This is a genomic window from Streptomyces sp. NPDC044921 (assembly GCF_056432865.1).
The window spans coordinates 57672-114248 of sequence record NZ_JBWKIF010000027.1; the positions used below are offsets into that span (position 1 = coordinate 57672).

The 56577-nt window shown below is 72.8% G+C and carries 52 protein-coding genes and 1 riboswitch (1 of these 53 cut by a window edge); of the genes, 11 read left to right on the forward strand and 41 right to left on the reverse strand.

Going from position 1 to position 56577, the window contains the following annotated elements; all coding sequences use genetic code 11:
- Positions 1-228 precede the first annotated feature (228 nt).
- Positions 229-603: an RNA polymerase-binding protein RbpA gene (locus AC07DA_RS31865; RefSeq protein WP_003977404.1), complete on the forward strand. Its 375-nt coding sequence runs from the start codon at positions 229-231 to the stop codon at positions 601-603.
- 185 nt (positions 604-788) lie between these two features.
- Here AC07DA_RS31865 and fxsA read toward each other — a convergent pair whose 3' ends face one another.
- The 4 genes from fxsA to AC07DA_RS31885 all read right to left on the reverse strand — a co-directional run bounded on the left by fxsA (position 789) and on the right by AC07DA_RS31885 (position 4915).
- A complete protein-coding gene (gene fxsA, locus AC07DA_RS31870) occupies positions 789-1367 on the reverse strand; it encodes an FxsA family membrane protein (protein ID WP_479131696.1) in 579 nt (192 codons plus the stop codon).
- An 82-nt stretch (positions 1368-1449) separates the two neighbouring features.
- Complete coding sequence (locus AC07DA_RS31875; RefSeq protein ID WP_479131697.1) at positions 1450-2280, reverse strand: polyprenol monophosphomannose synthase; 831 nt, start codon at positions 2278-2280, stop codon at positions 1450-1452.
- Between the two features lie 536 nt (positions 2281-2816).
- Positions 2817-4418 carry an amidohydrolase gene (locus tag AC07DA_RS31880; RefSeq protein ID WP_479131698.1) on the reverse strand — a complete coding sequence of 534 codons (1602 nt, stop codon included), beginning with the start codon at positions 4416-4418 and terminating at the stop codon, positions 2817-2819.
- 56 nt (positions 4419-4474) lie between these two features.
- The gene (locus AC07DA_RS31885) at positions 4475-4915 is read right to left on the reverse strand and encodes an Lrp/AsnC family transcriptional regulator (RefSeq protein ID WP_006136660.1); all 441 of its coding nucleotides are present in this window, start codon (positions 4913-4915) and stop codon (positions 4475-4477) included.
- A 269-nt stretch (positions 4916-5184) separates the two neighbouring features.
- Between AC07DA_RS31885 and AC07DA_RS31890 the strand changes: the two genes are divergently transcribed.
- Positions 5185-5619 carry a hypothetical protein gene (locus tag AC07DA_RS31890; RefSeq protein WP_479131700.1) on the forward strand — a complete coding sequence of 145 codons (435 nt, stop codon included), beginning with the start codon at positions 5185-5187 and terminating at the stop codon, positions 5617-5619.
- A gap of 166 nt (positions 5620-5785) precedes the next feature.
- A complete protein-coding gene (locus AC07DA_RS31895) occupies positions 5786-6034 on the forward strand; it encodes a hypothetical protein (RefSeq protein WP_479131701.1) in 249 nt (82 codons plus the stop codon).
- On the opposite strand, the gene AC07DA_RS31900 is transcribed toward AC07DA_RS31895, so the two are convergent.
- Positions 5997-7169 (reverse strand): acyl-CoA dehydrogenase family protein, encoded by a 1173-nt coding sequence (locus AC07DA_RS31900; protein WP_479131702.1) that lies wholly within the window; start codon positions 7167-7169, stop codon positions 5997-5999. The two genes, AC07DA_RS31895 and AC07DA_RS31900, sit on opposite strands and share 38 nt — an antisense overlap.
- 331 nt (positions 7170-7500) lie before the next feature.
- Between AC07DA_RS31900 and AC07DA_RS31905 the strand changes: the two genes are divergently transcribed.
- Positions 7501-8766 carry a glycoside hydrolase family 18 protein gene (locus tag AC07DA_RS31905; RefSeq protein WP_479131703.1) on the forward strand — a complete coding sequence of 422 codons (1266 nt, stop codon included), beginning with the start codon at positions 7501-7503 and terminating at the stop codon, positions 8764-8766.
- Between the two features lie 49 nt (positions 8767-8815).
- On the opposite strand, the gene AC07DA_RS31910 is transcribed toward AC07DA_RS31905, so the two are convergent.
- The 3 genes from AC07DA_RS31910 to AC07DA_RS31920 all read right to left on the reverse strand — a co-directional run bounded on the left by AC07DA_RS31910 (position 8816) and on the right by AC07DA_RS31920 (position 11165).
- Complete coding sequence (locus tag AC07DA_RS31910; protein WP_479131704.1) at positions 8816-9472, reverse strand: TetR/AcrR family transcriptional regulator; 657 nt, start codon at positions 9470-9472, stop codon at positions 8816-8818.
- Positions 9473-9547: 75 nt separating this feature from the next.
- Positions 9548-9694, reverse strand: coding sequence for an SCO1431 family membrane protein (locus AC07DA_RS31915; protein ID WP_479131705.1), 147 nt, complete (start codon positions 9692-9694; stop codon positions 9548-9550).
- A 91-nt stretch (positions 9695-9785) separates the two neighbouring features.
- Entirely contained in the window at positions 9786-11165 is a 1380-nt protein-coding gene (locus tag AC07DA_RS31920) for a peptidase C39 family protein (protein WP_479131706.1), read from the reverse strand.
- A 213-nt stretch (positions 11166-11378) separates the two neighbouring features.
- On the opposite strand from AC07DA_RS31920, the gene AC07DA_RS31925 reads away from it, so the two are divergent.
- Together AC07DA_RS31925 and AC07DA_RS31930 are read left to right on the forward strand one after the other, a co-directional pair.
- The gene (locus AC07DA_RS31925) at positions 11379-12032 is read left to right on the forward strand and encodes a uridine kinase family protein (RefSeq protein ID WP_479131745.1); all 654 of its coding nucleotides are present in this window, start codon (positions 11379-11381) and stop codon (positions 12030-12032) included.
- 434 nt (positions 12033-12466) lie between these two features.
- Complete coding sequence (locus AC07DA_RS31930) at positions 12467-14329, forward strand: AAA family ATPase (RefSeq protein ID WP_479131746.1); 1863 nt, start codon at positions 12467-12469, stop codon at positions 14327-14329.
- Between the two features lie 10 nt (positions 14330-14339).
- Here the strand turns inward: AC07DA_RS31930 and AC07DA_RS31935 are convergent, their stop codons facing one another.
- The 10 genes from AC07DA_RS31935 to AC07DA_RS31980 all read right to left on the reverse strand — a co-directional run bounded on the left by AC07DA_RS31935 (position 14340) and on the right by AC07DA_RS31980 (position 23504).
- Positions 14340-15416, reverse strand: a complete 1077-nt coding sequence (locus AC07DA_RS31935) for a hemolysin family protein (RefSeq protein WP_479131707.1) — start codon at positions 15414-15416, stop codon at positions 14340-14342.
- A complete protein-coding gene (locus AC07DA_RS31940) occupies positions 15413-16747 on the reverse strand; it encodes a hemolysin family protein (protein ID WP_479131708.1) in 1335 nt (444 codons plus the stop codon). Before AC07DA_RS31940 ends, AC07DA_RS31935 begins: the two co-directional genes overlap by 4 nt.
- 239 nt (positions 16748-16986) lie before the next feature.
- Positions 16987-17442: a PH domain-containing protein gene (locus AC07DA_RS31945; RefSeq protein ID WP_479131709.1), complete on the reverse strand. Its 456-nt coding sequence runs from the start codon at positions 17440-17442 to the stop codon at positions 16987-16989.
- A 13-nt stretch (positions 17443-17455) separates the two neighbouring features.
- Positions 17456-18304, reverse strand: coding sequence for an ATP phosphoribosyltransferase (gene hisG, locus AC07DA_RS31950; protein WP_479131711.1), 849 nt, complete (start codon positions 18302-18304; stop codon positions 17456-17458).
- Between the two features lie 46 nt (positions 18305-18350).
- Entirely contained in the window at positions 18351-18623 is a 273-nt protein-coding gene (locus tag AC07DA_RS31955) for a phosphoribosyl-ATP diphosphatase (protein WP_007491392.1), read from the reverse strand.
- A gap of 34 nt (positions 18624-18657) precedes the next feature.
- On the reverse strand, positions 18658-19143 hold the full coding sequence (ribH, locus tag AC07DA_RS31960; protein WP_031116695.1) for a 6,7-dimethyl-8-ribityllumazine synthase: 486 nt from the start codon (positions 19141-19143) through the stop codon (positions 18658-18660).
- 21 nt (positions 19144-19164) lie between these two features.
- Positions 19165-20457, reverse strand: a complete 1293-nt coding sequence (locus tag AC07DA_RS31965) for a bifunctional 3,4-dihydroxy-2-butanone-4-phosphate synthase/GTP cyclohydrolase II (RefSeq protein WP_479131712.1) — start codon at positions 20455-20457, stop codon at positions 19165-19167.
- Positions 20454-21095 (reverse strand): nicotinamide mononucleotide transporter family protein, encoded by a 642-nt coding sequence (locus AC07DA_RS31970; RefSeq protein ID WP_479131713.1) that lies wholly within the window; start codon positions 21093-21095, stop codon positions 20454-20456. Before AC07DA_RS31970 ends, AC07DA_RS31965 begins: the two co-directional genes overlap by 4 nt.
- Positions 21092-21700, reverse strand: coding sequence for a riboflavin synthase (locus tag AC07DA_RS31975; RefSeq protein ID WP_479131714.1), 609 nt, complete (start codon positions 21698-21700; stop codon positions 21092-21094). Before AC07DA_RS31975 ends, AC07DA_RS31970 begins: the two co-directional genes overlap by 4 nt.
- Positions 21701-21844: 144 nt before the next feature.
- A riboswitch (FMN riboswitch) is annotated at positions 21845-21975 on the reverse strand.
- 293 nt (positions 21976-22268) lie between these two features.
- Complete coding sequence (locus AC07DA_RS31980; RefSeq protein ID WP_479131715.1) at positions 22269-23504, reverse strand: ROK family transcriptional regulator; 1236 nt, start codon at positions 23502-23504, stop codon at positions 22269-22271.
- Positions 23505-23638: 134 nt separating this feature from the next.
- Between AC07DA_RS31980 and AC07DA_RS31985 the strand changes: the two genes are divergently transcribed.
- A complete protein-coding gene (locus AC07DA_RS31985; RefSeq protein ID WP_479131747.1) occupies positions 23639-24844 on the forward strand; it encodes an MFS transporter in 1206 nt (401 codons plus the stop codon).
- On the opposite strand, the gene AC07DA_RS31990 is transcribed toward AC07DA_RS31985, so the two are convergent.
- Positions 24804-25262: an acyl-CoA thioesterase gene (locus tag AC07DA_RS31990; protein ID WP_479131716.1), complete on the reverse strand. Its 459-nt coding sequence runs from the start codon at positions 25260-25262 to the stop codon at positions 24804-24806. The genes AC07DA_RS31985 and AC07DA_RS31990 overlap by 41 nt on opposite strands.
- A gap of 142 nt (positions 25263-25404) precedes the next feature.
- Here AC07DA_RS31990 and AC07DA_RS31995 point away from each other — a divergent pair, with 142 nt between their 5' ends.
- On the forward strand, positions 25405-26784 hold the full coding sequence (locus AC07DA_RS31995; RefSeq protein WP_479131717.1) for a uracil-xanthine permease family protein: 1380 nt from the start codon (positions 25405-25407) through the stop codon (positions 26782-26784).
- On the opposite strand, the gene AC07DA_RS32000 is transcribed toward AC07DA_RS31995, so the two are convergent.
- Complete coding sequence (locus tag AC07DA_RS32000) at positions 26763-27893, reverse strand: glycoside hydrolase family 6 protein (protein WP_479131748.1); 1131 nt, start codon at positions 27891-27893, stop codon at positions 26763-26765. The genes AC07DA_RS31995 and AC07DA_RS32000 overlap by 22 nt on opposite strands.
- Positions 27894-28068: 175 nt before the next feature.
- Between AC07DA_RS32000 and AC07DA_RS32005 the strand changes: the two genes are divergently transcribed.
- The gene (locus AC07DA_RS32005) at positions 28069-28782 is read left to right on the forward strand and encodes a DUF5995 family protein (protein ID WP_479131718.1); all 714 of its coding nucleotides are present in this window, start codon (positions 28069-28071) and stop codon (positions 28780-28782) included.
- Here the strand turns inward: AC07DA_RS32005 and AC07DA_RS32010 are convergent.
- Complete coding sequence (locus AC07DA_RS32010; protein WP_479131719.1) at positions 28779-30476, reverse strand: flavin monoamine oxidase family protein; 1698 nt, start codon at positions 30474-30476, stop codon at positions 28779-28781. The two genes, AC07DA_RS32005 and AC07DA_RS32010, sit on opposite strands and share 4 nt — an antisense overlap.
- Before the next feature lie 57 nt (positions 30477-30533).
- On the reverse strand, positions 30534-31322 hold the full coding sequence (locus AC07DA_RS32015; protein ID WP_479131720.1) for a carbon-nitrogen hydrolase family protein: 789 nt from the start codon (positions 31320-31322) through the stop codon (positions 30534-30536).
- Between the two features lie 317 nt (positions 31323-31639).
- Between AC07DA_RS32015 and AC07DA_RS32020 the strand changes: the two genes are divergently transcribed.
- On the forward strand, positions 31640-32176 hold the full coding sequence (locus tag AC07DA_RS32020) for a Repetin (RefSeq protein WP_479131721.1): 537 nt from the start codon (positions 31640-31642) through the stop codon (positions 32174-32176).
- Here the strand turns inward: AC07DA_RS32020 and AC07DA_RS32025 are convergent.
- From AC07DA_RS32025 to fmt, 9 genes are all read right to left on the reverse strand, one after another.
- Positions 32145-33341 carry an MFS transporter gene (locus AC07DA_RS32025; protein ID WP_479131722.1) on the reverse strand — a complete coding sequence of 399 codons (1197 nt, stop codon included), beginning with the start codon at positions 33339-33341 and terminating at the stop codon, positions 32145-32147. The two genes, AC07DA_RS32020 and AC07DA_RS32025, sit on opposite strands and share 32 nt — an antisense overlap.
- Before the next feature lie 136 nt (positions 33342-33477).
- Positions 33478-33930, reverse strand: a complete 453-nt coding sequence (locus AC07DA_RS32030; RefSeq protein WP_053668336.1) for an Lrp/AsnC family transcriptional regulator — start codon at positions 33928-33930, stop codon at positions 33478-33480.
- A gap of 10 nt (positions 33931-33940) precedes the next feature.
- Positions 33941-35407, reverse strand: a complete 1467-nt coding sequence (locus AC07DA_RS32035) for an amino acid permease (protein WP_479131723.1) — start codon at positions 35405-35407, stop codon at positions 33941-33943.
- Positions 35408-36178: 771 nt separating this feature from the next.
- Positions 36179-37621, reverse strand: a complete 1443-nt coding sequence (locus AC07DA_RS32040) for a GuaB1 family IMP dehydrogenase-related protein (protein WP_479131724.1) — start codon at positions 37619-37621, stop codon at positions 36179-36181.
- A gap of 165 nt (positions 37622-37786) precedes the next feature.
- Entirely contained in the window at positions 37787-38104 is a 318-nt protein-coding gene (locus tag AC07DA_RS32045) for a barstar family protein (RefSeq protein WP_479131749.1), read from the reverse strand.
- 24 nt (positions 38105-38128) lie between these two features.
- On the reverse strand, positions 38129-39172 hold the full coding sequence (locus AC07DA_RS32050) for a sugar-binding transcriptional regulator (RefSeq protein WP_479131725.1): 1044 nt from the start codon (positions 39170-39172) through the stop codon (positions 38129-38131).
- 78 nt (positions 39173-39250) lie between these two features.
- Entirely contained in the window at positions 39251-39937 is a 687-nt protein-coding gene (rpe, locus tag AC07DA_RS32055) for a ribulose-phosphate 3-epimerase (RefSeq protein ID WP_479131726.1), read from the reverse strand.
- Positions 39938-40143: 206 nt separating this feature from the next.
- Entirely contained in the window at positions 40144-41562 is a 1419-nt protein-coding gene (locus AC07DA_RS32060; RefSeq protein ID WP_479131727.1) for an RsmB/NOP family class I SAM-dependent RNA methyltransferase, read from the reverse strand.
- Positions 41563-41839: 277 nt separating this feature from the next.
- Positions 41840-42772 carry a methionyl-tRNA formyltransferase gene (gene fmt / locus AC07DA_RS32065; RefSeq protein WP_479131728.1) on the reverse strand — a complete coding sequence of 311 codons (933 nt, stop codon included), beginning with the start codon at positions 42770-42772 and terminating at the stop codon, positions 41840-41842.
- Between the two features lie 324 nt (positions 42773-43096).
- Here fmt and AC07DA_RS32070 point away from each other — a divergent pair, with 324 nt between their 5' ends.
- Positions 43097-43642: a hypothetical protein gene (locus AC07DA_RS32070; protein WP_479131729.1), complete on the forward strand. Its 546-nt coding sequence runs from the start codon at positions 43097-43099 to the stop codon at positions 43640-43642.
- Positions 43643-43847: 205 nt separating this feature from the next.
- Here AC07DA_RS32070 and AC07DA_RS32075 read toward each other — a convergent pair whose 3' ends face one another.
- The 10 genes from AC07DA_RS32075 to carA all read right to left on the reverse strand — a co-directional run.
- Positions 43848-46013, reverse strand: coding sequence for a primosomal protein N' (locus AC07DA_RS32075; protein ID WP_479131730.1), 2166 nt, complete (start codon positions 46011-46013; stop codon positions 43848-43850).
- A 112-nt stretch (positions 46014-46125) separates the two neighbouring features.
- Positions 46126-47334, reverse strand: a complete 1209-nt coding sequence (gene metK, locus AC07DA_RS32080) for a methionine adenosyltransferase (protein WP_479131731.1) — start codon at positions 47332-47334, stop codon at positions 46126-46128.
- A 237-nt stretch (positions 47335-47571) separates the two neighbouring features.
- Positions 47572-48774, reverse strand: coding sequence for a bifunctional phosphopantothenoylcysteine decarboxylase/phosphopantothenate--cysteine ligase CoaBC (gene coaBC / locus AC07DA_RS32085; protein ID WP_479131732.1), 1203 nt, complete (start codon positions 48772-48774; stop codon positions 47572-47574).
- A gap of 141 nt (positions 48775-48915) precedes the next feature.
- Positions 48916-49188 (reverse strand): DNA-directed RNA polymerase subunit omega, encoded by a 273-nt coding sequence (gene rpoZ, locus AC07DA_RS32090; protein WP_003988945.1) that lies wholly within the window; start codon positions 49186-49188, stop codon positions 48916-48918.
- Between the two features lie 70 nt (positions 49189-49258).
- A complete protein-coding gene (gmk, locus tag AC07DA_RS32095) occupies positions 49259-49852 on the reverse strand; it encodes a guanylate kinase (protein WP_479131733.1) in 594 nt (197 codons plus the stop codon).
- A gap of 59 nt (positions 49853-49911) precedes the next feature.
- Positions 49912-50235 carry an integration host factor gene (locus AC07DA_RS32100; protein ID WP_003977346.1) on the reverse strand — a complete coding sequence of 108 codons (324 nt, stop codon included), beginning with the start codon at positions 50233-50235 and terminating at the stop codon, positions 49912-49914.
- Positions 50236-50512: 277 nt separating this feature from the next.
- Positions 50513-51358: an orotidine-5'-phosphate decarboxylase gene (gene pyrF / locus AC07DA_RS32105; RefSeq protein WP_479131734.1), complete on the reverse strand. Its 846-nt coding sequence runs from the start codon at positions 51356-51358 to the stop codon at positions 50513-50515.
- Complete coding sequence (locus AC07DA_RS32110; RefSeq protein WP_479131735.1) at positions 51355-52461, reverse strand: quinone-dependent dihydroorotate dehydrogenase; 1107 nt, start codon at positions 52459-52461, stop codon at positions 51355-51357. Before AC07DA_RS32110 ends, pyrF begins: the two co-directional genes overlap by 4 nt.
- A gap of 70 nt (positions 52462-52531) precedes the next feature.
- A complete protein-coding gene (gene carB / locus AC07DA_RS32115; RefSeq protein WP_479131736.1) occupies positions 52532-55840 on the reverse strand; it encodes a carbamoyl-phosphate synthase large subunit in 3309 nt (1102 codons plus the stop codon).
- Positions 55833-56577, reverse strand: the 3' portion of a protein-coding gene (gene carA / locus AC07DA_RS32120) for a glutamine-hydrolyzing carbamoyl-phosphate synthase small subunit (RefSeq protein ID WP_479131738.1). Its footprint extends 398 nt past the window's final position; only the last 745 of its 1143 coding nucleotides appear in the window; its start codon lies off the right edge, out of view; the stop codon is at positions 55833-55835. Before carA ends, carB begins: the two co-directional genes overlap by 8 nt.

Below are 56577 nucleotides of genomic sequence, written 5' to 3' on the forward strand. Positions count from 1 at the left end.
TGCCAGGCGTACCGTTACTGCGCGTCAAAGATGCCGAAACGCTGGGTTACATCTGCTAGCAGATGTGACAAACCGGGCGCTGGTGGGTACAACAAGGGCGGCTACGACGGCGACGCATGACCCGGAACGGGACTCGGAACGGGAATCTTTACCGCCGACCGGACGTTGACCGGATGACGACGACAGCGACACCTGTCCTGTGGGCGACAAGCCCGGGAGGCACGATTCATGAGTGAGCGAGCTCTTCGCGGCACGCGCCTCGTGGTGACCAGCTACGAGACGGACCGCGGCATCGACCTGGCCCCGCGCCAGGCCGTGGAGTACGCATGCGAGAAGGGGCACCGCTTCGAGATGCCCTTCTCGGTCGAGGCGGAGATCCCGCCGGAGTGGGAGTGCAAGGTCTGCGGGGCCCAGGCACTCCTGGTGGACGGCGACGGCCCGGAAGAGAAGAAGGCCAAGCCCGCGCGTACGCATTGGGACATGCTGATGGAGCGGCGTACCCGCGAGGAACTCGAAGAGGTCCTCGAGGAGCGCCTGGCGGTTCTTCGCTCCGGTGCGATGAACATCGCGGTTCATCCCCGGGACAGCCGCAAGTCGGCCTAGGTCCCCGCAAGGCCTGGCGGATTGATCAGCGCACATCGGTAACCGCGGGCGCCGTACGGAAGTACGGCGCCCGCGGTTTTTCCGTGCCCGTGTCCTGGCGTGCCGGGCCCCGCGTCCTGTCGGGCGCGGGGTCGTGCCGTGCGCTCGCGCCGTGCTGCCCCTGCTCGCCGGTCAGTGCTCGCCGGTCAGTGCGTCAGCGGCGGGCGCGGCCGCTCGGTGGCGCCGCCGTCCGGCTCGTCCCGGACGACCTCGCCCTGGACGACCTTGCCGTCGGGGCGGTACATGCGGGCCTGCTGGAAGGCGCCGCCCAGGGTTCCCGGACCGGCCTCGCGGAGCCTGCGCTCGAAGGTGCGCTCGGTGGAACGGCTCACGGCCTTCTGGACCGGGGGCAGCAGCAGGAGCAGGCCCACCGCGTCCGAGACCAGGCCGGGGATCATCAGGAGCAGACCGCCCAGCATCATCAGGCCGTTGCCCTCGCTGCCGGGCCGGCCCGCCGCGGGCACCGCACCGCTCTGCTGCTGTTGCAGCGCTTCGGAGAGCCGGCGGAAGGCCCGCCGGCCGGCCCGCTTGATGACCACCGAGCCGAGGACCAGGCCCGCCAGCAGGAGCAGGAAGACCACCAGGCCGTTCGACGCCCCGGCCACCAGCGTGAGCAGCCAGATCTCCAGCACGAGCCACGCGGCGACGCCCAACGGGAGGAGCGTGCGCAGGCGGGAGCGCCGGGGCCGGGCGGAGTGGCTGGGGGTCTGAGCGCCAGTCGTCATGCCTCCAGTGTGCCCGGCCCCGGCTCAGCACGGGATAAGGCCCCGATCAGGCGATCCTGCGCGCTGCCGGGGCCCGGAGCGGCTACGGCTTGGAGGGCTTGGCGTCGCGCCCCGGCGCGGACGGTCTGGCGGCGCGGCCGGTGACCTTGCCGACGCGCTCCCCCACGCCCCACGCCGTGACCCGCCACAGTGCCTCGACGAGGATGTCGCGGCTCATCTTGGAGTCGCCGAGTTCGCGTTCTACGAAGGTGATGGGCACCTCGACCACGTGGTACCCGGCCTTGACGGCGCGGCGGGCGAGGTCCACCTGGAAGCAGTACCCCTGGGAGGCGACCTCGTCGAGGCCGAGGCCCTCCAGGGTCTCGCGGCGGAACGCCCGGTAGCCGCCGGTGATGTCGCGCAGCGGCAGGTCGAGCGCCAGCCGGGAGTAGAGGCTGCCGCCGCGGGAGATCACCTCGCGGGACCTCGGCCAGTTCACCACCCGGCCGCCCGGCACCCAGCGCGAGCCCAGCACCAGGTCGGCGCCCTTGAGGGCGGTGAGCAGGCGGGGCAGTTCCTCGGGCTGGTGGGAGCCGTCGGCGTCCATCTCGACCAGGACGCCGTAGTCGCGCTCCAGGCCCCAGCGGAAGCCCGCGAGGTAGGCGGCGCCGAGGCCCTCCTTGCCCTTGCGGTGCAGTACGTGCACGTGGTCGTCCGAGACCGTCAGCTCGTCGGCGAGCTTGCCGGTGCCGTCCGGGCTGTTGTCGTCGGCCACGAGCACGTGCGCCTCCGGGACGGCCTCGCGCACCCGGCCGACGATGCTCCTGATGTTCTCCGCCTCGTTGTAGGTCGGGATGATCACCAAGGCCGTGCCGAGCGGGCCGAACTTCCTCCCCTGGGCTCCTGCCGCGAGGGTGCCGTCGCCGTCGTTCACTGCTGCCCCTTCATGTCCGTACGCAGGGGTCCACCATAGTGGCCCCCGCCTGCGCTGACGTGACAGGACGTTCGAATGGTGGTGTCGAATCCGCGAGACGCGGGTAAGGATGCGCCCCCGCGGCGCGCGCGTACGGCGGATGGGGGCCCCGGCGCCCTTCGGGCCGACCTGGGATCCGCCGGCTGCGGATCGACCGAAAGCCGTTGTCTACTGAGCGCCCGGGCCCCACCCGGGTCACACCTCCCCGACCGGCCGGACCGTTCCCTCGGCGCTGCGCCGGCCCGGGCCTGGCTCCCAGTGGCGGTGCCCCGGTGCGGCACACCGTCCCTGACCCGGCGGCGCCGCGGCGCGTGTGCGAACGATCCCCGGTCGGGCGTCCGGTGGTGGACTCGGCCGAACCTACCGGCCTCCTGCGGCTGCCTGTCAACAGCCGTCTGACCTGCGCATTGTCCCGCAAAGCGCAGGTCAGTGCGGTGGATGCGCAGGTCGCGCGCGGGGGGCGCGGCGTGCGATCGCCCGCGCGCCACCCCCGTAGATCACTCGCCCGGCCGTACGAAGACCGTGCGTCCGCCCACCACGGTCCGCAGGCAGACGGGCAGGTCGCGGCCCGGGGTCAGGTCGGGCAGGCCCGGGGTGCCGGAGCGGGGGTCGGTCGACCAGCGGGCGACCCGGTCGTCGGGGGCCTGGACGACGAGTTCACCGGTGCGCCAGACGGCGTAGTCGGCCGGGGCGCCCGGGACCAGGACCCCCGCGTCGTCCCGTCCGACGGCCCGCCAGCCGCCGCGCGTGTGCGCCGTGAACGCGGCGCGCACGGAGACGCGGTGCTCCGGCGTGCGGTGGAAGGCGGCGGCCCGGACCGTGCCCCAGGGGTCGAGCGGGGTGACCGGGCTGTCGGAGCCGAAGGCGAGCGGCACACCGGCGCGCAGCAGGGCCGCGAAGGGGTTCAGGCCCCGGGCGCGCTCCGCCCCGAGCCGCTGGGCGTACATGCCCTCCTCGCCGCCCCACAGGGCGTCGAAGGCGGGCTGGACGGAGGCGGTGAGCCCGAGTTCGGCGAAGGCGGCGACCGACTCCGGGGTGAGCATCTCGGCGTGCTCGACGCGGTGCCGGGCGGCCCGGACCCGGGCGAGTCCCACCTTCTCGGCGGCGGCGCGCACACCCTCGACCACGGCGTCCACGGCCGCGTCGCCGATGGCGTGGAAGCCGGCCTGGAGCCCGGCCTCGGTGCAGGCGACGACGTGCGCGGCGATCGCGGTGGCGTCCAGGTACGCCCGGCCGGTGTGCCCGGCGTCGGCGTACGGCTCGTGCAGGCAGGCCGTGTGGGAGCCCAGGGCGCCGTCGGCGAACAGGTCACCGGCGGCGCCGATCGCGCCCAGCTCGCGCGCCTTGGCGACGTCCTGCTCGGCCCAGTAGCCGACGACGCGGGGCCCGGGCTCCTCGGCGGCCAGGCGCAGCAGGCCGGTGAAGTCGTCCTCGGAGGAGATCTCGGGGCCGGCGCACTCGTGGAGCGTGCCGATGCCGAGCGAGGCGGCGTGCGCGCGGGCGGCGCGCTGTGCCTCGGTGCGCTGGAGGGGCGTCACGGCGGAGAGCGCGGCGGCCCGGACGGCGTGATGGGCGTCGGCGGTCAGCGGCCCGTCCTGCCGGGGGGCGTCCGGGACCAGGTCGAGCAGAGCCGTGGTGACGACCGCGGAGTGGACGTCGATGCGGCTGAGGTAGAGGGGCCGGTGCCCGGTGGCCTCGTCGAGCTCGGCCCGCGTGGGCGGGCGGCCGCCGGGCCAGCGCGCGGCGTCCCAGCCGTGCCCGAGCAGCACGCGGTCCCGCGGGCGGGCGGCGGCGAAGTCCCGCACGAGGGCGAGGGCGGCTTCCAGGGAGGGCGCGTTCGACAGGTCGAGCCCGGTGAGGGCGAGACCGGTGGCGGTGGTGTGCACGTGCGCGTCCGTGAACGCGGGTGTGACCAGCGCCCCGTCGAGGTCGACGACCTCGTCGACCCCGTCCGCGAAGGCGTCGGCGGCGCCCTCGGAACCGACCCAGGCGACCTGCCCCCGCTCCACCACCATCGCGGTGGCGAACGGATCGGCGGGGCTGTGCACCTCTCCGCGACGGAGCAGGACGGTCTGGGGCGGCGTGCGGGACTCACTCATGGAGCACAGTTTCACAGGCCCCGCGGCCGTGCCCCGCGAAGGGGTGGAGCCGTCGGTCAGATCCTGGGCGGCCGTGCCTCGTACGGCGTGGACAGCACCACCGTGGTGCGGGTGGACACGCCCGCCAGCGACCGCACCCGGGCCAGCAGTTCCTCCAGCTCGTGCGGGGTCGCCACCCGCACCTTCAGGATGTAGTTCTCGTCGCCGGCCACGCTGTGGCACGCCTCGATCTCCGGCACCCCGGCCAGCCGGTCCGCGATGTCGTCCGGTGCGCTCGGGTCGAACGGCTTCACCGAGATGAACGCGGTCATGGGCAGCCCCACGGCCTCCGGGTCGACGACTGCCGCGTAGCCGCGGATGACCCCCCGCTGCTCCAGCCGCCGCACCCGCTGGTGCACGGCCGAGGTGGACAACCCCGTGGCCTTGCCCAGGTCGGTGTAGCTCATCCGCCCGTCCTTGACGAGCAGCTGCACGATCTGTCGGTCCAGCTCCTCCATGGCGCAAGAACCTACAGGGCGGTTGATCTCCTCGGATACCTGTGGAGTCCAGGTCATGCCCGGTTCGTGATATGGCCGGAAGGCGACGATCGGCCGTCCGGGGGCCGGGGCCGCCGCAGAGGGCACCTGCGCGCGGCATGTGACGAACACCACAGAGCCCGAACATTCTCCGTGATGTTCTCGTGATTACCGCCCAGGGGGGACGGGAAGTGCTTGCTGTGGTCGAGGCCGCAGTGCCTGATACGGCCCAGCCCGAGGGGGAGTACCCAATGCAGAGTCTTAAGCGCCCTGGTCGCACCGCACCCAAGCGGCACCAGATCGTCGTCGAGCCCGAGCCGGAGGGCGTCGAACCCGACGCGTTCGACGACGAGCTCGACGCCTACGACACCTTCGAGATGTTCCGGGTCGTCTGCCCGGACTGCGCGCAGCCCATCGCCCTGCTGGCGGACGAGGAGGTCCTGCCGGAGCACGCGCTGTGCGCCTCGCCGTGGAACCCGTTCGGGCTCACGGTCTGCGCCGGAACCGGCCGCAGCGCCGCGGACGCCCGCCCCGCGGACGAGTCCGTGGATCCGCAGGAGCAGGACACCGCCCTGCTGTTGACGCTCCCGCAGGGGCTCGACTGGCGGACCCAGCCCTTCTCGCACGTCGGCGGCCCGGGCTCGCGCCCCATCAGGGTCCCCGTCATGCGCCGCGACGCGGCCTGAGCACGGGCTCTTCCCGCCCGCTCGCTCCACCCCAGTGACCGCCCCCCGCACCACGGCGCGGACCGCCGAGGTGCGGGACCGGTGTGCCCGGGGCGGGGGGCGCCGGGAACGCACGCCCGATTCCACCGTCCGGTGACCTGTCCGGCCTCTGCCGCGTTGCCCGGGTATGACCCCCATTTCCTCCGTGACCGGGCGTCAGCGCCTCCTGTTCGTCCCGCCGCCCGCAGAATCGGTTCGGCCGGGTCCGGCGCGGTATCAGGACCCGCCCATCTACCGCGACTTGATGCGGACCTGGGCCGAGGGCGGCCGCACCCTGCCGGGCCGGCACGACCCGGAGTGGATGCTGCTCGCGGCGCCCTGGCGGGGCCTCGACCAGTTCAGCGTTCCTCTGGACCCACGAGATGGCGGGCGATGACCATGCGCTGGATCTGGTTGGTGCCCTCGACGATCTGCAGCACCTTGGCCTCGCGCATGTAGCGCTCCGCCGGGAAGTCGGCGGTGTAGCCGTAGCCGCCGAGGATCTGCACGGCGTCGGTGGTGACCCGCATCGCCGTGTCCGTGCAGTGCAGTTTGGCCATGGCCGCCTGCCGGGCGAACGGCCGGCCCGCGTCACGCAGCCGCGCCGCCGCCAGATAGAGCGCCCGGCCCGCCTCGATCTGCGTCGCCATGTCGGCCAGCATGAAGCGCAGCCCCTGGAAGTTTGCGATCGGCTTGCCGAACTGGCGCCGCTGCGACGCGTAGGACAGCGCCTCGTCGAGCGCGGCCTGCGCCAGGCCGATCGCGCACGCGGCGATGCCGAGCCGCCCGGAGTCCAGGGACGACAGGGCGATCGCGAAGCCCAGCCCCTCCTCGCCGATGCGCCGGGCGTCGGAGACCCGGACGCCGTCGAAGTGGACCTGGGCCGTGGGCGAGCCCTTCATGCCCATCTTCTTCTCGGGCGGCGCGGCGCTCACCCCCGGCGCGTCGCCGGGGACCAGGAAGGCGGTGATCCCGCGCGGGCCCTCCTCTCCGGTGCGCGCCATCACCGTGTAGAAGTCGGCGACGCCGCCGTGCGTGATCCAGGCCTTGGAGCCGGTGATCACCCAGTCGTCGCCGTCCCGCACGGCCCGGGTGCGCAGGGCGGCGGCGTCCGAGCCGGAGTGCGGCTCGGAGAGGCAGTAGGCGCCGAGGAGACCGCCGCCGAGGATCGCGGGCAGGTGCTCGACCTGCTGCTCCTTGGTGCCGTAGGCGGCGAGGGCGTAGGAGGCCAGGGTGTGCACGCTGACCCCGAGGCCGACGGTGAGGCGCGCCGCGGCGAGTTCTTCGAGTACCTGGAGGTAGACCTCGTAGGGCTGGTCGCCGCCGCCGTACTCGGAGTCGTAGGGCAGGCCGAGCAGGCCGGAGCGTGACAGGAGGGTGAAGAGCTCGCGCGGGAACCGGCCCGCCTCCTCCTCCCCGGCCGCGGTCGGGACGATCTCCTGCTGTGCGATGTCACGGACGAGCGAGATCAGGTCCCGGGCCTCCTCCGTGGGCAGTTGTCGGTCCACCGGCTGCGGGGCGCGGTCGGGCATGGCGACGCTCTCCTCCCTGTCGGGCGCTGGCGGACGGGCCCGTGGGTGGGGGCGGCGCCGCCGGGTCGTTCTGGTGCCTGGCCGATGCTTGCAGTCCCGGGTCGCGGAAGCTGCTGACCAGCGGCTGTGCGCTGTGAGTATGCCCGATCGGAGGCATCCCGTCACCAGTTAACGACCGCTTACTTCAGGATACGGCCGAGCGGTCCCGGACGGGGAAATTGGTCCGAACCATTGACCAACTGGTCTAGTCCTCCTACTGTTTCGCTCCACCGACTCACCGCGTTCATGCCAATGGGCGCGGCGTTCCCCTCTCCCCACGAGGAGACACCGGATGCACACCCCCCACCCCTCCCGCTTCCGGGCCATCGTGTCCGCCGCCTGTTGCGCCGTCCTCGGTGCCGGGCTGCTGGCCGGCGCGGGCACCACCGCCACCGCGGCGACCTCGGCTCAGGAGGCCGCCACGGACGTCAAGGCCGCCCCCCAGGCCAGGGCCGCCGGTTCCAAGGTCCTCGGGTACTTCACCGAATGGGGCACCTACGACCGCAAGTACCACGTCAAGAACATCGAGACGTCCGGCTCGGGCGCCAAACTGACCCACATCAACTACGCGTTCGGCAACGTCACCGGCGGCAAGTGCGCCATGGGCGACGCCTACGCCGCCACCGACCGGGCCTACACCGCCGCCGACTCCGTCGACGGCAAGGCCGACACCTGGGACCAGCCGCTGCGCGGCAACTTCAACCAGCTGCGCAAGCTGAAGCAGAAGCACCCGAACCTCAAGGTGCTGTGGTCCTTCGGCGGCTGGACCTGGTCGGCCGGGTTCGGCGAGGCCGCGAAGAACCCGGCGGCCTTCGCGCAGTCCTGCTACGACCTGGTCGAGAACTCCAAGTGGGCCGACGTCTTCGACGGCATCGACATCGACTGGGAGTACCCGAACGCCTGCGGCGCCACCTGCGACACCAGCGGCAGGGCGGCCTTCAAGAACCTGATGCAGGCGCTGCGCGCCAAGTTCGGCCCGAAGAACCTCGTCACCGCGGCGATCACCGCCGACGCCACCCCGGGCGGCAAGATCGACGCCGCGGACTACGCGGGCGCCGCCCCGTACGTCGACTGGTACAACCCGATGACGTACGACTTCTTCGGCGCCTGGGACGCCGCCGGTCCGACGGCCCCGCACTCGCCGCTGACCTCGTACGCCGGCATCCCGAAGGCGGACAACCACAGCTCGGCGACCATCGCCAAGCTGAAGAGCCTCGGCATCCCCGGCTCCAAGCTGCTGCTCGGCATCGGCTTCTACGGCCGCGGCTGGACCGGCGTCACCCAGGCGGCCCCGGGCGGCACCGCGACCGGCCCGGCGGCGGGCACGTACGAGCCGGGCATCGAGGACTACAAGGTCCTCAAGACCAAGTGCCCGGCGACGGGGACGGTGGCCGGCACGGCGTACGCCAAGTGCGGCGGCGACTGGTGGAGTTACGACACCCCGGCGACCATCGCGACCAAGATGAACTACAAGAACCAGCAAGGGCTGGGCGGCACGTTCTTCTGGGAGCTGAGCGGCGACACCGCGAACGGTGAGCTGATCAAGGCCATCAAGTAGGCCCGGCACCGAGGGGGCGGAGGGTCCGTGCGGACGCTCCGCCCCTTTCTCACGCGCCCCGGCGGGCGGGTTCCGGCGCCCGGTGGGCGGGGTCCAGTTCCTCGATGGCCCGCAGGGCGCCGCCGAGCGTCTTCACCAGCAGCTCGCGCATGGTCGCGCGGGGCAGCTCCGGCCGGTCGATCCACTCCAGCGTGGCGCCCTCGACACTGCACACCCAGGCGAGCAGGGCCATGCGCGCCAGCGGAGTGACGTCGGCGCGGCCGTACGCGCCCTCGGCGATGGTGGCGACCACGGCCGCGCGCACCCCGTCGCGGAGGGCGTGCACCTCGGTGTCGAAGCCGACGCCGCCGCTGACGATCGTGCGGTAGGCGGCCTGGTTGTGCTCGGCGTAGCGCAGATAGCTGTCGACGGTGCGCTGGACCCGGTCGGCCGGGGGAAGTTCCGGTCCGCTCGCCGCCAGCGTGATCAGCTCGGTGACGGAGTCCTGGATGATGGCCAGGTAGTAGCCGCGCTTGGACTGGAAGTAGTAGTAGATCAGCCCCTTGGCGACGTGCGCCTGCCGGGCGATGTCGTCCATCGACAGGGCGTCGTAGGACGTGTCGGCGAACAACCTCCGCCCGATGGCGATGAGTTCGGCACGGCGCGCCGTCGAGCGCTCGGTGCCGCGGGGCCGGGGGCGCGCGGCGGGCTGGGGGCTGATATTCACTTTCGACCCTGGTCTCACGGGCGGGGGCGGGACCTCCGCAGTATGGCAGGCCCCACACCCGCGACGTGGGTCAGGTCACAGCAGCCCGAGCTGGGTCACGAGCATCGCGACGGCCACGACCAGGGCCCAGCCCATGACGTGCTCGACGATCTTCGGGCCGTCTTCCCCGGGGCCGCCGGTGCGGACGCGTGGGGCGGAGGCGGTGGCGGAGTGCGCGGTCATGGTTCTCGCTCGTTCGGTGGTGCGGACGGACTTCCCCCGACGTTCTGTCCCACCTTGACACCCGGAGCGGCTTGTGCGGCCGAGAGCTTGGTCACACGCGTACGCCCACGGCCGCCAGGGCCGCGCGCTGGGCCGCGGTCGGGTGCGCCGGGAAGCAGAGGTAGCAGACGCCGCCGGTGCCGGAGGCGACCGCTCCGGAACTGTTGTACCGCTTGGTCCGCAGCCAGATGTTCTCGAACTCGCGCCGCCGGTAGACGCGCCGCACGGCCTCGTTGCTCCCGGAGTACGGGTCGTTGGCGACCACGTCGCCGTCGGCGGTGAACCCGATGACGGTCATGAGGTGGCCGGCGGTCCCGTAGCCGGCGCCGGTCAGCTCCCCCTTCGTGAACGACTGGGAGGTTATGGCCGGGACGCCGGCCCCGATGAGCGTCTCCAGGTCGGTGAGCGAGCCGAGCCGGGTGACCACGCCCCCGAGGCCGTCGAAGGTGGCCGCGTAGGCGGTGTTGAAGGGCCAGTTGCCACAGCCGCCGTACTGGTGGTCGTAGGTGAACCGGGCGGCGTGGCAGACCTGCGGGTCGGCGTACGCCGGGTTCACCCAGGCCAGCTGCTCGGGGGTGAGCCGGCCGCCCCAGTACTCGATGACCATCTGGGAGGAGGTGGGGCTGCACCAGGCCTCGCCGCCGTTGTCGTACTCGGGGTACTGGCCCTTGTGGATCTCCTGCGAGTAGCGCGGGACGGACAGTTCCCTCGCCAGGCCGGGCGCGGAGGCCGGGACGGCGAAGCGGGCGGGGACGTCGGAGCCCATCACGTGGAGCCGCCAGACGGTGGGCGTGCCCCGGCCGCCGGGCCTGCGGTACAGGGTCAGGCGCAACCGGCAGGCGGTCATGCGCAGTCCGGACGACGGGTCGTCGACGGCCAGGGTGTCGGTCCAGACGGTGCTCCGGCCGTCGCTCTGGTCGTCGACCGAGGTGCGGCGGATGTCCTGGTCGCCCGCGGCCCAGCGGGCCATCACGTACCAGGGGCCGCTGGTGCCGTCCGTGTAGGTCGCCCGGGCCTCGACCTGGATCCAGGTGCCGGGCGGGGTGTGGGCGTTCCAGGAGACGATCGCCTCCGTCGCGGGGACGGCGAACCGGTGCGCGGGGGAGGTCCAGGTGCCGTACTGCCAGGAGGCGGTGGTGCCGGTGTGCGGGTCCGTGTAGTCGGTGGTTCCGGCGGGCGTGGCGAGGACCACGCCGGGGCGGTCGCCGGCGACGGCGCGGGTGCCCCGGGCGGTGCCGGAGCACCAGTCGCCGTAGGTGAACCAGGCCCGGTTGTCCACGGTCCGGGCCGGGGCCGCCCGGTCGGCGGCTGCGGGGTGGGTGGTCATGGCGGTCTCGGGATCGGCGGCCGCCGGACCCGCGCTCCCGGTGACGGCGGCGGCGACCACGGCGGCCAGGACGGTTCTGCGGGACGGCTGGTCGACTCTGCTCATGACGGGACCCCCGATGGTCGGAGTCGGGCAGGGCGGGGCAGGTCCGGTACACGGTCGATCGCATCCGTGTGTGCGCCACATATGAGCACAGCCCGCCGGGTCCCGCCAGCACTTCGACCCGCGCCACGCCCACCAATATTGGCGTCGACCAGTGGCACCGCCGACGCACCCCGGTGGGAGCGGCGCGAGCACGTCGTTAGAGTGCTGCGCGAGATGAATGTGCCCTTCCGCCCCGCACCGGAGTCCGTCCTCGACCTCGCCTTCCGGATCCGCCGCCTGCCGCCCTCCTGCGGCCCGGTCCGGCTCGTCGGGGTCGACGGGCACGCCGGCTCCGGGAAGACCACGTTCGCCGGGGAGCTGGCCGCGGCCCTGGGCGGCGTGCCGGTGCTGCGCCTGGACGACATCGCCAGCCACGACGCACTCTTCGACTGGACCGGGCGCCTGCGGGAGCAGGTGCTCGATCCCCTGGCCCGGGGCCGCACCGCGCACTACTCCCCCTACGACTGGCGGACCCGTCGCTTCGGACCGACCCGCCCGCTGCCGCCCGCCCCGGTGCTGCTGCTGGAGGGGGTCGGCGCCGGTCGCCGCGCGCTCCGCCCCCGTCTGGCCCTGCTGCTGTGGCTGGACCTGCCGCGCGAGGAGGCCTGGGCGCGGGGACGCTCCCGGGACGGGGAGGAGCAGCGGGAGTTCTGGAACGACTGGGTCCCGGCCGAGCGCCGGCACTTCGCCGGGGACCCCTCACGGCCGTTCGCGGACGTCCTGGTACGCCAGGTGGAGCAGGGCTACGAGGTGCTTCCGGGGCCCGCGGGAAGCCCGGAATCGGACCGTTCCCTCACTGAGGGTGACGGACCACCCGCAGTGTGCTGAACTCGTGAAGAGCCTTGCGGGACAACTCGCCGGAGTGCTCCAACTCGGCTTGACCGACGGGCCGTACAGGTCTTACGTTCTCAATGTGCGGCCGTTCGGAGCCGCCTTCAGGACGCGAAGCCCCCGGTTGTTCCCCCGTGATCGGGGGCTTCGTTCTGTCCTCTCGCGGTTCCCCACGCGCGGCGGGGCGCCGATCGATCACCCTCGGTCACCGTCCGCGACGGCGCCGTATCCCCTCCCACCTCGCCGAACGGCTCGTACGGCCCCCTGGGGACGCGCCGCCCCCGCGGGTACGATGCCCTCGTCGCGACCTGCGGACGGTTGCTGCGCGCACGGTGCAACTCCGGTCCGTGGTACAGCGGTTCGAGCAGGGGCAGCCGGCCGGGGGACGGCTCGTTGGCATACCGACGGGGGCACGCTTCGTGGGGGACGTGATGGACTTCGGCACGCAGGGCCCTCATCAGGCCCCGGCCGACCTCGCCTGGCTGCGCGGCGTGGACGCGTACACCATGGGCGCCTACCCGCAGGCCGAGGAGGAGTTCCGGGCCGCCGTGCGGATGGACCCCGGTATGGCCGACGGCTGGCTCGGGCTGCACGCGCTGCGCGTCGACACGACGACCGCGCTGCTGCGGATGTTCCGCCACCGGGACCGCTTCGGCGAACAGCGCACCCGCTACCGCCGCCCCCTCAACTCCTGGTACTGGCTGGGCTGGTGGGTGCAGCCCGTGCTGGAGAGCCCGCGCGACCTGCTGCTCGCGCACGCCTCCCACTGGCTGGACGGCCGCCACGTCCCCGAGCTGGACCGGGCCCTCGCCGGGCTGCCCCCGGTGGACACCGACCACCAGGTCCGCTTCCTGCACGCCTGCCGCGCCTACCTGGTCAAGGACTGGGAGCAGTTGGTCCGGCACACCGATCCGCTGCTGGACGACCCCCTGCTCGGCATCGAGGCGGGGCTGTTCGGCGGCATGGCCCGGGTGCGGCTGGAGATGTACGGGCAGGCCGAACCGCTGCTGTCCGCTGCCCTGATGCGCTGCCGCAGCGAGCAGCCGCAGCGCAAGGAGCTGCGCTACTGGCTCGCCCGGGCGCACGAGGGCACCGGCCGCAGCGCCGCCGCGCTCCCCCTGTACCGGGCCGTGCACCGCGTCGACCCGGCGTTCATGGACACCTCGGCCCGGCTCGCCGCGATCGCCGAGGGCGACGGGTACGACGACGCCGGCCTCGCGGCGATCACGCTCGCCGGTGGCGGGCAGGACGCCGTGGACGGACCGGACGGCTTCGACCCGCTGTTCGGCACCGAGGGGCGTGACCTGAGACTGCCCGACCTGGAGCCGCCCGTCTCCGCCGCCCTGCCGCCGGTCACCGGGCCCGCCGTGCGTGACAGGACCGCCCCGACACCGTCCCTGCCGACCGGGCCCACCGACCCCGCGTTACTGGAGGAGGCGCTCGCCGAGCTGGAGCGGATGGTCGGGCTGGAGCCGGTGAAACGCCAGGTCAAGGCGTTGTCGGCGCAGTTGAACATGGCCCGGCTGCGGGCCGGTCAGGGCCTGCCCGTCCAGCCGCCGAAACGCCACTTCGTCTTCTCCGGCCCCTCCGGCACCGGCAAGACCACCGTCGCCCGCATCCTCGGCCGGGTCTTCTACGCCCTCGGACTGCTCGGCGGTGACCACCTCGTGGAGGCCCAGCGCGCCGACCTGGTCGGCGAGTACCTCGGGCAGACCGCCGTGAAGGCGAACGAGCTGATCGACTCGGCGCTCGGGGGCGTCCTCTTCGTCGACGAGGCGTACGCGCTGTCCAACTCGGGCTACGGCAAGGGCGACGCGTACGGCGACGAGGCCCTCCAGGTGCTGCTGAAGCGGGCCGAGGACAACCGCGACCACCTCGTGGTGATCCTGGCCGGCTACCCGGAGGGCATGGACCGGCTGCTCGCCGCGAACCCCGGCCTGTCCTCCCGCTTCACCACGCGCGTCGACTTCCCGTCCTACCGTCCCCTCGAACTCACCGAGATCGGCAAGGTGCTGGCCGCGGAGAACGGCGACGTGTGGGACGAGGAGGCCCTCGACGAACTGCGGTCCATCGCCGGGCACGTGGTCGACCAGGGGTGGATCGACGAGCTGGGCAACGGGCGGTTCCTGCGGACGCTGTACGAGAAGAGCTGCGCGTACCGGGACCTCCGGCTGTCGGTGTGTCCCGGCGTGCTGGGACGCGAGGACCTGGTGACGCTGCGGCTGCCGGACCTGATGCAGGCGTACGGGGAGGTGCTGTCCGGGCGGGGCCCGCAGGATCCGCCCGGACCGTGAGGCGGCGACCCTACGTCGCCAGTACCTCCTCGCCCGACCTCGGCTCGGTCAGCCGTACCTCGCGCACCTGCCGGTGTGCGGGGTCGCGCACCTCGCCGACCAGCAGCTCCAGTACGTCCTCCAGGGTCACCAGTCCCAGCACCTTTCCGGACCCGTCGGCCACCTGCGCCAGGTGCGTCGCCGCCCGCCGCATCACCGTCAGCGCGTCGTCCAGCGGCAGCTCCGGCCGCAGGGTCGTCATCGGCCGCCACAACTGCTGCGGCACGGCCCGGTCGGAGTCCTCCAGGTCCAGGACGTCCTTGACGTGCAGGTAGCCCATGAACGCGCCGTGGTCCGCGGCCACCGGGAAGCGGGAGTAACCCGTGCGGGCCGTGAGCTCGACGATCCGCGCCGGCGTCACCGAGGGGCTGACCGTCACGAGGGACTCGCGCCGGAGCAGGACGTCCGTCACCGGGCGCGAACCCAGCTCCAGCGCGTCCTCCAGGCGTTCGGCCTCCTCCGGGTCGAGCAGGCCCGCCTGCCCCGCGTCCTCCACGAGCCGGTTGAGCTGCTCGCTGGTGAAGACGGCCTCGACCTCGTCCTTCGGCTCGACGTGGAAGAGCCGCAGGATGCCCTGGGAGACGGCACCGAGGGCGACGGTGACCGGCTTGCAGAAGCGGGCGAACCAGACCAGGCCCGGGCTGAGCCACAGCGCCGCCTTCTCGGGCGCCGCCATCGCCAGGTTCTTCGGCACCATCTCGCCGATGACGAGGTGGCAGAAGACCACGGCGGCCAGGGCGATCACGTAGGTGAGCGGGTGGATCATGCCCTCGGGCAGGTGGACCCGCTCGAAGACCGGCTCCAGCAGGTGCGCCACGGTCGGTTCGGCGACCGCTCCCAGGGTCAGGGAGCAGACGGTGATGCCGAACTGGGCCGCCGCCATCATCTGCGGCAGCCGCTCCAGGCCGTAGAGGACCTGGCGGGCGCGGGCCGTGCCGAGGGGTTCGATCTGGCTGCGGCGGACGGAGACCAGCGCGAACTCGGCGCCCACGAAGAAGCCGTTGGCCAGCACGAGCAGTGCGGCGAACAGCAGTTGGAGCACGCTCATCGGACGGCCTCCGCCTTGACGGTCACCGGGGCGGTCCGTACGAGCCGGACCCGTTCCGCGCGGTAGTGCCCGACCTGGCGCACCGCGAGGCGCCAGCCGGGCAGCTCCGCCCTGTCCCCGACGGCGGGGATCCGGCCCAGCAGGTCGGCGATCAGGCCGGCGACGGTCTCGTACGGGCCCTCCGGCACGTCGAGGCCGATGCGCCGGAGCACGTCGACGCGGCAGCTGCCGTCGGCGTCCCAGGCGGGCCTGCCGTCCTCCGGCGGCGCGGAGGCCAGCTCGGGCAGGTCGTGTCCGTCGTGCTCGTCGCGGACCTCGCCGACGAGTTCCTCGACGATGTCCTCCAGCGTGACGACACCGGCCGTGCCGCCGTACTCGTCGACGACGACCGCGATGGGCTGCTCGCTGCGCAGCCGGGTCAGCAGGGGCCGCACGGGCAGGGTCTCGGGGACGAGCAGGGGCGGGCGTGCGATGCGGCCGACGGGCGTGCGCAGCCGGTCCGGGGCGGGAACGGCCAGGGCGTCCTTGAGGTGGACCATGCCGACGACCTCGTCGATCCGCTCCCGGTAGACGGGGAAGCGGGACAGGCCGGTGGCGCGGGTCAGGTTGACCACGTCCTCGGCGGTGGCCGAGGACTGCAGGGCGCTGACCTTCACGCGCGGCGTCATCACGTGCTGCGCGGTCAGCTCGCCGAGGGACAGGGTCCGCACGAAGAGGTCGGCCGTGTCCTGTTCGAGGGCGCCGGCCAGGGCGGAGTGGCGGGCCAGGGAGACCAGCTCGCCGGGGGTGCGGGCGGAGGCCAGTTCCTCGGCGGGCTCGAAGCCCAGGGCCCGTACGAGCCGGTTCGCGACGGCGTTGAGGCCCGCGATGACCGGGCGGAACAGCCGGGCGAAGGCATGCTGCGGCGCCGCGACGAACCGCGCGACCTGCAGCGGCCTGGACACCGCCCAGTTCTTGGGCAGCAGCTCGCCGATCACCATCTGCACGGCGGAGGCCACCAGCATGCCGACGACGACGGTGACGCCGGGGACGGCTCCTCCGGGGACGCCGATCGAGGTGAACGGGCCGTGCAGGAGCTCCGCGAGCGCCGGCTCCGCGAGCATGCCGACGACGAGGGAGGTGATGGTGATGCCGAGCTGGGTGCCGGAGAGCTGGAAGGAGAGTTCCTTGAGTGATTCGACGACCCGCTGGGCGCGGCGGTCGCCCTCGGCGGCGGCCTTCTCGGCCTCGGGCCGCTCGACCGTGACGAGTCCGAACTCGGCCGCCACGAAGAATCCGTTGGCGAGAATCAGCAGGAACGCGGCTGCCAGGAGCAGCAGGGGGATGGTCATGTTGCCGCCGCCTCCGCACGGGCGCGGACACGGTCCGCGCTATGTCGGCAGGGGGCGGCGCAGGTACTGCAGGACGATCCGTCCATCGCCGGAGGGGGTCACTCCTCGGTTAGCAGGAAGCCTCTGCGCACCGGGCGGGGCAGCAGCGGCGAAGGCGCCTTCCGTAGCGCCTCCGCCAACAGGTTAATCAAGACACCGCCCGGTGCGGCAGTGGCGACGGCCGTGCGCATGGCCACGCCTCAGCTCCGGCGCCCCTCGGGGTCCGTGACCGAACGGGCCTCGACGAGGGCCCGCAGGGCGCGGGCGTCGGCGACGGCGCGCTGCTTGGCGATGCCCGGCTGGATGCCCAGGGCGGGCAGGCTGGTGCCGTCGCTGAGGTTGAGGAACACCCAGGGGTCGCCCGGGCGGAGGGTCACCTGGAGGATCTCCGCCCACTCCAGCCTGCGCTTGTTCGTGAGGTTGACCACGGTGACACCGCCCTCGTCGGCGACGACCTTGGGCCGGGCCAGCACGAGCAGCACGGCGTCCAGCAGCAGTGCCGTGACGACGAAGCTCAGGCGCTCGGCGGGGCTGAGCTGCTCCAGCAGCATCGCGACGGTCGTGATCACCACGAGAATCGCGACGGCGGCCCCGAGCAGCACCGCGCGGGTGCTGCCCGGCCGGAAAGTGACGGGGAGGGCGGGAAGCTGGGACATGGAGGTGCGCCCCTCAGAGCCGGCAGGCGTGGATGGCCGTGGTCAGGATGGCCCGGGCGCCGATGTCGTACAGGTCGTCCATGATCCGCTGCGCCTCCTTGGCCGGGACCATCGCGCGGACGGCGACCCAGCCCTCGTTGTGCAGCGGGGAGACGGTCGGCGACTCCAGGCCGGGGGTGAGGGCGACGGCCTTCTCCAGCTGCTCGACGCGGCAGTCGTAGTCCATCATCACGTAGGTCCGGGCGACCAGGACGCCCTGGAGGCGGCGCAGGAACTGCTGGACCTTGGGGTCGTCGGGGTCGGCGCCGGTGCGGCGGATCACCACGGCCTCGGACTGCATGATCGGCTCGCCGGCGATCTCCAGGCCGGCGTTGCGCAGCGAGGTGCCGGTCTCCACGACGTCGGCGATGACCTGGGCGACGCCGAGCTGGATGGCGGTCTCGACGGCGCCGTCGAGGTGGACGACGGAGGCGTCGATGCCGTGCTCGGCGAGGTGACCGGCGACGATGCCCTCGTAGGAGGTGGCGACGGTCTTGCCGGCCAGGTCGGCCAGGCCGGTCATGGTGCCGGGCTTGGCGGCGTAGTGGAAGGTGGAGCGGGCGAAGCCGAGGGGGAGGATCTCCTCGGCGTCGGCGCCCGAGTCGATCAGCAGGTCCCGGCCGGTCAGGCCGATGTCCAGCTGGCCGGAGGCGACGTAGATGGCGATGTCGCGGGGGCGGAGGTAGAAGAACTCGACCTCGTTGGCCGGGTCGACGATCCGCAGTTCCTTGGACTCGCGGCGCTGCCGGTAGCCGGCCTCATGCAGCATCTCCGCCGCAGGGCCTGACAGGGAACCCTTGTTGGGGACGGCGATGCGCAGCATGAGGTCGGCTTCCTTTGCGTGGGTGGGTGCGGGAACGGGGTGCGGCTTACAGGTGGGCGTAGACGTCGTCGAGGGAGATGCCGCGGGCGACCATCATCACCTGGACGTGGTACAGCAGCTGCGAGATCTCCTCGGCGGCCGCCTCCTTGCCCTCGTACTCGGCGGCCATCCACACTTCGGCGGCCTCCTCGACGACCTTCTTGCCGATGGCGTGGACGCCCTTGCCGACCAGCTCTGCGGTGCGGGAAGTGGCGGGGTCGCCGTGGGCGGCCTTGTGCTGGAGCTCGGTGAAGAGCTCCTCGAACGTCTTCTTGGACATGGTGACGCTCAGCCTATGCCACATACGGCTTTCGTCAGCGCCAGGGTTCGGATACTGAGCGGAGCGTGGCCGCGGTCGCCACCGCGGCCGTCACCGCCTCGTGCCCCTTGTCCTCGCTGGAGCCCTCGATCCCGGCGCGGTCCAGGGCCTGCTCCTCGGTGTCGCAGGTCAGCACGCCGAAGCCGACGGGGACGCCGGTGTCGACGGACACCTGGGTGAGGCCCTGGGTTACGCCCTGGCACACGTAGTCGAAGTGGGGGGTCCCGCCGCGGATGACGACGCCGAGGGCGACGATCGCGTCGTAGCCGCGGCCCGCGAGGACCTTGGCCACGACCGGGAGCTCCCAGCTGCCGGGGACCCTGAGCAGGGTCGGTTCGTCGATGCCCAGGTCGTGCAGGGCGCGCAGGGCGCCGTCCACCAGGCCGTCCATCACCTTCTCGTGCCACTGCGCCGCGATGACGGCGACCCGGAGATCACCCACATTGCGTACGGACAGCTCCGGTGCACCCTTGCCGCTCACGTTGCTCCCTCTCGTGCTCTGTTACTGGTTGCCGCAGGCCGGCACGGTGGTCGTGTCCAGCCAGGGCAGGTCGTGGCCCATCCGGTCCCGCTTGGTGCGCAGGTAGCGGAGGTTGTGCTCGCCGGCGCTGACCGGCATCGGCACGCGCGCCTTGACGACGATGCCGTGCCGGGTGAGGGCGTCGGTCTTGTCGGGGTTGTTGGTCAGCAGCCGGACGCTGCGCACGCCGAGGTCGGCGAGGATCTGCGCGCCCGCGCCGTAGTCCCTCGCGTCGGCGGGCAGGCCGAGTTCGAGGTTGGCGTCGAGGGTGTCGCGGCCGCGTTCCTGCAGTTCGTAGGCGCGCAGCTTGGACATCAGGCCGATGCCGCGGCCCTCGTGTCCGCGCAGGTAGACCACCACGCCCCGGCCCTCGGACTGGATGCGGGCCAGGGAGGCGTCCAGCTGGGGGCCGCAGTCGCAGCGGGCGGAGCCGAAGACGTCGCCGGTGAGGCATTCGGAGTGGACGCGGACCAGGACGTCCTGGCCGTCGCCGATCTCGCCGTGCACCAGGGCGACGTGCTCGACGCCGTCGACGGTGGAGCGGTAGCCGTGGGCGGTGAACGTGCCGTGGGCGGTGGGCAGTTGTGTCGTGGCCTCGCGGCGGACGGTCGGTTCGCTGCTGCGGCGGTAGGCGATCAGGTCCTCGATGGAGATGATCGTCAGGCCGTGCTTGCGGGCGAAGGGCACCAGCTCGGGCAGGCGCAGCATGCGGCCGTCCTCGCCGGCGATCTCGACGATCGCGCCGGCCGGGCGCAGGCCCGCGAGGCGGGCGAGGTCGACGGCCGCCTCGGTGTGGCCGTCGCGGGTGAGCACGCCGCCGGGCCGGGCGCGCAGCGGGAAGATGTGGCCGGGGCGCACGAAGTCGCCGGGCCCGGACACGCCGTCGGCGAGCAGCCGCAGGGTGGTGGCGCGGTCGGCGGCGGAGATGCCGGTGCTCACGCCGTGGGCGGCGGAGGCGTCGACGGAGACCGTGAAGGCGGTCTTCATCGACTCGGTGTTGTCGTCGACCATCTGCGGGAGCTGGAGCCGGTCGAGTTCGTCGCCCTCCATGGGGGCGCAGATCAGGCCGCGGCACTCGCTCATCATGAAGGCGACGATCTCGGGGGTGGCCTTCTCGGCGGCGATGACGAGGTCGCCCTCGTTCTCCCGGTCCTCGTCGTCGACGACCACGACGGGGCGGCCGGCGGCGATGTCGGCGACGGCCTGTTCGACGGGGTCGAGCGCGAGGTCCTCGAACTCGCCGTCGGCGCTGTACAGGATCGGTGCCGTGCTCATGCCGGCGCTCCTTCCAGGGTGGGCCGCGCGGCCTTGCGCGAGCGCAGCCACCAGTCGCGCAGGCCCCACAGGACGAGCGCGCCGTAGATGACGTAGACGAAGCCGGAGAAGGCGTAGCCGTTGGCGAAGTTGAGGGGCACGCCGACGAGGTCGACGAGCAGCCAGGCGAACCAGAACTCGACCATGCCGCGGGCCTGGGCGTACATGGCGACGACCGTGCCGACGAAGATGTAGGCGTCCGGCCAGGGGTCCCAGGACAGCTTCGGGTAGGCCGTGAACAGCAGGGCCACCGCGACCGTGCCGGCGGCGGCCGCGGCGGCCATCGCGGCGCGTTCGCGCCAGGTGGCGAACCGGACGGCGATGTGGCCGTCCTCGCCCCGGCCCGTGCCGCGCTGCCACTGCCACCAGCCGTAGAGGGCGACGACCATGACGACCGCCTGCTTGCCCGCGCTGCCGGTGAGGTGGCCGAAGAAGGCGCCGAAGAGGATGAGGCCGGCCAGGAACTGCACGGGCCAGGTCCAGATGGAGCGCCGCCAGCCGAGGGCGAGGGCGGCGAGGCCGAAGAGGTTGCCGACCATGTCGGCCCACTTGATGTGCTGGCCGAAGAGGGTGAAGGCCTCGGAGTTCAGCGTGTTCACCGGGTCGCCCCCTGCGCGCGGTCGCCCAGCATGCGCTCGACGTACTTGGCGATGACGTCCACTTCGAGGTTGACCGGGTCGCCGGGCCGCTTGTGGCCGAGCGTGGTCAGGTCGAGGGTGGTGGGGATGAGGCTGACCGTGAAGTGGCCGGGGCCGGCGTCGACGACGGTGAGGCTGACGCCGTCGACGGTGATGGAGCCCTTCTCGACCACGTACCGGGTGAGGTCCGCGGGCAGGGAGATCTTCACGATCTCCCAGTTCTCCGAGGCCTCGCGCTCCAGGATCTCGCCGGTGCCGTCGACGTGGCCCTGGACGATGTGCCCGCCGAGGCGGTCGCCGACGGCCATGGGGCGTTCGAGGTTGACGCGGGACCCGGCCCGCAGGGCGCCGAGGCTGGAGCGGTTCAGGGTCTCCGCCATGACGTCGGCGGTGAACTCGTCGGCCTCGTGGTCGACCACCGTGAGGCAGACGCCGTTCACGGCGATGGAGTCTCCGTGTTTCGCGCCCTGGGTGACGACGGGACCGCGCAGGCGGAAGCGACAGGCGTCGTCGAGGGTCTCGACGGCGGTGACCTCGCCCAGCTCTTCGACGATTCCGGTGAACACTTCCCGGGTCCTCCTGCCTCTTCGGGCACGGACTCCGGGGCTGTCGAAGACGACAGAGGTACGAGCAGGAACACCGGGGGCGACGCCGGATGGAGTCCGCCCTGGGGACGGACCTCTCGGGCGGCGCGCACGGATGCCCGCTCGCCGCGCACTGCCTCCCATCCGGACTTTAACCGTCGGTCCAGGAATTTCACCTGGTCAACCGGTCGCTGGAGGCGACCGGGTCGCGGACTGTAACCGCCGGTTCGGACTTTCACCGACCCCGGAGTGCGCTGCTGTTGATACACGGCCAGTGTGCCACGCCCGACGGGGGTCCAGACGGGCGAACGGTGTGGGGTGCCTCACAGAACGTGGCGCGTTCCTTCCCCAGCGCGACGGCGCGGCCAACGCCCCCACCCGGCCGGGGACTCGGCTTGGTACGAACCTATTGACGCTGTGGTCTAGTCCTTTCTAGGGTCGACGCCAGGGTCGGCACCCCCCACCCCCACGGACCGGCCCGGCGGCGGTGACGACGGCCCTTGCCCGCCGTCGGGCCTCCCAGACGCGACGCCCTCCCCCGCCCCGGGCGCTACCAGCGCCGCGCGGTCTCACCCGGCGTGAACAGTTCGTCCTGCGCGCGGTCCCGGGCCGTCAGCAGCGCACCGCGCAGGACCGCGCCACCGCCCAGGCCGGTGGCCCGCACCTCGGTGGCCAGCGGGGTCATGCGGGCCAGGCGCTCCCGCACCCGTGCGGCGAGTTCCGCGCCCCCGGCCTGCCCGACCTCGCCGCCGAGCACCACGCACCCGGGGTCGAGGATCGCGACGACCGCGGCGACCCCGACGGCCAGTCGGTCGGCGAGGGCGTCCAGGAAGCGGGCCTCGGGCGCGGGGGCGCGGGAGGGCACGGCCCCCTGGGCCGCCGCCTCCCGGACCAGCCCGACCGCGGCCCGCAGCGCCCCGGCCGCCGACGGATCCCGGCCCGCCGCCACCGGCACCGCGCACCGCGCGGCCAGGTCCACCACCGCCGCCGCCGAGGCCAGCGAGTGGAAGCCGCCCTCGCAGTCGGTGGCGGTCGGCAGGGCGGTGGTGCCCGGGACGGGCAGGAAGCCGATCTCGCCGGTGCCGCCGGAGGCACCGCGGCGCAGCGCCCCGTCGAGGACCACCGCCGCTCCCGTGCCGTGCCCCAGCCACAGCAGGACGAAGGTGTCGCGGTCCCGGGCGGCGCCGTCGCGCTGCTCGGCCAGGGCCGCGAGGTTCGTCTCGTTCTCCACGCGCACCCGCGCCTCGGGCAGCCGCTCCTGGAGGGCGGCGACCAGCCGCCGGTGCCACTCGGGCAGCCCGGAGGAGTCGCGCAGTTCGCCGCTGGCCGGGTCGATCAGCCCGGGCGCCCCGATGCCGACGGTGTGCAGCCGGTCCGCCCCGGCTTCCTTGACCGCGCGTTCGACCAGCGCGACGGCCTGCTCCACGGCGGGTCCCGTGCCCGTGTCCCCGCCGATCGGCACCGACGCCTCGGCCAGCACCCGCCCCACCAGGTCGGCGACGGCCACGGCCACGCCCTCGGTGCGGACGTCCAGCGCGGCGAGGTGCGCCCGGTCGGCGACGATGCCGTACACCTTGGCGTTGGGTCCGCGGCGCTGCTCCCCCGCCTCGCCGACGACCGTGATCAGGCCGGCGTCGGTGAGGCGTTCGATGAGGTCGGCGACGGTCGGCCGGGACAGGCCGGTCAGCTGCTTCAACTGCCCTGCCGTCAGCGGGCCCTCCTGCTGGAGCAGACGCAGGGCGAGCCGGTCGTTGATGGCCCGGGCGGTGCGCGGGGATGCGGGCATGCCGGGATCCTTCCAGATCGCCAGGCCCTGCTTCCCGGGCCCGACGGGAGACCCTCTTATTATCAGGCAGGGTTCCTGATAGTTTACGGCGGCACGACCGGGTGCACGTGAGCGAGCAGGAGGGGGACCGCACCATGGGAAACGTGGTCGACGCACAGCGCGAGGTGAAGCGGTCGCGGTACGCCGTGGCCGCCGTCTTCGCGGTGCACGGCGCCGTGACCGGCTCGTTCGCCACCCGGGTGCCGTGGATCCAGGACCACGCGGGCGTGAGCGCCGGCCAGCTGGGCATCGCCCTGGCCTTCCCCGCCCTCGGCGCGTCCGTCGCGATGCCGCTCGCCGGCAGTGTCAGCCACCGTTTCGGCGCCCGCAACGCGCTGCGCGGGCTGATCGCCCTGTGGACCCTGTCGCTGGTGCTGCCGTCCCTCGCGCCGAACCTGCTCACGCTCTGCCTGGCCCTGTTCGTGTACGGCGCGACGGCGGGCATGGCGGACGTGGCGATGAACGCGCTCGGCGTCGAGGTCGAGAACCGGCTCGACCGGTCGATCATGTCCGGACTGCACGGCATGTGGAGCGCGGGTGCCCTGATCGGCTCGGCGGCCGGTACGCTCGCCGCCCACCTGGGCTCGGACGCCCGGCTGCACCACGCCCTGGCCGCGGCGGTGCTCACCGTCGTCGGCGTGCTGTGCTGCCAGTGGGTGCTCGACCTGCAGCCCGCGCAGGACGAGGAGCCGCCGCCGCGGTTCGCGCTGCCGCCCCGCTCGGCGCTGCTCATCGGCGCGATCGGGTTCTGTGCGGTGTTCGCGGAAGGGGCGAGCCTGGACTGGTCGGCGGTCTACCTGCGCGAACAGCTGGAGACCTCGGCCGGTCTCGCGGCCGCCTGCACGACGGGCTTCACCCTCACCATGGCCGTCGCCCGGATCGCGGGCGACAAGGTCGTGGACCGCTTCGGCGCGGTGCGGACCGTGCGGGCGAGCGGGGTGTTCGCCGTCCTCGGCGGGCTGCTGATCGTCCTCGCCGAGCACCCGGCGGTGGCGATGGCCGGGTTCGCGCTGATGGGGCTGGGCATCGCCGTCGTCGTGCCGCTGTGCTTCGCGGCGGCGGGCCGCAGCGGCTCCAACCCGAGCCTGGCCATCGCCGGCGTCGCGACCATCACCTACACCTCGGGCCTGATCGCGCCGAGCGCGATCGGCATGCTGGCCCAGGCGACCAGCCTGATGGTCTCGTTCTGCCTGGTGACGCTGCTCTCCGGCGGTCTGGTCGCCTTCGCCCGGGTGCTGCGCCCCGGCGACCGGGTGAAGATCAGCGGGCCGGACGCAGCAGTTCCCGACCCGCGGCCCTGAACTCCTCGCTCCAGGGGGCGGGGCGCAGCGTGGCGGCGTCGAGCCGGACCAGCACCCGCGTCCCGTGGGCGTGGGTAGTCGCGCCGTCCGCCGAGCAGAAGCGGAAGCCGTACGTGAGCCCGGTCGTGCCGAGCCGCTCCAGCCAGAGGTGGACGGCGTACGGGCCCGGCCGGGTCACCGGCGCCTCGTAGGTGATCGTCAGCTCCTTCACCGCGTTGCAGGCGTCGCCCGCGGCCGCCCAGTCGCCCTCGAAGCGGATGCCCCGCTCCTGCCACAGCTCGGCCCAGGCCCGCTCCACCATGAGCGGATAGCGGGCGTTGTGCAGCAGGCCGAGGGCGTCCAGGTCGTCGAAGTGGACGGTGACGGGGACCAGCCGGCCGTGGGACGGGGCGGGGGCGGGGAGGGCTTCGGCGGTCACGGGCGGGGCTCCTGGGCGTACGGATCGGTGGGCTCTACAGCGACCGCCGATCCTAAGCGTCCGCCCAGGTGTACGGAGCATCACCCGTCAGCCCGGAGAATGGTCCGGACTCAGCTGCCCGCACGACGAAAGCGACACCCCCATGGATCTCGGCGTCCGCTGGAAACTGCACGGCGACGGACGCGTCCCGGCCCCCGGAGCGGTGGTCCGGCCCGACGAGCGGCTCTCCTGGCCCCGTACGGCCGGGCTCGGCGCCCAGCACGTGGTGGCCATGTTCGGGGCGTCCTTCGTGGCGCCGGTCCTGATGGGCCTGGACCCCAACCTGGCGATCATGATGTCGGGCGTCGCGACCGTGGTGTTCCTGCTGGCCACGCGCGGCCGGGTGCCCAGCTACCTGGGCTGTTCGCTCTCCTTCGTCGGTGTGGCGGCGGTGATCCGCGCGCAGGGCGGCAGCAGCGCCACGGTCACCGGCGCGGTCTTCGTCGTCGGTGCCGCGCTGTTCCTGGTGGGGCTCGCCGTGCGGCGGTTCGGGGCGCGGATCATCCACGCCGCGATGCCGCCGATCGTCACCGGCGCGGTGGTGATGCTGATCGGCTTCAACCTGGCACCGGTGACGGCCGCGACGTACTGGCCGCAGGACCAGTGGACGGCCCTGCTGGTGATGCTGTTCACCGGACTGGCGGTCGTCTGCCTGCGCGGTTTCTGGTCCCGGATCGCGATCTTCCTGGGGCTGGTCTTCGGCTACGGCGTCTCCTGGGTCTTCGACCTGGTCTTCGGCAAGATCCACTCGGCGGACGGCAGCGGCAAGGTCACCGACCACTGGCGGCTGGACCTCTCCGGCGTGGGCCAGGCCGACTGGATCGGACTGCCGACGCTGCACGGCCCGTCGTTCGAGTGGTCGGCGGTTCTGGTCGCGCTGCCGGTCGTCATCGCGCTGGTCGCGGAGAACGCCGGGCACGTGAAGGCGGTCGGTGAGATGACCGGTGACCCGCTGGACGACAGGCTCGGCACGGCCATCGCGGCCGACGGCGTCGGCTCGATGCTGTCCACCGCGGTCGGCGGCCCGCCCAACACCACGTACTCCGAGAACATCGGCGTGATGGCCGCGACCCGCGTCTACTCCACGGCCGCCTACTGGGCCGCCGCCGGTTTCGCCCTGCTCTTCGGCCTGTGCCCCAAGTTCGGCGCGGTCGTCGCGGCGATCCCCGGCGGGGTGCTCGGCGGCATCACCGTCATCCTGTACGGGATGATCGGCCTGCTCGGCGCGCAGATCTGGATCAACGCGGAGGTGGACCTGCGCAATCCGCTGAACCTGGTCCCGGCGGCCGCGGGCATCATCATCGGCGTCGGCAACGTCTCCATGGAGTTCACGGACACCTTCTCGCTGAGCGGCATCGCGCTCGGCACGGTGGTCGTCATCACCGGCTACCACGCGCTGCGGGCCTTCGCCCCGGCCCATCTGAAGACGCAGACGCCGCTGCTGGACGAGGGCACCTCCTCCTACGACGACGCCAAGTCGTAGGCGTAGGACGCGGTGAACGTCCCGGGCCTGCCCCGGCAGCCGTCCGACTCCCCCGGCAGCTTGACCCACAGGTAGGCGTCGATCCGGGGCTCGCCGGTGGTCAGGGTCGGGGGGCGGCCGAGCTTGCGGCCGGCGGGGTCGCACCACTCTCCGTCGGCGGGGGCGCCGTTGCCGTTGCGGCTGGTGTCGATGACGGCCCCGAGGTCCGCCGGGCCGCCGAGCGCGTCCAGGACCCGCCGGTCGTAGGCGATCTCGTCGGCGGTGGTGTGGAAGTTGGAGACGTTGCTGAAGATCCCGTCCGATGACCCGGGCTCGGCGGCACCGGCCTGCCGCAGCCAGGCGGCCTGCTTGCCGGGCGCGTTCCAGCCCGAGTGTCCCGCGTCGAAGTAGACGCGGGCCCGGGGGTTGGCGGCCTTCAGGACGCGTCCGGCCCGGGCCAGGGAGGCGAAGCGGTCCGCACGCGCACCGGCGGAGAGGCACTCGGCCTGGGCTACGGAGTCCGGCTCCAGGACGACGATGACCTCGCCCGAGCCCAGTCCCTCGGCGAACCGGTCGATCCAGGCGTCGTAGGCGTCCAGGTCGGGCGCCCCGCCCTGGGAGTGGCCGCCGCAGTCGCGGCCGGGGATCGCGTACGGCACGAGGACCGGCACCCGGCCCCGGGCCGCGCCGCCCGAGGTGACGGCGGCGACCCGGGCGGTGAGGGTCTGCGGCGCGTACTCGGCGAACCAGACCGCGGCCGGCCGCTCGGCGATGCGGGAGGCGATGACCGCGTGCCGGGGGTCGCCGGAGTGGGTGCGGACCCAGTCGAGCACCTGGGAGTCGGGGTGGCGGTAGAGCCGGCCCGCGGCCGGGGCGCCGCGCTGCTGCCGCACGGCCCTGCTCCTCGACGGGGACGGCGAGGGCGAAGGGCTCGCCGTCGCGGACGCGTCAGCCGAGGACCTGGCCGCGGACGGGGACGGGGACGGCACCGCGGGCAGGGGCGCCAGCCGTGGGGAGGCGGTCACCGCGGGAGTCCTCGCCTGGTCGGAGCCGCGCCGCTCGCCGTCGAACGCGGAGAGCGTCCCGGCGACCACCCCGGCCACGACCACGACGGCCGCCGCCGCGACCATCGCGCCGCGCCGGGCGGCACGTCTGCGCGCGGCCCGGCGGGCGGCCAGGCGCTGCGCACGCGAGCCTGCCACGCCGTTGCTCCCCCTCCCCCTGCGGCGGGCGGTGTTCCCCCGTTTCGGGGAAGCGCCGGGCCCGCCGGTACTCCCGCCAGCCTAGAGCTGGGACTCTGCCCGCATGCCGCGATGCGAACAAGTCCCCCCGGCCGTGGACACACCGGTCGACGGAGTCATCCGCCGGATGCGCGCCCTGGACGCGGCCCTGCACCCGCGGGACGGGGTGGCGGTCTTCAACCGCGTCTACCTCACCGTCACGCAGACGGTGGACCGGTACGTCGACACCGGGCGGTTCGCCGATCCGCACGCCGCGATCACGCTGGACGTACGGTTCGCGCGGCGGTACCTGGACGCCGTCGCGGCGGCGGCGAAGGACCGGCGGGCACCGGCCTGCTGGCGGCCGCTGTTCCAGTTCCGCCGCCATCCCGGGGTACGCCCGCTGCAGTTCGCGCTGGCGGGCATCAACGCGCACATCGGGCACGATCTCGCGCTGGCCGTCGTGGACACCTGCCGTACCCTCGACTGCGCTCCGGCCGAGCTGGAGGACGAGTTCGACACCGTGGGCGATCTCCTCGTGTCGCTGGAGGAGCGCATCCGCGAAGATCTGATGCCGGGCCCCGACCTGTTGCAGATCGCCGACCCGCTGACGCACCTGCTGGGCTCCTGGAGCCTGGAGCGGGCCCGGGACGCGGCGTGGACGGCGGCCCGGGCCCTGTGGGCACTGCGGCGACTCCCCGACATCGCCGGGGAGTTCACCGAGCGCCTGGACACGGCGGTGGGCCTCACGGGGCGCATGCTGCTCACGCCCCTGGCCCAACCCCCGCCCCGGCGCTAGTCCTCCGGCAGTTCCACGGGCGCGATCTCGTCGTACACGTCGCCCGGGCCCGGGTTGGTCGGGTCGGTCGTGCCGCCGAGGTGGTGCATGACGCCCCAGACCGCGTTGAGGGCGGTCTGGACCGCGCCCTCGGCCCAGCCGGCCGTCCATGAGATGTCGTCGCCGGCGAGGAAGATGCCGCGCTTGTCCTCCGGCAGCCGGTCCTGCATGAAGTGCGTGAACAGGCGCCGCTGGTAGCGGTAGTGGCCGGGCAGGTTGGCCTTGAACGCGCCCATGAAGTAGGGCTCGTTCTCCCAGGACACGGTGACCGGGTTGCCGATGATGTGCTTGCGGATGTCGACCTTGGGATAGATCTCGCCGAGCGACTTCAGCATGACCTCCATCCGCTCGTTCGCGGACAGCGGCAGCCACTTCAGGCTGTCGTCGCACCAGGTGTAGGACAGGCAGATGACGGCGGGCTTGTCCGGGCCGTCGTCGAGCAGGTAGGTGCCGCGCGTCATGCGGTCGGTGAGCGTCATCGACATGACGTCCCGGCCGGTCTCCTCGTCCTTGTCCAGCCAGAACGGGCGGTCCACCGGCACGAACAGCTTGGAGCTCTCCATGTAGTGGGTGCGCTCGATGGCCGTCCAGTGGTCGATCGGGAAGAGCGAGTCGTCGCAGTCGATCTTCGACAGCAGCATCCAGGACTGGGCGGTGAAGATCGCCGCCCGGTAGGTGCGGATGTCGCCGCGCGCGTCGGTCACCGTGATGCGGTTGCCGGCCGTGCGGTGCAGCCGGGTCACCGCCGGGCGGGGCTCGCGGCCCTCGTGCAGGCTCGCCAGCGAGGTGCCCTGGGGCCAGTGGACGATCTTCTGCGGCTCGCGCTCCCACAGGCGCAGCGGCAGCTGCTGGGAGCCGCCGACGATGCCGCGGTGGTGGTCGTCGGCCTCGGTGTAGACGACGCGCAGGATCTCCAGGATGGAGTTCGGGAAGTCGGTGTCCCAGCCGCCGGTGCCGAAGCCGACCTGGCCGAAGATCTCCCGGTGGCGGAAGGACTTGAACGCCTCGGAGTCGCAGAGGAAGCCGTAGAAGGTCTGGTTGTCGAGCTTCTCGACGAGCTTGGACCAGATCTCGCGGATGCGCGGGACGTCCCGCTCGCGCAGGGCCCGGTTCATGTCGGAGAAGTCGGCGCCCTCCTCCAGGCACCGGCCCCAGGCCTCGGCGACGTCCCGGTAGACCTGCGGCAGGTCCTCGATCGTCTCGGCGTAGTGCGACTCGCCCTTGAGGTCGACGACAGTCGACGGGGTCGCCTCCGCGAGGGGGTTGGGGAACGGCCGCGTCTTGAGGCCGACGAGGTCGATGTAGTGCTGCAGGGCCGTGGAGGACGGCGGGAAGCGCATCGCGCCCATCTCGGCGGTGAGGGACGCGTCGCAGCCCTCGAAGCCGACCGTGCGCAGCCGCCCGCCGATCTGGTCGGCCTCGTAGACGACCGGCTTGAGGCCCATCTTCATCAGCTCGTACGCGGCGACGATGCCGGACAGGCCGCCGCCGATGACCGCGACCTCCGTGCCGTGCTCCGTCGCGGGCACCTGGCCGAGGCCCGCCGGGTGGGCGAGGAAGTCGTCGTAGGCGTAGGGGAAGTCCGGGCCGAACATGGTGATCGGCGGCTGCTGCGCGTCTGCGTGCTCGACGGCGTTGGGCACGGTGGACGTCATGGGGTACGGACTCCTTGCACAGGAACGAACAGGCGGGTGAGGGGGGTCGGACGGGTGTCAGACGAGCGACCCGTACAGGCCGGGGCGCCGGTCCCGCAGATACGGGTTGTTCTCGCGCGACGCGGCGAGGAAGGCCGGGTCGACGTCGGCCAGGACGAGGTCCTCGCCCCGCCCGGCCCGGGTGCGGGCGATGCCGTCGGGCCCGGCCAGCGTGGACAGGCCCACGAACTCGAACTCGCCCTCCCGGCCGACCCGGTTGACGTACGCGACGTACATCTGGCTCTCGAAGGCCCGCACCGGGACCACCGACTCGGCGACGAACTGGAACGGGTGCATCTGCGCGGTCGGGACGACCAGCAGGTCGGTGCCGGCCAGGGCGTGGGCGCGGACGTTCTCCGGGAACTCCACGTCGTAGCAGATGAGGATCCCGACGCGCACGCCGTCGATCTCGGCCTGGACGACCTGCCGGTCCCCCGGCGTGAAGTGGTCGCGTTCGAAGCAGCCGAAGAGGTGGGTCTTGCGGTAGTTCGCCAGGCGGGTGCCGTCGGCCGAGATCAGCTGGGCGGAGTTGAACACCGTCTCGCCGGACCGCTCGGGGTAGCCGTAGGCGATCGCCAGGCCGTGGCTCGTGGCGATCTCGGCGATCGCGTCGGCGCAGTCGCCGTCGGCGGGCTCGGCGAGCCGGCCGACGTCGTCGCCGATCGCGTACCCGGTCAGGAACATCTCCGGCGTGAGCAGCAGCCCGGCGCCCGCGGCGGCGGCCCGGCCCGCGGCCTCGTCGAGGACCTTGAGGTTCTCGACGGTGGAGCCGGGGCGGCCGGAGCTCTGGAGCAGGGCGGTGCGCATGCGTGTTCCTCACCGGGCGAAGGGTGGCTGGGGGGCCCACGGGACGGTTGAAGGGGCCACGTAGACGGTACGGGCGGCTGACCAGGGCGGACAAGCGGGAGCCGTTGCGCGCCGGTGAACGGTTCGTTGCGTGCTTTGCGGGGCGGGCGGCGATTCGTTGCGCGACTTCGGGCGTAGCCCCGCTCCTCCCGGGAGACCGGTCCGGTGCGGTCCTCCCCGCCGCGCGGCGGAGCCCGGGTCCCACCCCGGCCCGATGTCCCGCCCGCTCCGGGCCGGGAGAGTGAGGGCTGTCCACACCACCCGCGGAAAGGACCGCCATGAAGCGCCGTACGAAGATCGCCGTGCTCGGCTCCGCACTGCTGCTCACCACCGGGGCGGCATCGGCCGCGACCGCCTCGGACGCGCCCCGGCCGCGGGAGGCGGCGGCCCTGACCGGCACCGCGAAGCTGTACCGCTCGGCCGGGGACGACATCACCTTCTCCTTCGACGCGCACCTGGCCGCGCGGGACAACGCCGACCCGACGAAGGCCACCGGCACCTTCGCGTTCAGCCACTACAGGGACGGCCACGGAGCCCGGGCCGAGGTCGCGGTCGACTGCCTGGTGACCGGCGGCAGGGTCGCCGTCGTCTCGGGCGTCGTCACGGAGTCCGACCTGCCGGGCGCCGAGGGCAAGCGGGTCGGCGTCACCGTCCACGACCTCGGCCGCCACGACCGGCTCGGCTACAGCTGGGCCGCCACGGGCAGCCCCGCCGAGACGGAAGGGCTGCCCGAGTGCGTGAGCTCCGCCCCCTTCGAGAAGGTCGCGGGGGGGACGGGCGACTTCACGGTCGTGCCCTGGCAGCCCGAGCTCTGAGCAGCGCCAGGGCCGTCACCAGGTAGGGCAGCGCGAGGACCGCGAAGACGGTGCCGTGCGCCAGGCCGGTGCCGAGCAGCGCGTACGCGCCGAACGTGGCGACCGTGCCCAGCTCGGTGCCCAGGCTCGCCACCGAGGTGAGGGTGGCGCGGCGGGACTCGTCGATGCGGTGCTGGAGGCGGGCGTCGGCCAGCACCTCCGCCAGCTGGAACCCTGCGAAGGCGAGGCCCATCAGGGCGATGCCGGCCGGCGAGCGGGACGCGCCGCCGGCGGCCAGGGCGAGGGCGGCGCCCGCGAGCAGGGCCGCCAACCCGGTCGTGCCGAGGCGCTCGGCCGGCCCGGCCAGCAGGCTGCCGACGGTGGCACCCGCCCAGATCAGCATGATCAGGTAGGGCACGGTCGCCTCCGCGACGCCGGTCTCCCGGACCAGCAGCGGGGTGTACTCGTCGAGCGCGCCCCAGACCGCGGCGACGGCCGGGACCAGCAGCAGGGCGCCGCGCACCGCACGGTCCCCGCGCACCTGGGCGAGCCCGGTCCGCAGGGTCGTCGCCCAGCTGTCGCCGGTGGCCTCCGGGCGCTTCCGGTGCTCGGGGAGCCGGGTCGCGGTGAGGGCGGTCAGGACGCAGGCCAGGACGCTGGCGGCACCCACGGCCGCGTACCCGCCGTGGGCGAGGACGGGTCCCGCGAGGCCGAGGGAGGCCACGGTGCCCGTCAGCCGCGCGGCCCGGGCCCGGCCCATGACCCGCGCGTACCGGCCGGCGGCACCGAGGTGGTCCAGCTCGTCGTGGACGAGGGCCTCCAGCGCTCCGGAACCGAGCGCGCCGCCGGCGCCCCACAGGACGAAACCGACCGCGAAGGCCCCGTACGAGGGGACGGTCACCCACAGCGCGAAGCCGGCGGCCGTGAGCAGCGGGCCGATCCACAGCAGCCGGCGGCGCGAGACGGCGTCGGCCCAGGCACCGGAGGGCACTTCGAGGAGCACGCCGGTGACCGACCACAGGGCGAACAGGGAGGAGAGCTGCCAGAGCGACAGGCCGGTGTCGGCGAACAGCAGCGCGTACACCGGGTAGAGCAGGACGAAGTCGTCGAGGAACGCGTAGCCGTACAGCGTGGTCGTCAGCCGCCGGACGCCGGTTGCGGGCACGCGCGCGGGTGAGAGTGTCATGAGGCCTTCCCGAAAGGACCGATCGGACGCCGGAGGTACGGCGGCCGGGGCGGTCCCCGGGAGGCACGGCGGGTGGATCAATGTCGCCAGGTCATGACACCGATGCTAGGCGCCGGCCGGCGGATCGGCCCCCGGTTTACGTGGGCGATCCCGACGAGAAGCGCCGCAGCAGCGGCGACAGCACGAGCACGGACTTGGTCCGCTCGACGAACGGCTCCCCGGCGATGCGCTCCAGGACCCGTTCGAAGTGGCGCATGTCGGAGGCGAAGACCTGGGCGATCGCGTCCGCGTCCCCGGTGACGGTGGAGGCGGCCACGACCTCCTGGTAGCGCTCCAGGCCGCGCTGGATGGTCTCCGGGGAGGTGTTGCCGCGGCAGTAGATCTCGACGAACCCCTCGGTCTCCCAGCCGAGGGCGCCCGGATCCACGCGAACGGTGAAGCCGGTGATGGCTCCGGTGGCCCGCAGCCGGTCCACGCGCCGTTTCACGGCGGGCGCGGACAGGCCGACGAGTTGGCCGATGTCGGCGTAGGAGCGGCGGGCGTCCTCGGCGAGGGCGTGCACGATGCGTTCGTCGAGATCGTTCAGCACTGTGGGTCGTTCACTTCTCGGATGGTGCCAGTCGGGAACGGCGGTAGCCGTACACGAAGTAGAACACGAGCCCGGCGGCCATCCAGACACCGAAGACCACCCAGGTGACGGTCGACAGGCTGCCCATCATCCACACGCAGAAGGCGAAGCCCAGCGCGGGCAGGACCGGCGAGAGCGGCACGCGGAAGGTGCGCGGCAGGTCCGGCTTGGTCCGGCGCAGCACCACGACGGCCACGTTGACCAGCGCGAAGGCGAACAGGGTGCCGATGCTGGTGGCGTCGGCGAGCTGCCCGAGCGGGATCGCGGCGGCCAGGACACCGCAGAACAGGGAGACGATCAGGGTGTTGGCGCGGGGCGTGCCGGTCCCGGGGTTGACCTTGGCGAACACCTTGGGCACCAGGCCGTCGCGGGACATGGCGAACAGGATGCGGGTCTGGCCGTAGAGCACGGTCAGCACGACGCTCGCGATGGCGATGACGGCGCAGAACGCCAGCAGCGTGCCCCAGAAGGTCTGCCCGGTGACCTCGCGCATGATCTGGGCGAGGGCGGCCTCGGAGTCGGTGAAGTTCTGCCAGGGCTTGGCCCCGACGGCGACGGCGGCGACGAGGACGTACAGCGCGGTGACGATGACGAGCGAGAGCATGATCGCGCGGGGCAGGTCGCGCTGGGCGTTCTTGGCCTCCTCGCCGGCGGTGGAGGCGGCGTCGAAGCCGATGTAGGAGAAGAACAGCGTGGCCCCGGCGGCGCTGACCCCGGCCATGCCGAGCGGCATGAAGTTCTCGTAGTTGCCCGAGCGGAAGCCCTGGACGCCGATGGCGCAGAACAGCACCAGCGCGCCGATCTTCACCACGACCATGATCGTGTTGGCGCGGGCGGACTCGCGGGCGCCGCCCAGCAGGAACGCCATGGCGAGCAGGACCACGATCAGGGCGGGCAGGTTGAACACGCCGCCGTCACCGGGCGGGGCGGACAGGGCGGCGGGGATGGTGACGCCTATGGTCCCGTCGAGCAGTTCGTTGAGGTACTCGCCCCAGCCGACCGCGACGGCGGCGACGGACACGCCGTACTCCAGGACCAGGCACCAGCCGCAGACCCAGGCGATCAGCTCGCCCATCGTTGCGTACGCATACGAGTAGGAGGAGCCGGAGACCGGGATGGTGCCGGCCAGTTCGGCGTAGGACAGGGCCGAGAACAGGGCCGTCAGACCGGCGATGACGAAGGAGAGCGTGACGGCCGGGCCCGCCTTCGGGACGGCCTCGCCGAGGACCACGAAGATGCCGGTGCCGAGGGTGGCACCGATGCTGATCATGGTGAGCTGCCACAGCCCGAGGGTGCGCCGCAGCGACCCTCCCTCACCCTGGCCACCCTCCGCGACCAGGCGTTCCACAGGCTTGCGGCGCATCAGGCGAGCAGCGACGCCCGGGGACGGCGGGGCGGTCTGGTTCCTGCTGTGCGGGGGTGCGCCTTGATCGAGCACGCGCTGACTCCTTCGTCGCTGCCGGTCTCGCGCAGCGGGGACCGGCGGCGACCCGCCCGACAGCCGGGACCCACCGAGCGGGGTCCCCGCCACGCCACGTACGAGGCGACAGCCTACGAGCAGGGGCGTTGCCGGTGTAATGCAGCAACCTTGCGCGTGCCCGCAAGATCATTGCGTTCCTCGCGGTGGGCCGGAGGTTCGTTGCACGGCGGTTTTCGTCCGTTGCGCACGGCTTGCTCGGGACGGCGCTTTCACGAGGAAGGTGAGCTTCTCGGCACATCGGCGCGCGACACCCTCGTGGTCCCGGTACGACCAGCGGCCCGCGCGGCGGGTGAGGGGGGTGGCCGGCGGCCCGCGTGGCGGGCGAGGGGGGTGGCCGGCGGCCCACGCGGCGGGCGAGGGGGGTGGCCGGCCGCCCCAGCGCAGCGCCGGGGGGGCACAGGGCCGGTGCGCTGGTCTCCGGGCGGCCGGGGCCTCCCTCGCCGGCCGGCCCTGTCGGTGCGGGCGCCCCAGCGGCTCCTCCGCGGGCCCGGTGGGCCGCCCGTCGAGCCGGCGCGAGGCGGGGACTCGGGGCCCCGCCCCGGCGCTCGATGCGGCGCGCGCGGAACGAGGTGGCACCCGGGAGACCGACCGCGCCGGTCGAGCAGCGGCGGTCCGCCGCCCGGCGGGCGAGGGACTTCGTGGCGTACGCGGGTGCCGAGGGTGAGGGGCGCGCAGGCGCGAAGGCCCCCGGTCTGCCTCCCGGGGGCCTTCCGCGGAGCGTGCGGCGCGTCAGCTCCAGCTGGCGTGCAGCGGCTTGCCCTCGGCGTATCCCGCGGCGCTCTGGATGCCGACGATGGCCTTCTCGGCGAACTCCTCCAGGGAGCCGGCACCGGCGTAGGTGCAGGAGGAGCGGACACCCGCGATGATCGAGTCGATCAGGTCCTCGACGCCCGGGCGGGCCGGGTCGAGGAACATGCGGGAGGTGGAGATGCCCTCCTCGAACAGCGCCTTGCGGGCCCGGTCGTACGCCGACTCCTCGGAGGTGCGGTTGCGCACGGCACGGGCGGAGGCCATGCCGAAGGACTCCTTGTAGGCGCGGCCCTGCGCGTCGTGCTGGAGGTCGCCCGGGGACTCGTAGGTTCCGGCGAACCAGGACCCGATCATCACGTTGGACGCGCCGGCCGCGAGGGCCATGGCCACGTCGCGGGGATGGCGGACGCCGCCGTCGGCCCACACGTGCTTGCCGTGCTTCCTCGCCTCGGCGGCGCACTCCAGCACGGCGGAGAACTGCGGCCGGCCGACGCCGGTCATCATGCGCGTGGTGCACATGGCGCCCGGGCCGACACCGACCTTGACGATGTCGGCGCCCGCCTCGATGAGGTCGCGCACGCCCGCGGCGGCCACGACGTTGCCCGCGACGATCGGCACCTGCGGGTCGAGGTCGCGCACCAGCTTCAGGGCGCTGATCATCGACTCCTGATGGCCGTGCGCGGTGTCGATGACGAGCGTGTCGACGCCCGCGTCGAGCAGCTGCTCGGCCTTGCCCGCGACGTCGCCGTTGATGCCGACGGCGGCGGCGACGCGCAGGCGGCCCCGGGCGTCGGTGGCCGGCGTGTACAGCGTGGCGCGCAGGGCGCCCTTGCGGGTGAGGATGCCGGCGAGCGTGCCGTCCGCGTGCACGGCCGGGGCGTAGCGGCGGTTGGCGTGGTCGAGGGTGCCGAAGGCCTCGCCGGGGTCCATGTCCGCGTCGATGAGCAGCAGGTCCCGGGACATGACCTCGGAGAGCTGCGTGAAGCGGTCCACGCCGGACAGGTCGGAGTCGGTGACCACACCGACCGGCTTGTGGTGCTCGTCGACGACGACGCCCGCGTTGTGCGCCCGCTTGGGCAGCAGCGAGAGGGCGTCCGCTACGGTCTGGTGCGGGGACAGGATGATCGGGGTGTCCAGCACCAGGTGGCGGCTCTTCACCCAGGAGACGACGTCGGTGACCACGTCGATCGGGATGTCCTGCGGTATCACCACCAGGCCGCCGCGGCGGGCCACGGTCTCGGCCATGCGGCGGCCGGCGATGGCGGTCATGTTGGCGACGACGAGCGGGATGGTGGTGCCCGTGCCGTCCGGGGAGCTGAGGTCGACGGCCTGCCGGGAGCCCACCGAGGAGCGGCTCGGCACCATGAAGACGTCGTCGTACGTCAGGTCGTACCCGGGCTGGATGTCATTGAGGAAACGCACGTGCTGCACATCCCAGTCGATCAGAGGTGACCCCCCGACCGGCCGGCCAGGGGGAAAAGAGCACGTACTTCATTCTCCCATGCCGGACGCCCGAACAACCCCGGGCGGAACATCCAGGCTGGTCAGGGGCCTGCTCGGAGGATGCTCCAAATCCGGGTGGCGGGCCTATGAGCCGAGGGTCACGAAGAGTCCCGGGCCGCGGTCCGTCGCCTCGGCGAAGATCTCCTCGGCGACCTGCCACTCCTCGGGCCGCGTCTCGGCGTACGCCCGCCAGCCCTTGACGACGACCAGCAGCCCCCGCTCCCCCGCCCCTTCGGGCCACAGGGCGGGGTCCGACAGGCAGTCGGCGAGGGCGTCCCAGTTGCGGCCGAACCACTCGGGCAGGGACAGGTCACGGGCGCAGCGGTCCATGAGGCCCGCCTTGTCCGTGACCCCGTCGAGGTCCAGCACGAGAACGATCCGGCCGGCCGGGTCGTCCGGCACGCCGTGCGCCTGGTCCGCCACCCGTCAGGCCCCGTCCGGGTCGGCCCGGTTGAGCGCGGGCTTCGGTGCCGGGCCCGCCGTCATGAGGTAGTCCGCGGCCGACGTGTCCGTCACCAGGCTGGTGACGAGCCCGGAGCGCAGCACCGCGTCGATCGCGGGTCCCTTGCGCTGCCCGCCCGCGATCGCCACGACCTCGGGGATCCGGCGCAGCTGGTCGGCCTTGACGGTGATGCACCGCTCGCCCAGGTCCCGCCCGACGCGGCGGCCCTCGGCGTCGAAGAGGTGCGCGGACATCTCGGCGGCGACCCCGAGGGAGGCGTAGTGCGCGCGCTCCTCGTCGCTGAGCATGTCGTGCACCGTCGAGATGCCCGGCTCCCAGGAGCCGATGGAGACGCAGGCGACGGTGACCTTGTCGAAGTGCTCGAAGGCCCGGGCGATGCCCGTCTGGTTGCGCAGCGCCGCGGCCGTGGCCGCGTCGGGCAGCAGCATGGGCGCGTAGATGGGGTGGGCGTCCCCGCCGGCCACCTGGGCGGCGCGGCGCACGGCCTCGACCGAGCCGCGCTCGGCGGTCCCGGCGTCGTACACCCCCGTCAGCTGCACCACCGTGCACGGGGGCAGCCGGTCGAGCGCCGCCGCCATGTGGATGGTGGAGCGGCCCCAGGCCAGGCCCAGCACGTCTCCTTCGTCGACCAGCTCGCCGAGCAGGTCGGCGGCCACCTCTCCCAGGTTCTCGGGGTCGGGCGTCTCCTCGGCCTCGGCCGGGGACTCGACCACGACGGCGTGCCTGAGCCCGTAACGGGCGCGGAGCGCGTCCGAGCGCTCGGCGTCCAGCTCCGCAGGCACACGGATCTCGATACGTACGAGATCCCGTTCGAGGGCGGTCTCCAGGACCCGGGCCACCTTGAAGCGGCTGACGCCGAACTCCTCGGCGATCTGGATCTTGGACTTCCCCTCGAGGTAGAAGCGGCGGGCCATGGCCGCCGCCTGCACCAGCTCAGCGGGTCCCATCCGCATGGCTGACCGGCCCGCCGACATACCCGACACGGCGATCTCCTCACTGCTGTTCACACTCTGGATTCGCCGTTCATCCTTGCAGATCCGGCGCGGATGATCAGCCCTGATGGGAGCCGTTCACTTTGCTGTGGCTCAGTGGTCGCAGGCCCAGGAGGCCTGCGCCGTCGCCGCCTCGGCCTGGGTGCGTAGTGCACGTACCGCTTCTGCCGGGTCGTTTGTCCCGTAGACCGCCGATCCGGCCACGAAGACGTCGGCTCCGGCCTCGGCGCAGCGCTCGATGGTGGACGCGGAAACTCCGCCGTCGACCTGGAGCCAGAGCTCCAGTCCGTGCTTGCTGATCAACTCACGGGTGCGGCGGATCTTCGGAAGCATGATGTCGAGGAAGGCCTGGCCCCCGAAGCCCGGCTCGACCGTCATGATCAGCAGCATGTCGAGCTCGGGGAGCAGGTCCTCGTACGGCTCGACGGGGGTCGCGGGCTTCAGCGCCATGGAGGCGCGGGCGCCCTTGGCCCGGATCTCCCGCGCGAGCCGGACCGGCGCGGCGGCGGCCTCCACGTGGAAGGTGACCGAACCGGCCCCCGCCTCCACGTACTGGGGCGCCCAGCGGTCGGGGGCCTCGATCATCAGATGGCAGTCCAGCGGGGTGTCCGTCGCACGGGCCAGCGACTCCACGACCGGCACGCCGAGCGTGAGGTTCGGGACGAAATGGTTGTCCATGACGTCGACATGGAGCCAGTCGGCTCCCTCCACGGCCTTCGCCTCGTCCGCGAGGCGGGCGAAGTCGGCGGACAGGATGCTCGGGTTGATCTGCACGGCCATGTCATAAGACTGCCATGCCCTCCGGGGGTTGTGGGCATCGGTCCCGGATGGTCTGCCGGGTGCGGGCCGGACTGGTGGTGGCCCTTGACTGGTGGTCCTGTTCGTGACGTCCCTGTTCCCGGGCGTGGGCCCGAAGGTGTGGTGGCCCCACCGGCTCACGCGCGAGGACGGCGGTGCGGCCTCCCGGGAGGGCGGCGGGGCGGGGCTCAGCCGGTCCGGCGGATGAGCGCCAGGTACATCGCGTCGGTCCCGTGCAGATGCGGCCACAGCTGCACGTCGGGACCCTCGCCCAGGTCCGGCACGCCCGGCAGCAGCGGCCGGGAGTCGATGAGCTCGGTGTCCGGGTGCTGCTTGAGGACGTCGGCGACGACGGCCCGGGTCTCGGCGAGGTGGGGCGAGCAGGTCGCGTAGCCGACGACCCCGCCCACCCGGACCGACTCCAGGGCGGTGCGCAGCAGCCCGCGCTGCAGCGGCGCGAAGCCCTCCAGGTCCTCGGGCCGGCGCCGCCAGCGCGCCTCGGGGCGACGCCGCAGGGCGCCGAGGCCGGTGCACGGCACGTCGACCAGCACCCGGTCGAAGCTGCCGGGCTGCCACGCCGGGCGGGTCCCGTCCGCGGCGATCACCTGGTACGGCCCCGGGTTCCCGTCCAGCGCCCTGGCCACGAGTCCGGCGCGGTGGGTCTGCTTCTCGGAGGCGACGAGCAGGGCACCCCGCTCGGCGGCCAGGGCACCGAGCAGCGCGGCCTTGCCACCGGGGCCGGCGCACCCGTCCAGCCACCGCCGGTCGGGCCCGTCCACCGGCGCGTTGGCGAGGGCGATCGCGACGAGCTGGCTGCCCTCGTCCTGCACGCCCGCGCGCCCGTCCCGCACGGCCGGGACGGCACCCGGCTCACCGCCCTCGCTCAGCCGCACCGCGTACGGCGACCAGCGCCCCGGAACGGCGGCGTCCTCACCCAGCAACTCCTCGGCGGTGGCCCGGCCGGGCCGCGCCACCAGGGTCACCTCGGGCCGGTCGTTGTCGGCCCGCAGCAGCTCCTCGATGCCGGCGCGCCCGCCGCCCAAGGAGTCCCACAGGGCGGACACGACCCAGCGCGGGTGCGAGTGCACGACGGCGAGATGGTCCTCGGGATCGTCCTCGTACGGCGGCGCCACCCGCTCCAGCCAGCCCTCCAGGTCCTCCCGCGCGACCTTGCGCAGCACGGCGTTGACGAACTTGGCCCGCCCGTCACCGAGCACGACCCGCGCCAGCTCGACGGTGGCGGACACGGCCGCGTGCGTCGGGATCCGCGTGCCGAGCAACTGGTGCGCGCCGAGGCTGAGCACGTCCAGCACCGGCGGGTCGACCTCGCCGAGCGGCCGGTCCACGCAGGTCGCGAGGATCGCGTCGTACGTGCCCTGCCGCCGCAGCGTCCCGTACACCAGCTCGGTGGCGAGCGCCGCGTCCCGCGCGTCGAAGTCGCCCTTGTCCCGGGCCTTGCGCAGCAGCGGCGGCAGAACGAGGTTGGCGTAGGCGTCCCGCTCGTCCACGGCCCGCAGCGCCTCGAAGGCGAGGATGCGGACGGGGTCCTTCTGGGGGCGGCGGTAGGGCTTGCCGGACGGGCGGGGCCGACGGGGCTGGTCGCTCACGGAAAAGGTGCTCCGGGGGTGAGAGGAAGTGCGCGCTCCAGCGTACGCCGCGACACGGTGCGAGCCGGGGTGAGGTGGGCAGGAGGGAGGGACGCGTGGGGTGGGTCGACCTGGACGGGTGGAGGGCCGGGCCTGGCCTGGTGGGTGGGTCGGGCCGGGTGGGCTCGGCACGTCGCACAGGCCCGGAACGTCGTGCGGTGGAGGCTCGTCGCACAGACCCGGCACGTCGCGTGGTGCCGGCCCGTCGCGTGGTGCCGGCCCGTCGCGTGGTGCCGGCTCAGCTCCCGAGCCGCTCCCCCTCCGCGATCCGCACGCCGCGCGCCCAGTCCGCCGCCCGCATCGGCTTCTTGCCCTGGGCCTGCACCCACAGCAGCTCGACACCGTGCGAGCCGGTGCCGACGTACACGTTGTTCTTCCCGGCGGCGATCTGCCCGGGGGCGAGGTCCGACCGCTCGGGCACGGGGGCGGCCTGGATGAGCTTGAGCCGCTCACCGCGGAACGTGGTCCAGGCGCCGGGCGCCGGGGTGCAGCCCCGCACCACCCGGTCGATGCGCAGCGCGGGCGCGTTCCAGTCGAGGTGGGCGTCCTCGACACTGACCTTGGGGGCCAGGCTGACGCCCTCGGCCGGCTGCGGAACGGCCTTCAGCGTGCCGTCCTCGATCCCGTCCATGGTCGCCGCGAGCAGCCCGGCCCCGGCGAAGGCGAGCCGGGTCAGCAGGTCCCCGCTGGTGTCGGTGGCCCGGATCTCCTCGGTCACCGTGCCGTACACCGGCCCCGAGTCGAGCCCTTCCTCGATCAGGAAGGTGGAGGCCCCGGTGATCTCGTCCCCGGCCATGATGGCGTGCTGCACGGGCGCGGCCCCCCGCCAGGCCGGCAGCAGCGAGAAGTGCAGGTTGACCCAGCCGTGCGCGGGGATGTCGAGGGCGACCCGGGGCAGCAGCGCGCCGTAGGCGACGACGGGGCAGCAGTCGGGGCCGATCTCCCGCAGCCGCTCCAGGAACTCGGGGTCCCTCGGCTTCGCCGGCTTCAGCACCTCGATCCCGGCCTCCTCCGCCCGCTCGGCGACGGGCGACGCGACGAGCCTGCGCCCGCGGCCGGCCGGCGCGTCGGGGCGCGTGACGACCGCGGCCACCTCGTGCCGCCCGGTGGCGAGAAGAGCGTCCAGGGCGGGAACGGCGACCTCGGGGGTACCGGCGAAGACGAGCTTCATGGGGTGGTGGCGGCCTCTCGGTCGGGGGCGATCATGTGCAACGCCCAAGTCTATGAGCAGGAAACGGATCGCCGCAGACGGCGGCCCGCCCCCACGGGAGAGCCGGGCGTCGGGACGGACAACTTCGGGCGGTGCACGGGCGGGAGACGACGACCGACGGCCGCAGGCCGAGGCGCACGCCCCGCGCAAACGGGCGCACGCATATGCCCCCACGCCCCCACACCGTGACCAGCGGAGCGAATCGGCGTTGGTCAAGACAGAGTTGACCACTACGGGCCGCGATCGCGGCCCATTCCTTTCAACGCCGGTTCGAGAGGCTTGTTCATGGCCGACCACGCAACCCACGACGCCCAGGCTCGGGCCAGCCTGCACTTGCTGGTGCGGGACATCGAGCGGGTCCGCCGGCAGGTGGACGCACTGCGCACCTTGACCGCCCAGCTGGGCAACGTCTACCGCCCGCGCCGCTCCGGCCCTTCCACGGGCTTCGTCGTCTACGGACGCGCCCCCGCCCCGACCGTACGTCTCGCCCAGGAGCTGCGGGACAGTGTCGAGACCCTGGTCACGGCGGCCGTGGACTTCGACCGCTCACTCGGCTTCTCGTGGGACGCGGTGGGCTCCGCACTCGGAGTCACCAAACAGGCAGTCCACCGCCGTTACGGCGCACGCCGGGCCACGGCCCAGACCGCCGGGGCCGAGCCGGAGCGCGCACCGGAGCCCTCCGGCAGCCGCACGGTCAACGTGACCACCGGCCTGCCCGCGGTCCCGACGGTCCCCGCGGCCCGGTCCATGCCGACGCAGCCCACGGCGGGCAGCCCGGCCCTGCGCGACGAGGCGCGGCCGACGGCGTTCCCGGGCCCGCGCAACGGCTGACCGGCCCTCCGCCCCGCCCTCCCGGACCGCACCCGGGAGGGCGGCCGCGTCCTGCGGCAGTGGAGCCGGGCTCCCGGGACGTCGGCCGCGTGTATGGATGGCCAAGCCGGGCTCCAGGACACCCCGTTCGGCCGACGTCCGCCGGGCTGGCCCTCAGCCGACGCACCTCGGCTCGGCCCTCGGCGGGCGTCCGCCGAATCTCCCCTCAACCGATGTCCGCCGGATCGATCCGCACCCAGACCCCGGCTCCGGCGCCGTTCCCGCCCGCACTCCCCCGGGCCATCCGCGCGGCCTGCGCGGCCTTCAGCGAGGCGGCCAGCGCCGCTCCCCGCCCCGGCGGCACCCGCACCAGCGCCCGCTCCCACTGCTCCCCGGGCGGCGGCGCCCCCGTCCGCCGGGGGCGCCCGGCCGCGGTGACGGGCAGCGGCACCGGCCCCAGCACCTCGGCCTCCGGCGGCAGCTCGGCCGTGCGGAGGAAGTCGGCGACGGCCTCCGCCGGGCCCGACACCGCCGCCATCCGGGACACCGGGGGGAAGCCCAGCTCGGCCCGCTCGGCCAGCTCCCGCACCGCGTGACCGACGGGATCCCACCGGACGAGTGCCTGCACCGGCCGCAGCGTCGGCTCGGCCACGACCACCACCGTGCCGCCGGCGGGCTGCGGCCGGACGAGCGACGCGGCCGCGATCCACCGCCGCAAGGCGTCCTCCCCGGCCCGCAGGTCGGGCCGCCCGAGCATGGCCCACCCGTCCAGCAGCAGCGCCGCCGCGTACCCGCCCTCGGCGACGGGTTCGGCCCCCGGCGTGCTCACCACCAGCGCGGGGGCCCCGGGCACCGTGTCCAGGACGTGTTCCCGCCCCGAGGTGCGCACCGGTACCGCCGGGAAGGCCCGTCCGAGTTCCTCGGCCGTCCGCCGCGCCCCCACCACCGAGGCGCGCAGCCGGAACCCGCCGCACTCCGGACAGTGCCAGCCGCTCTCCTCACGTCCGCACCAGCCGCAGCACAGCGCGCCCCCGTCCCGTGCCTCCAACGGCCCCGAGCAGTGCCGGCAGCGCGCGGGCGCCCGGCAGTCGGCGCACGCCATGCGCGGCACGTATCCCCGCCGGGGCACCTGCACCAGCACCGGTCCGTGCTTCAGACCCTCCCGGACGGCCTGCCAGGCCAGGGTCGGCAGCCGCGCGGCCCGGGCGGCCTCGTCCCGCGCGAGATCCCCGTCCCCGACGGTCCGGACGAGCGGGGCGGCGGCGCGCACCTGGTCCCGGCCGGCGACGAGCGGCCGCGCCCAGCCGCTCTCGACGAGCTGGGCCGCCTCCACCGTGCAGGCCCAGCTGCCCAGCAGGAAGCCGCACTTGTCTTGGGCGGCCCGCAGCAGGAGCACCTCGCGGGCGTGCGGCTGCGGGGCGTGCTGCTCGCTGTGGCTGTCGTCCCCGTCGTCCCAGAGGGCGACCAGGCCGAGGTCCTGGACCGGTGCGAACATCGCGGCCCGGGTCCCGACCACGGCCCGTACCGAGCCGCGCCGTACCGCGAGCCACTGCGCGTAGCGCTTCTCGGGGCCGGCGTCGGCGGTGAGCACGGCGTGCCGCCCGTCCCCCAGCAGCGCGGTCAGCGCGGCGTCGACCCGGGCCACGGCCCGTCCGTCGGGCAGGACGACGAGCGCCCCGCGGCCGGAGGCCAGCGTCGCCGCGACGGCCCGGGCCAGCTCCTCGCTCCACTGCGGTCCCGGCAGGGCGTTCCACACGGCCCGGGGCGCGCCGCCGGAGGCCAGCGATTCCAGGAAGGCCTCTCCCCGCTCGTACCGCTGCCAGGACCCGGCCTCGGGCGCCGGGGGCGGCGGCAGGGGCTGCGGGGAGGCGCGCTGCTCGGCCCGTGCGTTGCGCGGCGGCACGGCGAGCTGCAGGACGTCGGCGAGGCTGCCCGCGTACCGGTCGGCGACCGCCCGGGCCAGCCCCAGCAGTTCCTCGCTCAGCACCCGCTCGGGCGACACGACCTGGGCGAGGGCGGCCAGCGGCTCGGAGTAGTCGGACTCGGGCAGACGCGCGACGAGGAACCCGTCGATCAGCCCGCCGCCCTCCCGGCGTCCCTCCCGCACCCGGTGCCGCCCGGCCCCGAAGCGCACCCGCACGCGTACGCCCGGCTGGGCCTGCTCGTCCAGTTCCTCGGGGACGGCGTAGTCGAAGTACCGGTCGAGGTGGAGCACGCCCTTGTCGACGAGCACCCGTGCGACGGGCAGCTCCTTGGCGAGTGCGGCACCCCGCCACGTCCGCGGCTTGGCCCGGGGCGTCCGCGCCTTGCGCACGCTCTCCCGGATGAGCGCGAGCTGCTCGGGCGGCGCACCCTGCGCACCGTCGTCCGTCCGACCGTTCTCGCTGCTCACGCTTGCATTCTTACCAAACACCACTGACATCCGGCGGTGCCCGGGAAAGGCCCGGACACGGCGCAGGCCCGGCCCCCCGGAGGGGAACCGGGCCCGAAGCCCTGGGGGCTGGTTACAGCCCCGCCGCCTTGCGCAGCGCGTCCACGCGGTCCGTGCGCTCCCAGGTGAAGTCGGGCAGCTCGCGGCCGAAGTGGCCGTACGCCGCCGTCTGGGAGTAGATCGGGCGCAGCAGGTCGAGGTCGCGGATGATGGCGGCCGGACGGAGGTCGAAGACCTCGTCGATCGCCTTCTCGATCCGGTCCGTGTCGACCTTGGCGGTGCCGAAGGTCTCGACGAACAGACCGACGGGCTCGGCCTTGCCGATCGCGTACGCCACCTGGACCTCGCAGCGGGTGGCGAGACCCGCGGCGACCACGTTCTTGGCGACCCAGCGCATCGCGTACGCGGCGGAACGGTCGACCTTGGACGGGTCCTTGCCGGAGAAGGCGCCGCCGCCATGGCGGGCCATGCCGCCGTACGTGTCGATGATGATCTTGCGGCCGGTCAGGCCGGCGTCGCCCATCGGGCCGCCGATCTCGAAGCGGCCGGTGGGGTTGACCAGCAGGCGGTAGTTCTCCGTGTCGAGCTTGATGCCATCGTCCAGGAGGGCCTTCAGCTCCGGCTCGACGACGAACTCCTTGATGTCGGGAGCCAGGAGCGAGTCCAGGTCGATGTCGGAGGCGTGCTGCGAGGAGACGACCACGGTGTCCAGGCGGACCGCCTTGTCACCGTCGTACTCGATGGTGACCTGCGTCTTGCCGTCCGGGCGCAGGTAGGGGATCGTGCCGTTCTTGCGCACGTCGGACAGGCGCTTGGACAGGCGGTGGGCCAGGAAGATCGGCAGCGGCATCAGCGTCGGCGTCTCGTCCGTCGCGTAGCCGAACATCAGGCCCTGGTCGCCGGCGCCCTGCTTGTCGAGCTCGTCCTCGTCGCCCTCGACACGGGACTCGTACGCCGTGTCCACACCCTGGGCGATGTCGGGCGACTGGGCGCCGATCGACACCGAGACGCCGCAGGAGGCGCCGTCGAAGCCCTTCTTCGAGGAGTCGTAGCCGATTTCGAGGATCTTGCTCCGGACCAGCGTCGCGATGTCCGCGTACGTCTTGGTGGTGACCTCACCGGCCACGTGCACCAGGCCGGTCGTGATCAGGGTCTCGACGGCGACCCGGGAGGTCGGGTCGTCGCGCAGGAGCGCGTCGAGAATGGTGTCGCTGATCTGGTCAGCGATCTTGTCGGGGTGACCCTCGGTCACGGACTCCGAGGTGAAGAGACGACGGGACACAACGCTCCCTGGGGTTGCAGCGGCTGCTGGCTGATCATTGGCGGACGGCGGGGGCTGCACCCGGCGCCGTCCGTGGAACAGTTTACGGGTCACGCTTCGGCCACGGTCCCCCCGTCTCGCCACTCGGGAGTGCTGTGACCTGCGGCACGGGCATTCTGCCCAATCCCGAGCGGCGTTGGCCAGAGGCGCCACGCTCCGATCGACCGGGTTTCGAGCGGGCGTGCACCACGTGAGGAATCAGCCCAGCCGTGCGGCCACCAGGTCCCACACCGTCTCGGCCAGGGCTTCCTTCGGTCCGTGCGCCACCGGCGTCTCGCTGCCGTCGGCGCCGAGCACGACGGCCTCGTTCTCCTCGGAGCCGAACGTCTTGCGCTCCCCCACCTCGTTCACCACGAGCAGGTCACAGCCCTTGCGCTTGAGTTTGGCGCGGCCGTTGGCGAGGACGTCGTCGGTCTCCGCGGCGAAGCCGACGACGACCTGTCCGGGGCGGGCGCGATCGGCCGAAATCTCCGCGAGGATGTCCGGATTCCGCACCAGCGCGATCGGCTCCGGCTCCTGGTCGTCCTTCTTCTTGATCTTCCCGGCCGCGTACGCGGCCGGGCGGAAGTCCGCGACGGCCGCCGCCATGACCACGGCGTCGGCGTCGGCGGCGGCCTTCAGCACCGCCTCACGGAGCTGCACGGCCGTGCCGACGGGGACGACGTCCACCCCGGCCGGGTCCGGCAGGGCGCTGTTGGCGGCGATCAGCGTGACGCGGGCGCCGCGGGCGGCGGCGGTGCGGGCGAGGGCGTAGCCCTGCTTGCCGGAGGAGCGGTTGCCGAGGAAGCGGACGGGGTCCAGGGGCTCGCGGGTGCCTCCGGCGCTGACGACGACGTGCCGGCCCGTGAGGTCGGGCTCACGGACGCCCCGGGCGAGCACGCGGCGGCACACCTCGAAGATCTCGGCCGGGTCGGGCAGCCGGCCCTTGCCGGTGTCGACGCCGGTGAGGCGGCCCACGGCCGGCTCGATGACGAGGGCGCCGCGGCGGCGCAGCGTCGCCACGTTCTCCTGGGTGGCCGGGTGCTCCCACATCTCCGTGTGCATGGCGGGGGCGAAGACGACCGGGCAGCGGGCGGTGAGCAGGGTGTTGGTGAGGAGGTCGTCGGCGAGGCCGTGGGCCGCCTTGGCGAGCAGGTCGGCGGTGGCCGGGGCCACGACGACCAGGTCGGCGTGCCGGCCGATGCGCACGTGCGGCACCTCGTGCACGTCGTCCCAGACCTCGGTGGAGACCGGCTGGCCGGAGAGCGCGGACCAGGTCGCGGCGCCCACGAAGTGCAGCGCGGACGCGGTGGGCACCACCCGCACGTCATGGCCCGACTCCGTCAGCCGCCGCAGCAGCTCACAGGCCTTGTACGCGGCGATGCCGCCACTGACCCCCAGAACGACCTTCGGCTTGTCCACGTCTCTCCCCGTCTCTCCCCGTCTCTTCCCGGCCCCGGCGACCGGCGCACCGTACGCCTCCATGACACACCACAGGCCCGGCAGTCGACCTGCCGGGCCTGTGGAAAAGTCAGCGTCAAGCTGCAAATACTACTTATGACGTTACTGCGCCGGGCCTTCGACGGCCTCGGACGTGAGCAGCCCCGCGTTGATCTCGCGAAGGGCGATCGAGAGCGGCTTCTCGTGGACGTGCGTGTCGACGAGAGGACCGACGTACTCGAGGAGACCTTCGCCGAGCTGCGAGTAGTACGCGTTGATCTGGCGGGCCCGCTTGGCCGCGTAGATCACGAGGCTGTACTTCGAGTCGGTGGCCTCGAGGAGCTCGTCGATCGGCGGGTTGATGATGCCCTCGGGCGCGGAGATGGAAGAGGACACGCTCTACCTTCCGATGGATGGGAAAGATTCTGTCGGGATGATCAGCGAGGACCGGATCGGTCAGCGATGGTCACACGACGTTCATCAAGGCTAGCAGCTCGCGCGCCACGTCCTCGACGGAGGTGTTGACCAGCGTCGTGTCGAACTCCGGTTCGGCGGCCAGCTCGATCTTGGCGGCCTCCAGCCTGCGCTCGATCACCTCGGGCGGTTCGGTGCCCCGCCCGGTGAGCCTGCGCACCAGCTCCTCCCAGGAGGGAGGGGCCAGGAACACCAGCTGGGCCTCGGGCATCGACTCCCGGACCAGGCGGGCACCCTGCAGGTCGATCTCGAGCAGGACGGCCTCGCCCTTCTCCAGGCGCTCCGCCACGGCCGCGCGCGGCGTGCCGTAGCGGTTGCCGGCGAACTCGGCCCACTCCAGCAGTTCGCCGTTGGCGATCAGCTTGTCCATCTCGTCGTCGGTGACGAAGAAGTAGTGGACTCCGTGCTGCTCGCCGGGGCGGGGCTTGCGGGTCGTCGCCGACACCGAGAGCCAGACCTCGGGGTGTTCCTTGCGCATATGAGCGACGACCGTGCTCTTGCCGACCCCGGAGGGGCCGGAGAGCACGGTCAGCCGCGGACGTACGTCCGGGGGTACGGGGGTCGTCCCCCGGGGTGTTGCTGCCATGCAGCGATTATCCAGCAATCCCGGAGTGCCCGGGACTCGCTTCCCCGGAAGTGCCCGGCTCAGGAGCCGGTGCTGCCGAACTCGCGCTCCAGGGAGGCGATCTGGTTGGAACCGAGGCCGCGCACACGGCGGCTCTCGGAGATGCCCAGCCGCTCCATGATCTGCTTGGCGCGGACCTTGCCCACGCCCGGCAGGGACTCAAGGAGGGCGGAGACCTTCATCTTGCCGATGACGTCGTTCTCCTGGCCCTGCTTGATGACCTCGTGGAGGGAGGCGCCGGAGTGCTTGAGTCGATTCTTGACCTCGGCCCGCTCCCGGCGAGCCGCGGCGGCCTTTTCGAGCGCGGCTGCGCGCTGTTCAGGGGTAAGGGGCGGAAGAGCCACGCCTACGTCACCTCGGATGTCGAACTGTCGGATACGGACCGGTGAGGAACCTAGTCGCCCCACACCTGGGGAGCCACGAGCAACACACGCTTGCCCGCTCTCTCGTCGGAGACTAGCGGGCAAGTCCGCCAGAGTCAGCGAGAACAGCGGAAAAGTCCTGGTCAGCCTTCATCTGAACGGACATTTAGGACATACTGCCCCGGATTTGAGGATGTATTCAGACTCAAGCGGCCCGCTGACCACGCATCGGAGGTCTCGCGGTATGGTCTGGACCGCCTCACGGTGACGTCACGGCGTCCCGGATCTCCTGAGCGAAGCGTTCGGCGGCGTCACGCAGAGCGACCGTGTCGGGACCGTGGCGCAGCACGCCCCGGCTGACGTTCGGCACGACGTTGCGCACGGCCGTGCCGAAGACCCCTGGGAGATCGGCCGGCGTGGCCCCTTGGGCGCCGATACCGGGCGCGAGGAGCGGGCCGTTGATGCCGAGGTCGTACGTGGAGAGGTCACCGAGGGTGGCGCCGACGACCGCGCCGAAGGAGCCCAGCGGCTCCTCCCCCGCGTTCTCGGCGGCCAGGTGCGCCAGCATCGTCGCCCCGACGTTCCGGCCGTCGGAGCGCACGGCGTGCTGCACCTCGCCGCCCTCCGGGTTGGAGGTCAGCGCCAGTACGAACAGCCCGGCGCCGCTCTCCCGGGCCAGCGCGACGGCCGGGGCGAGGGAGCCGTAGCCGAGGTAGGGCGAGACGGTCAGGGCGTCGGAGAACAGCGGCGCGTCCTGGTGCAGGAAGGACTCGGCGTAGGCGGCCATGGTCGAGCCGATGTCGCCGCGCTTGGCGTCCATGACGACCAGCGCGCCCGCCGCCCGGGCCTCGGCGACGGACGTCTCCAGCACGGCGACGCCGCGCGAGCCGAAGCGCTCGAAGAACGCGCTCTGCGGCTTGAGCACGGCGACCCGGTCGGCGACCGCCTCGACGACCGTGCGGCTGAACCGCTCCAGACCGGCCACGTCGTCGTTCAGGCCCCACTCGGCGAGCAGGGAGGCGTGCGGGTCGATGCCGACGCACAGCGGGCCGCGCTCGTCCATGGCGCGGCGCAGACGCGCGCCGAAGGGTTCGAGACCGCTCATGCCGTCTTCCTCACGTCGGCGCCCACCGCGTCGGCGAGCGTGGCGTACGGGCTGGTGCGCAGCCGCGCGGCGAGCCCCTTGTGGATCGCGCGGGCGTAGAAGGGACCCTCGTAGACGAAGGCGCTGTAGCCCTGGACGAGGGTGGCGCCGGCCAGGATGCGCTGCCAGGCGTCCTCGGCGTTCTCGACGCCGCCGACGCCCACCAGGGTGATCCGGTCGCCCACGCGCGCGTAGAGGCGGCGCAGGACCTCCAGGGAGCGTTCCTTCAGGGGTGCGCCGGACAGGCCGCCGGTCTCCTCGACCAGGGCCGGGCCGGACGTCAGGCCGAGTCCCTCGCGCGCGATGGTGGTGTTCGTGGCGATGATCCCGTCCAGGCCGAGTTCCACGGCGAGGTCGGCGACGGCGTCGACGTCCTCGTCGGCGAGGTCCGGCGCGATCTTGACCAGGAGCGGGACGCGCCGCGCGGACACGGCCCGGTCGGCGGCCTCGCGGACGGCGCTCAGCAGGGGGCGCAGCGCCTCGGTGGCCTGGAGGTCGCGCAGGCCGGGCGTGTTCGGGGAGGAGACGTTGACCACCAGGTAGTCGGCGTGGGGCGCGAGCCGCTCGGCGGACTTCACGTAGTCCGCGACGGCCTCCTCCTCGGGTACGACCTTGGTCTTGCCGATGTTGACGCCCACGACCGTCTTGAAGACGGGCGTCCGGGAGGCGAGGCGGGCGGCGACGCGCAGCGAGCCGTCGTTGTTGAAGCCCATGCGGTTGATCAGCGCCCGGTCCTCGACGAGGCGGAACAGCCGCTGCCGGGGGTTGCCGGGCTGCGGTTCGCCGGTCACCGTGCCGATCTCGACGTGGTCGAAGCCCAGCATGGCCATGCCGTCGATGCCGACGGCGTTCTTGTCGAAGCCGGCCGCGAGCCCGAAGGGGCCGTGCATGCGCAGCCCGAGGGCCTCGGTGCGCAGCTCCTTGTGGCGGGGCGCGAGGGCGGCCGCGAGGAAGGTGCGCAGCACCGGTACCCGGGCGGCCAGGCGGATCCAGCGGAAGGCGAGGTGGTGCGCCCGCTCCGGGTCCAGCCGCTTGAAGACGAGACGGAAGAAGATCTTGTACATGGTGTCCTCACGAGGACCTGGAGTCCTCACGAAGAGGGGGACACCGTTTCCGGTGTCCCCCTCGGGGCTGCTAGTCGCGGGCCGCGGTCAGGTGTTCCGCGTGTTCCTGGAGCGAGCGGACGCTCACGTCGCCGCGGTTGAGGGCGTCGATGCCCTGGACCGCCGCCGCCAGCGCCTGGACCGTCGTCAGGCAGGGTACGGAGCGCGCCACGGCCGCCGTACGGATCTCGTAGCCGTCGAGGCGGCCGCCGGTGCCGTACGGGGTGTTGACGATGAGGTCGACCTCGCCGTCGTGGATGAGCTGGACGATGGTCTTCTCGCCGTTCGGCCCGGTGCCCTCGGACTGCTTGCGCACGACCGTGGCGTGGATGCCGTTGCGCTTGAGGACCTCGGCGGTGCCGGAGGTGGCGAGGAGCTCGAAGCCGTGCGCGACCAGCTCGCGGGCCGGGAAGATCATCGAGCGCTTGTCGCGGTTGGCGACCGAGATGAAGGCGCGGCCCTTGGTGGGCAGCGGGCCGTAGGCGCCCGCCTGCGACTTGGCGTACGCCGTGCCGAAGACGGCGTCGATGCCCATCACCTCGCCGGTGGAGCGCATCTCCGGGCCCAGGACCGTGTCGACGCCGCGGCCGTGGACGTCGCGGAAGCGCGACCACGGCATGACCGCCTCCTTGACGGAGATCGGCGCGTCCAGCGGGAGCTCACCGCCGTCGCCGTGCCGGGGCAGCAGGCCCTCGGCGCGCAGCTCGGCGATGGTGGCGCCGAGCGAGATCCGGGCGGCGGCCTTGGCCAGCGGCACCGCCGTCGCCTTCGAGGTGAAGGGGACGGTCCGGGACGCGCGCGGGTTGGCCTCCAGGACGTAGAGGATGTCGCCCGCGAGCGCGAACTGGATGTTGATCAGGCCGCGCACGCCGACGCCCTTGGCGATGCTCTCCGTGGAGGCGCGCAGCCGCTTGATGTCGAAGCCGCCGAGGGTGATCGGGGGCAGGGCGCACGCCGAGTCGCCGGAGTGGATGCCGGCCTCCTCGATGTGCTCCATGACACCGCCCAGGTACAGCTCCTCGCCGTCGTAGAGGGCGTCGACGTCGATCTCTATGGCGTCGTCGAGGAACCGGTCGACCAAGACCGGCCGGGACGGGCTGATCTCGGTCGACTCGGCGATGTACGCCTCCAGGCGGGTCTCGTCGTAGACGATCTCCATGCCGCGTCCGCCGAGGACGTACGAGGGGCGCACCAGGACCGGGTAGCCGATCTCGTCGGCGATGGCCTTGGCCTCGGCGAAGGTGGTGGCCGTGCCGTGCTTCGGGGCGGGCAGGCCGGCCTCGGCGAGGACCCGGCCGAAGGCGCCGCGGTCCTCGGCGGCGTGGATGGCCTCCGGGGAGGTGCCGACGATCGGCACGCCGTTGTCCTTCAGCGCCTGCGACAGACCGAGCGGGGTCTGGCCGCCGAGCTGGACGACGACGCCCGCCACCGGTCCGGCCTGCTGCTCGGCGTGGACGATCTCCAGCACGTCCTCCAGCGTCAGCGGCTCGAAGTACAGGCGGTCGGAGGTGTCGTAGTCCGTGGAGACGGTCTCCGGGTTGCAGTTGACCATCACCGTCTCGTAGCCCGCGTCGCTCAGCGCGAAGGAGGCGTGGACGCAGGAGTAGTCGAACTCGATGCCCTGGCCGATGCGGTTCGGGCCGGAGCCCAGGATGATGACGGCCGGCTTCTCGCGGGGCGCGACCTCGGTCTCCTCGTCGTAGGAGGAGTAGAAGTACGGCGTCTTGGCGGCGAACTCCGCGGCGCAGGTGTCGACCGTCTTGTAGACCGGGCGGACGCCCAGGGCGTGCCGGACCTCGCGGACGACGTCCTCGCGCAGGCCGCGGATCTCGCCGATCTGGGTGTCGGAGAAGCCGTGCCGCTTGGCCTCGGCGAGCAGGCCGGTCGTCAGCTCGGGCGCCTCGGCCAGCTCGTCGGCGATCTCCTTGATGAGGAAGAGCTGGTCGACGAACCAGGGGTCGATCTTCGTGTACTCGAAGACCTCCTCGGGGGTGGCACCCGCGCGGATGGCCTGCATGACGGTGTTGATGCGGCCGTCGGTGGGGCGGACCGACGCGCGCAGCAGCTCCTCCTTGTCGCCGGTCTCGCCGACGAACGTGAACTGGCTGCCCTTCTTCTCCAGGGAGCGCATGGCCTTCTGGAAGGCCTCGGTGAAGTTGCGGCCGATGGCCATGGCCTCGCCGACCGACTTCATGGTGGTGGTGAGGGTGGAGTCGGCGCTCGGGAACTTCTCGAAGGCGAACCGCGGGGCCTTGACGACCACGTAGTCGAGCGTCGGCTCGAAGGAGGCCGGGGTCTCCTGCGTGATGTCGTTCGGGATCTCGTCCAGCGTGTAGCCGACGGCCAGCTTGGCGGCGATCTTGGCGATCGGGAAGCCGGTGGCCTTGGAGGCGAGGGCCGAGGAGCGCGACACGCGCGGGTTCATCTCGATGACGATGACCCGGCCGTCCTCGGGGTTGACCGCGAACTGGATGTTGCAGCCGCCGGTGTCGACACCGACCTCGCGGATCACGGCGATGCCGATGTCGCGCAGGATCTGGTACTCGCGGTCGGTGAGGGTCATCGCCGGGGCGACCGTGATCGAGTCGCCGGTGTGCACGCCCATCGGGTCGAAGTTCTCGATGGAGCAGACGACCACGACGTTGTCGTTCTTGTCGCGCATCAGCTCCAGCTCGTACTCCTTCCAGCCGAGGATGGACTCCTCCAGGAGCACCTCGGTGGTCGGCGAGAGCGTGAGGCCGGTGCCCGCGATGCGGCGCAGCTCCTCCTCGTCGTGGGCGAAGCCGGAGCCGGCGCCGCCCATGGTGAAGGAGGGGCGGACCACGACCGGGTAGCCGCCGAGCTCCTCGACGCCCTTGAGGACGTCGTCCATGGAGTGGCAGATGAAGGACCGGGCGGACTCGCCGTGGCCGATCTTCTTGCGGACCTCCTCCACGACCTCCTTGAACTGGTCGCGGTCCTCGCCCTTGTGGATCGCCTCGACGTTGGCGCCGATCAGCTCGACGCCGTACTTGTCGAGGACGCCGTTCTCGTGCAGCGAGATGGCGGTGTTGAGGGCCGTCTGGCCGCCCAGGGTGGGCAGCAGCGCGTCGGGCCGCTCCTTGGCGATGATCTTCTCGACGAACTCGGGGGTGATCGGCTCGACGTAGGTGGCGTCGGCGATCTCCGGGTCGGTCATGATCGTCGCCGGGTTGGAGTTCACCAGGACGACCCGCAGGCCCTCGGCCTTGAGGACGCGGCACGCCTGGGTGCCGGAGTAGTCGAACTCGGCGGCCTGGCCGATGACGATCGGGCCGGAGCCGATGACCAGGACGGACTGGATATCGGTGCGCTTAGGCACGCTGGCCCTCCATCAGGGAAACGAAGCGGTCGAACAGGTAGGCGGCGTCGTGCGGGCCCGCTGCCGCTTCGGGGTGGTACTGGACGCTGAAGGCGGGGCGGTCGAGCAGCTGCAGCCCTTCCACCACGTTGTCGTTCAGGCAGACGTGCGACACCTCGGCGCGGCCGAACGGGGTCTCGGAGACCTGGTCGAGCGGGGCGTCGACGGCGAAGCCGTGATTGTGCGCGGTGACCTCGACCTTGCCGGTCGTACGGTCCTGCACCGGCTGGTTGATGCCGCGGTGGCCGTACTTCAGCTTGTAGGTGCCGAAGCCGAGGGCGCGGCCGAGGATCTGGTTGCCGAAGCAGATGCCGAACAGTGGCGTGCTCCGCTCCAGGACGCCCCGCATGACGGAGACGGCGTGGTCGGCGGTGGCCGGGTCGCCGGGGCCGTTGGAGAAGAACACGCCGTCCGGGTTCACCGCGTAGACGTCCTCGACGGTCGCGGTCGCCGGGAGCACGTGCACCTCGATGCCGCGCTCGGCCATGCGGTGCGGGGTCATGCCCTTGATGCCGAGGTCGACGGCGGCGACGGTGAACTTCTTCTCGCCGATCGCGGGCACGACGTACGGCTCGGTGGTGGCGACCTCGGCGGAGAGGTTCGCGCCCTTCATCTGCGGGGCTTCCTGCACGCGCGCCAGGAGCGCGGCGTCGTCCCGGACGGCGTCGCCGCTGAAGATGCCGACGCGCATGGCGCCG

Coding starts and splice junctions, on each gene's coding strand:
- AC07DA_RS32015 (WP_479131720.1), bottom strand. CDS start 31,322: ATGCGCACCGCCCTGCTCCAGAGCTCCGGCCGCCCCGGCTCCACCGTC.
- AC07DA_RS31955 (WP_007491392.1), bottom strand. CDS start 18,623: ATGTCCAAGAAGACGTTCGAGGAGCTCTTCACCGAGCTCCAGCACAAG.
- AC07DA_RS31940 (WP_479131708.1), bottom strand. CDS start 16,747: ATGACCATCCCCCTGCTGCTCCTGGCAGCCGCGTTCCTGCTGATTCTC.
- AC07DA_RS32025 (WP_479131722.1), bottom strand. CDS start 33,341: ATGACACTCTCACCCGCGCGCGTGCCCGCAACCGGCGTCCGGCGGCTG.
- AC07DA_RS32010 (WP_479131719.1), bottom strand. CDS start 30,476: ATGACGTCCACCGTGCCCAACGCCGTCGAGCACGCAGACGCGCAGCAG.
- AC07DA_RS31895 (WP_479131701.1), top strand. CDS start 5,786: ATGACCCCCATTTCCTCCGTGACCGGGCGTCAGCGCCTCCTGTTCGTC.
- AC07DA_RS32005 (WP_479131718.1), top strand. CDS start 28,069: ATGCCGCGATGCGAACAAGTCCCCCCGGCCGTGGACACACCGGTCGAC.
- AC07DA_RS31945 (WP_479131709.1), bottom strand. CDS start 17,442: ATGTCCCAGCTTCCCGCCCTCCCCGTCACTTTCCGGCCGGGCAGCACC.
- AC07DA_RS31930 (WP_479131746.1), top strand. CDS start 12,467: ATGGACTTCGGCACGCAGGGCCCTCATCAGGCCCCGGCCGACCTCGCC.
- AC07DA_RS32000 (WP_479131748.1), bottom strand. CDS start 27,893: ATGGTCGCGGCGGCGGCCGTCGTGGTCGTGGCCGGGGTGGTCGCCGGG.
- AC07DA_RS31980 (WP_479131715.1), bottom strand. CDS start 23,504: ATGCCCGCATCCCCGCGCACCGCCCGGGCCATCAACGACCGGCTCGCC.
- AC07DA_RS32020 (WP_479131721.1), top strand. CDS start 31,640: ATGAAGCGCCGTACGAAGATCGCCGTGCTCGGCTCCGCACTGCTGCTC.
- AC07DA_RS31900 (WP_479131702.1), bottom strand. CDS start 7,169: ATGCCCGACCGCGCCCCGCAGCCGGTGGACCGACAACTGCCCACGGAG.
- AC07DA_RS31905 (WP_479131703.1), top strand. CDS start 7,501: ATGCACACCCCCCACCCCTCCCGCTTCCGGGCCATCGTGTCCGCCGCC.
- gmk (WP_479131733.1), bottom strand. CDS start 49,852: ATGGCAGCAACACCCCGGGGGACGACCCCCGTACCCCCGGACGTACGT.
- hisG (WP_479131711.1), bottom strand. CDS start 18,304: ATGCTGCGCATCGCCGTCCCCAACAAGGGTTCCCTGTCAGGCCCTGCG.
- AC07DA_RS31885 (WP_006136660.1), bottom strand. CDS start 4,915: ATGGAGGAGCTGGACCGACAGATCGTGCAGCTGCTCGTCAAGGACGGG.
- AC07DA_RS31985 (WP_479131747.1), top strand. CDS start 23,639: ATGGGAAACGTGGTCGACGCACAGCGCGAGGTGAAGCGGTCGCGGTAC.
- AC07DA_RS32110 (WP_479131735.1), bottom strand. CDS start 52,461: ATGTACAAGATCTTCTTCCGTCTCGTCTTCAAGCGGCTGGACCCGGAG.
- AC07DA_RS31995 (WP_479131717.1), top strand. CDS start 25,405: ATGGATCTCGGCGTCCGCTGGAAACTGCACGGCGACGGACGCGTCCCG.
- AC07DA_RS31865 (WP_003977404.1), top strand. CDS start 229: ATGAGTGAGCGAGCTCTTCGCGGCACGCGCCTCGTGGTGACCAGCTAC.
- AC07DA_RS31925 (WP_479131745.1), top strand. CDS start 11,379: ATGAATGTGCCCTTCCGCCCCGCACCGGAGTCCGTCCTCGACCTCGCC.
- AC07DA_RS31890 (WP_479131700.1), top strand. CDS start 5,185: ATGCAGAGTCTTAAGCGCCCTGGTCGCACCGCACCCAAGCGGCACCAG.
- AC07DA_RS31880 (WP_479131698.1), bottom strand. CDS start 4,418: ATGAGTGAGTCCCGCACGCCGCCCCAGACCGTCCTGCTCCGTCGCGGA.
- pyrF (WP_479131734.1), bottom strand. CDS start 51,358: ATGAGCGGTCTCGAACCCTTCGGCGCGCGTCTGCGCCGCGCCATGGAC.
- AC07DA_RS31965 (WP_479131712.1), bottom strand. CDS start 20,457: ATGAGCACGGCACCGATCCTGTACAGCGCCGACGGCGAGTTCGAGGAC.
- rpe (WP_479131726.1), bottom strand. CDS start 39,937: ATGGCCGTGCAGATCAACCCGAGCATCCTGTCCGCCGACTTCGCCCGC.
- AC07DA_RS31935 (WP_479131707.1), bottom strand. CDS start 15,416: ATGAGCGTGCTCCAACTGCTGTTCGCCGCACTGCTCGTGCTGGCCAAC.
- AC07DA_RS31915 (WP_479131705.1), bottom strand. CDS start 9,694: ATGACCGCGCACTCCGCCACCGCCTCCGCCCCACGCGTCCGCACCGGC.
- fxsA (WP_479131696.1), bottom strand. CDS start 1,367: ATGACGACTGGCGCTCAGACCCCCAGCCACTCCGCCCGGCCCCGGCGC.
- fmt (WP_479131728.1), bottom strand. CDS start 42,772: ATGAAGCTCGTCTTCGCCGGTACCCCCGAGGTCGCCGTTCCCGCCCTG.
- AC07DA_RS31920 (WP_479131706.1), bottom strand. CDS start 11,165: ATGAGCAGAGTCGACCAGCCGTCCCGCAGAACCGTCCTGGCCGCCGTG.
- AC07DA_RS32070 (WP_479131729.1), top strand. CDS start 43,097: ATGGCCGACCACGCAACCCACGACGCCCAGGCTCGGGCCAGCCTGCAC.